This is a genomic window from Micromonospora sp. NPDC048835, from assembly GCF_040649995.1.
Taxonomy (GTDB): Bacteria; Actinomycetota; Actinomycetes; order Mycobacteriales; family Micromonosporaceae; genus Micromonospora.
The window spans coordinates 1-49,488 of the sequence record NZ_JBEZGM010000036.1; the positions used below are offsets into that span (position 1 = coordinate 1).

Here is a 49,488-nt window from a genome sequence, read left to right on the forward strand (position 1 = left end):
GGGGCGCGGGGCGCGGGGCGCGGGGCGCGGGGCGCGGGGCGCGGGGCGCGGGGCGCGAGGCGCGAGGCGCGAGGCGCGAGGCGCGAGGCGCGGGGCCCGTCGATCAGCGGCCGCCGGGCAAGACACAACGGCATTCATCGATATTGCGCGTCGGAAAGCGCTTGCCATACGATGCGCGGTGAGTCGGATCGATGAGTTTCAGGGCGTGTCACCCTCGATCAGATCGCCGTCCGTCGCCGTTGCGGCGGGGCAGGTCCACTGTGCTTCCCCGGGCGGGGTCGGCGGGCCGCAGCGATCTCCACCGGATTCCCGGAGGCAGTGCATGCACCCGTCCAGACATCGGCTGATCCTGCTTGCCGCCACGACGGCGGCCACCGTCGTGGCTGGCACCGTCGGCACGGTGGTCGCCTCGGCCGCCGCCGTCGGCTGCCGGGTCGACTATCAGATCACGAACCAGTGGCAGGGCGGCTTCGGCGCAAACGTCACCGTCACCAACCTCGGCGACCCGATCAACGGCTGGGCTCTGACCTGGTCGTACGCCGCGGGCCAACAGGTCACCCAGGCGTGGAACACCGCCGTCACCCAGTCTGGTGCCCAGGTCACCGCGCGCAACGTCGACCACAACGTGGCCATCGCCACGAACGGCAGCGCCTCGTTCGGCTTCAACGGTTCGTGGACCGGCAGCAACCCGGTGCCGAGCAGTTTCGCGCTCAACGGCACCCCCTGCACCGGCGCCCCACCCACCGACGAGCCGACCACCCCGCCACCGACCACCCCGCCACCGACCACCCCGCCACCGACCACGCCGCCACCCACCACGCCGCCACCCACCACGCCGCCGCCGAGCGCCGGGCGGGTCCAGATGGAGGACCTGGACCGGGGGCTGGTCAGTGTCCGCTCCGGCAGCGGCAACCTGGTCTCCTGGCGGCTGCTCGGCACCGAGACCTCCGGGGTGGAGTTCAACCTCTACCGGGGGTCCACCAGGGTCAACGCCAGCCCGATCGCCGGCGCCACCAACTACCTCGACAGCGGCGCGGCGGCCGGTTCGGCGTACACCGTGCGGGCCGTGGTGGGCGGCGCCGAGCAGGCGGCGTCGGCGCCGGCCCTACAGTTCGCCAACGGTTACCTGGACGTGCCGTTGCAGGTCCCGGCCGGGGGCACCACCCCGAGCGGGGAGAGTTACTCGTACAGCGCCAACGACGCCTCGGTGGGTGACCTCAACGGCGACGGCAGCTACGAGATCGTGCTCAAGTGGGACCCGTCGAACGCGAAGGACAACTCCCAGTCCGGCTACACCGGCAACGTCTACGTCGACGCGTACACCCTCACCGGCAGCCGGTTGTGGCGCATCGACCTGGGCCGCAACATCCGGGCCGGCGCCCATTACACCCAGTTCCAGGTGTACGACTACGACGGCGACGGCCGCGCCGAGGTGGCCATGAAGACCGCCGACGGCACCCGCTCCGGCACCGGCCAGCTCATCGGCTCGTCGTCGGCGGACTACCGCAACTCCAGTGGCTACGTGTTGTCCGGCCCGGAGTACCTGACCATGTTCAACGGGCAGACCGGCGCGATCGCCTCCACCGTGACCTACGACCCGCCGCGCGGGACCGTGTCGTCCTGGGGTGACTCGTACGGCAACCGGGTGGACCGGTTCCTCGCCGGCACCGCGTACCTGGACGGGCAGCGTCCTTCGCTGATCATGGCCCGGGGTTACTACACCCGCGCGGTCATCGCGGCGTGGGACTTCCGCAACGGCACGTTGACCAAGCGCTGGACGTTCGACTCGAACTCGTCCGGCAACGGGGCCGCCGCCGGGCAGGGCAACCACCAGCTCTCCGTGGCCGATGTCGACGGTGACGGCCGCCAGGAGATCGTGTACGGGGCGGCCACCATCGACGACAACGGCCGGCTGCTGCACTCCACCGGCAACGGCCACGGCGACGCCCTGCACGTCGGGGACCTCGACCCGGGCCGCACCGGCCTGGAGGTGTTCAAGGTCGACGAGGACGGCAGCAAGCCCAGCTCCTACTTCGCCGACGCCCGTACCGGCCAGGTGCTCTGGTCCACGCCGGCCTCCGGCGACAACGGCCGGGGTGTCTCGGCGGACATCTGGGCGGGCAGTGCCGGCGCGGAGTCGTGGTCGTCGGCGGCCTCCGGGCTGGCCAACACGAGGGGGCAGAACGTGGGCCGCAAGCCGTCGTCGGCGAACTTCCTCGCGTGGTGGGACGGTGACCCGGTGCGGGAACTGCTCGACGCCACGAGGATCGACAAGTACGGCACCGGCGGCGAGACCCGGTTGCTGGACGGCAGCGGGGTGGCGTCGAACAACGGCACCAAGTCCACGCCGGCGCTCTCCGGTGACATCCTGGGTGACTGGCGTGAGGAGGTGATCTGGCGGACCACCGACAGCCGGGCGTTGCGCATCTACAGCACACCCACCCCGACCAGCGTCCGGATCTACACGCTGATGCACGACCCGCAGTATCGGGTGGCCGTCGCGTGGCAGAACACGGCCTACAACCAGCCGCCGCACCCGGGGTTCTTCATCGGCAACGCAATGGGCGCGCCACCCACCCCGGACATCCACCTACGTTGATGCGAACCCTGGCGATCCCGAGCGGGTTCGCCTAGGGTGGCAGGCACCGGGCCGCAGCCGCGGAATCCGCTCAGCTCCGGCCCGGTGCGCCACACCGCGGCATTCCCGACCCGTCCCGACCGGGGATGCCGTACCACCACCGGAACCAACATTAGGCACCGTCCGGGTCGGCGGGGTGACGCTGACGTGAAGATCGTGTTTCACGCGTCCCGGCGAAGACCGCCCGCCACCTGCTCGGCGATCAACTCGTACGACCGCACCCGGTCCTTCACGTCGTACACGAGCGTGGTCAGCATCAGCTCGTCCGCGCCGGTGCGCTCCACCAGCTCGGTCAACTGCCGACGCACCGTCTCCGGCGAGCCCATCGCCTGACCGTCGCGGCGCGCCAGCACGAACTCCCGCTCGACCTCGGTGTACGGGTAGGCCGCCGCCTCGTCGGGCGTCGACAACGGCTCCGGCCGCCCGGAGCGCAGCTTCAGGAACGACAACGCGCTCGGCCCGGCCAGCCACTCGGCCCGCTCGTCGGTATCCGCGCACACCGCGTTGACCGCCACCATCGCGTACGGCTTGTCCAGCCACTGCGACGGCCGGAAGTTCTGCCGGTACAGGGCCAACGCCGGCAGGGTGTTCGCCGAGCTGAAGTGGTGCGCGAAGGAGAACGGCAGACCGAGCAGGCCGGCGAGCTGGGCGCTGAAGCCGCTGGAGCCTAACAGCCAAACGGCCGGCTGCTCACCGCGGCCCGGCGAGGCCATGATCTGCCCCGGCTTCTCCCCGCTGAAGTAGTTCATCAGGTCGGCCAGCTCGCGCGGGAAGTGCTCCGCCGACAGGCCCTCCATGGTCCGGCGCAACGCGAGCGCGGTCACCTGGTCGGTGCCGGGCGCGCGCCCGATGCCCAGGTCGATCCGACCGGGGTGCAACGCCTCCAGGGTGCCGAACTGTTCGGCCACCACGAGCGGCGCGTGGTTGGGCAGCATCACCCCGCCCGAGCCGAGACGGATCGTCGACGTGTTCGCCGCCAGGTGGGCCAGCAGCACCGCCGGGGCGGAGCTGGCGATCGCCGGCATGTTGTGGTGCTCGGCCACCCAGAAACGGTGGTAGCCCAACTTTTCGGTGCGGCGGGCCAGCTCGGTGGTGGCCTCCAGGGCCGCGCCGGCGGTGGTGCCCTTGGCGACCGGGGCAAGATCAAGAACAGACAACGGTACGGTGATCACACGGCCAACCAACCCGTCGCCAGCCGGTTTTGTTCCGGCCTGCGGGTTTTCGTCGGCCACCTCACCCGCCGGTCAACCCATGCCGCGCGCCTGCTCGAAGATCAGACTGGTCTGCGTGTGCCGCACCACCGGGTCGACCGCCAGATGGTCCAGCACGAAGTCCCGCAGCGCGTCGCCCGACGCCGCCCGCACATGCAGCACGTAGTCCTCCGCGCCGGCCACGTGGAACACCGACACCACCCCCGGCAGCCGCACCGAGCGGGCCCGGAACGCGTCCACCGCCGCCCGCTCGTGCGCGGTCAACCGCACCGACACCAGCGCCTGCAACGGCAGCCCGAGCGCCGCCGGATCCACCTCGGCGTGGAAACCACGGATCGCACCGCGCTCGCGCAACGCCCGGGTACGCGTCAGGCAGGTCGACGGCGCCACGCCCACCCGCTCGGCGAGGGCGTTGTTCGGCAGGCGGCCGTCCGCGGCCAACTCGCTGAGGATCGCGCGGTCCACCTCGTCCAGGGCCGGATACGGCCGCAGATCATTCGGCTCAGGGGGCATCGGACCATCCTCGCCCGAACCCAGCGCCGAAACCATCCCCATTCACAGAATGATCTGCCGAGCTATTGCTTGTCGGCCGGCAGATATTCGACGCTACCGCCATGACAGCGATGGACACCCGGGCCGTGCACGCCGGACGCGACGACCTGCGCACCCTCGGCGTGCACGTACCGCCCATCGACCTGTCCACCACCAACCCGCTGCCCTCCGTCGACGACGGCGGCGCAGCGTACGAGCAACTCGCCACCGGCGGCACCCTGCCCCCCGACGGCAGCGCCGTCTACCAACGGCTCTGGAACCCCACCGTCGCCCGCTTCGAAGGCGCCCTCGCCGAGTTGGAGGGCACCACCCAGGCCGTCGCCTTCGCCAGCGGCATGGCCGCCCTCACCGCCACCCTGCTCGCCGCCGCCCGCGACGAGCACCGGCACGTCGTCGCCGTCCGACCCCTCTACGGCGGCACCGACCACGTCCTCGCCACCGGCCTGCTCGGCACCACCGTCACCTGGACACGCCCCGACGAGGTCGCCGCCGCCATCCGCCCCGACACCGCCCTGGTCATCGTCGAGACACCCGCCAACCCCACAGTCGACCTCGTCGACATCGCCGCGCTCGCCGCCGCGGCCGGCGACGTCCCCCTGCTCGTCGACAACACCGTCGCCACCCCCGTCCTGCAACAACCCGCCCGCCACGGCGCCACCCTCGTCCTGCACAGCGCCACCAAGAGCATCGGCGGGCACGGCGACGTCCTCGCCGGCGTCGTCGCCTGCGACGACACCTGGGCCGCACGACTCCGCCAGGTCCGCGCGGTCACCGGCGCGATCCTGCACCCCCTCGGCGGCTACCTGCTGCACCGCGGCCTGCAGACCCTGCCGCTGCGGGTCCGCGCCCAACAGGCCACCGCCGAGAAACTTGCCGGCTGGCTCGCCGACCACCCCGCCGTACACCGGGTGCACCACCCCTCGGTGCACGACCCGGCGGCGCTGGTCGGGCGGCAGATGGCCGGACCCGGCAGCCTGCTCGCCATCGAGGTACGCGGCGGCGCGCCCGCCGCGGCCGCCGTCGCCGGCGCCTGCCGGCTCATCACCCACGCGGTCTCCCTCGGCGGCGTCGACACCCTCATCCAGCACCCCGCCTCGCTCACCCACCGGCCGGTCGAGGGCGACGCCAAACCCGCCGCCGCCCTGCTGCGCCTCTCGGTCGGACTCGAAGACCCCGAGGACCTGCGCGCCGACCTCGCCCACGCCCTCGACGCGATCGTCTGATCAGCGCAGCTCGCGGTTGCCCAACACCCGGACGGCGGAACCCTCCCGAGCCACCCGCAGCATCGCCCGACCGATCCCGTCGGTCGTGGTGACCTGATTCGGCAGCAACCGCCGCAGCACCGGAAACAGCGGACGGGTCACCGCCAGACCGAGCCGGTACCACCGCGTCCTCGACACCGCCCCGTACGTCGGCTGGATGAACCCCGGCCGCGCCGCGTAACCGTTCGGCAGCAGATCCATGATCGCGTTCTCGGCACGGCCCTTGACCCGCGCCCACATCACCCGACCCCGACCCGACGAATCGGTCCCCTGGCCCGAGACGTAGACGAACGTGACCTGCGGACTCACCTCGGCCAGCAACCGCGCCGCCGCCACCGGGAAGTCGTAGCTGACCCGCGTGTACGCGGCCTCGTCCATACCCAGCGAAGACACCCCCAGGCAGTAGAAACAGGCGTCGACGCCGGTCAACTCGGCCCGCACCGCGCCCAACTCGCCCACGTCCGCGACCGTCAGCTCCCGCAGCTTCGGATCCTGCGCGCCGGTCGGCCGCCGGCCGACAGTCAGCACCTCCCGCACGTCGTCGGCGAGCAGGCACTCGCGCAACACGCCCTGACCGACCATCCCGGTCGCGCCGAAGACCACCACCCGCATCAGCTTCCACCCCTGTCGCCGCCCGCCACTCGCATCGATCGTCAGCCAGGCTCCCACGGGCGGCGTGCTCCGCGCGGTAACGGTCAGGACTTCGGGCCGACGTGCCGATCGAGCGTGGCGACGGCGTCGCGCCGGGCCACCGACAGCGAGTTGCGCCGGTTCATCCGCCAGGCGACGCCGAGCAGGTCGAGGCCCCACTGGCAGAGCCCCATGATGTCGGCCGACTCGTTGACGAACATGTAGCGCGGGTAGACGTACGCCTTGCCGCGCACGGTCACCCGGTTGGCGACGCGGCAGCCGTCGGAGTGGAACAGCCCTCGGAGGAAGTCGCCGGGGTGTTGTTCGATGATCAGTCGCTGCCAGTCGGCGAGGACGATCGGCCGCTGGTGCTTCTTGCCGGGTCCGTGCTGCGGGAGCAGGCAGGGCCAGTGCACGCCGCTGCTCTCGACCGAGACGCAGCCTTGCTTGGTGATTCTCTGCACCCGCGCGGCGAGCACCGCGAGCATGGCCGCCTCGCACGCGTCGATAAGCTTCGGATAGCTCGCCGTGCACGCGATCCGAAGCACCGGCACCTTCGGTGAGACGGCCAGATGGCCGTCGCCCAGGTAGAGACCGAGCAGGTAGGCGTAGGCGGCGGGGGCGGTCGGATTGTCGACATCCGGCCGACATCGAAAGCAGCGCAGCTCCGTGCCGCGCCGCACAGGTTCGGGGCGATCGACGCACCAGTGCCAGACGGTTGCGTACGGCAATGAGAGCTTCCGAGCTACGGAATGAATGCTGTGTCCGCGAATGCGGAGTGCGCGGGCCTGTGCCCGCATCTGCGGTGGATGCACTTCCACATCGTCGAACAGGTGTATGACAAGAGTGCCGGGAGCGGGATTCGAACCCGCAAGCCCTTTCGGGCAGAAGTGTTTGAGACTTCCGTGTATGCCGTTCCACCATCCCGGCGGGTGGCGCCTACTGTACCCGACTACTCTCATGCGGGAGCATGGGTGGTAGCCGTGCAGTGATCGATGGTGGGGGTAGGGCTGGTGGCTGAGACGCCGACGGATGCCGAGCGCAGGCGCGTACTGATCGCCGAGGACGAGGCGCTGATCCGGCTGGACCTCGCCGAGATGCTTGTCGAAGAGGGTTACGAGGTGGTGGGGGAGGCCGGCGACGGTGAGACAGCCGTCCGCCTCGCCGAGGAGCTGAAGCCCGATCTCGTCATCCTCGACATCAAGATGCCGATCATGGATGGGCTGGCCGCCGCCGAGCGCATCGCCGGTGCCCGGATCGCCCCGGTGATCATCCTGACCGCGTTCAGCCAGCGTGACCTGGTGGAGCGGGCGCGCGCGGCGGGCGCCATGGCGTACCTCGTGAAGCCCTTCCAGAAGAGCGACCTGGTCCCGGCGGTGGAGATCGCGCTGTCGCGGTACTCGGAGGTCGCGGCCCTGGAGGCTGAGGTCGCGAGCCTGACCGACCGGCTGGAGATCCGTAAGTCGGTGGAGCGGGCCAAGGGCGCGCTGATGACCACGTACGGGATGACCGAGCCGCAGGCGTTCAAGTGGATCCAGCGCACGGCGATGGACCACCGGATGACCATGAAGGAGGTCGCCGAGCGGATCCTCGCGGAGACCGCCGGCGGCGAGGTGTCGCAGCAGCCCACCGTGTGAGTGTCGACGCGGCGCCGCGGGGCCGCCGCGGGTGACCTCGGGTGGTTAGCATCGACGGGTGTCCGTCCGACGGGTGTTCGCGGTGTGCGGCGTGTTCGCGCTGGTCCTGGCCGGGTGCGACGGGCCGGCCCCGCCGCGCGGTGGTGAGTCGACGACGGTCGCGGCCCCGGCGTCGCGGCCGGATTGGCAGTCGCTGACGCTGCCGGCGCCGCCGGGCGGTGCGGGGCGTGCGGTGGTACGTGACGCGGCGTCGTGCGCGGGTCGGTGGTTCGTGGCCGGTGGCGTCGTCGACGCGCAGGGCGGCACCCGCCCGGCGGCCTGGACCAGTGTGGACGGTACGACGTGGACCGTGGTCGAGGTGCGTGCGGATTCCTTCTACGGGCGGCAGAACGTGTTCCTCTCGGTGGCGTGCCGGGACGGGAAGGCGGCGCTGATCGGCGCGAAGGTCGGTGGCGCGCACGGTTATCCGCGGGTGAGCACGTGGCGGCAGGTGGCCGACGGGGCGCTCGTCGAGGTGCAGGCGTCGTTCGAGACGTACGGCGGGCCGACGGCGGTGAACGTGTCCCGGCTGGCGGCCGGCCCACCGGGTTGGTTGATCGTCGGTAACCGGTCGGCGGGTGCCGCGTCCTGGGTGTCGTCGCCGGCCGCGGCGGAGTTCGCGCTTGTCGAGGGCGCACCGGAGCTGGCCAGTGACGCGGTGGGGGTGACCTGGGCGTTCGACGCGGTGGCGACGTCGTCGGGGTGGCTTGCGGTGGGGGGTCTGTTGCCGGCCGGCCGGATCGACCGTGACCCGGCGGTGTGGTCGTCGCCGGACGGGCGGTCGTGGCGGCGCACGGTGTTGCCCGGCGGGTCGGAGTACGAGGAGTTGCAGCGGGTGGTGCTCGCCGACGGCGTGCCGGTGGCGGTGGGGCTGCGCGGGGGGACGTTCGGCGCGTGGCGGCAGGAGGCGGCGGGTTGGGTGGCCGTCGGGGCGTTCGGGCGGCGGGCTGGTGCGGGGGTGCCGGGGGTGGGGTCGCTGGTGTCGTCCGGTGGGCGTCTGGTTGCCGCGGTGACGGATGGGGCGCGGCATTCGGTGTGGGTGTCGGCCGATCGGGGTGGGTCGTGGCGGGAGGCGACGATGCCGCTCGATGTGCCGGCGGGTGCCGACCGGGACGTGACGCTGGTGGCGGTGGGTGACCGTTTGTGGTTGGCGGCCGATGACGGCACGCGGGCCGGGTTGTGGTGGGCGGCGGGCCCGGGCGCCTGATTTTCGGCGGTGCGGTGACCCTTCACCCCGCACGGCCGTCCGCATGGACGTTCGCGCAGGTCAGTCGACTTTTTGTCAGCTCCGCGCGGTCCGGGTGGGTGCGGGTGGAGTGCGCCCGGGCGTGGGTTTAAGGACCGACTGGCGGATTCACCTGTTACGGGCATCGACAAGATTGCCCACGTCTTCGTAACGGTTTCGCAGACCCCGCCTTCAGGCCTTCCGGGACGGTATGTCGTGTCGGTACGCTCCGCCATCACGAGCCGTAACGCAGGGGGCATCCCTGCGGGGTGGGTGGAATTGCGGGTCTGCTGCTGTCGCCGGCGCTTCGGGTCAGCCGCGTCCGTATCTCGAGGAGGTCAGGAAGCCGTGAGGCGAAGCTATGTACGGGCGCTGGGCACCGTCGCGCTCGCCGCAACCCTGGTGGTTGCGGCTGGTTGCCAGGATTCCGGTGGCGGCGATGGTGGCACCGCGTCGGGCGACTGCGGTGGCAAGATTGCGATCTTCGGTGCGTTCACCGGCGACAACGCGGGTCTGGTGATCCCGTCGCTGAACGGCGCGGAGCTGGCCGTGGAGCAGTTCAACACGGCGAACCCGAACTGCAAGGTCACCATGCAGCGGTTCGACACCCAGGGTGACCCCGCGGTGGCGACCCCGTTCGCGAACCAGATCGCGGGGGACAACTCGTTCCTCGGTGTCATCGGTGGTCACTTCTCCGGTGAGTCGGACGCGACCATGCCGATCTACCAGGCCGCTGGCCTGGCGATGGTCAGCCCGTCGGCGACCCGCACGGACCTGACCCAGAAGGGCAACACGTCCTTCTACCGGGTGGTCGGCAACGACGGCACGCAGGCCGGCGCCGTGGCCAGCTACCTGAAGACCCAGAACGCCCAGAAGGTGTTCATGGTCGACGACGCCAGCGCCTACGGCGCGGGCATCACCGAGGAGCTGGGCAAGCAGCTCGGCCCGCTGGTCGTCAACAAGGACAAGATCCAGGAGCGGCAGGCGCAGTTCGACGCCACCATCTCCAAGATCAAGGCCGCGCAGGCGGACTTCGTCTTCTACGGCGGTTACACCCGTGAGGCCGCTCCGCTGGTGAAGCAGATGCGTGCCGCCGGTGTGAAGGCCAAGTTCGTCGGCCCGGACGGTCTCTACGACACCGCGTTCCCGAAGGGTGCCTCCGGCGGTGCCGAGGGCGCGATCATCACCTGCCCGTGCCTCCCGGCCGACAAGGCCGGCGGCACCTTCTCCGCCGACTACCAGAAGAAGTTCGGCATCCCGCCGGGCTCCTACGGTGCTGAGGGCTTCGACGGCGCGACGATCTACCTGGACGCCTTCAAGGCTGGCAAGAAGACCCGGGCGGACATCCTGGCGTTCGTGAAGTCGTACGACAAGCAGGGTGTGTCGAAGTACATCAAGTTCGACTCGAAGGGTGACGTGGACCCGTCGAAGGTCGTCATCTGGGCCTACCAGATCAAGGGCGAGGCCATCGAAGCGCTGCAGGAGCTCAAGCTCAGCTGACGCCCCACGCAATGGAGTGCGGCCGGGGTGCTTCACCCCGGCCGCACTCGATTCAAGGAGACCCCCGGTGCATTTCGATGAACTGATCGGCCATCTCGGCCAGCACACGGTCGACGGCCTGTCCAAGGGTGCGATCTACGCCCTGATCGCCCTCGGCTACACCCTCGTCTACGGCGTCCTTCGCCTTATCAACTTCGCGCACTCCGAGGTGTTCATGGTCGGTACCTTCGCGGTGCTGATCCTGTGGAACCAGCTCGGTGTGGAAAATAACCCGCCGATCGGCCAGGCCATCCTGTTCCTGGTGCTCGGTCTGGTGGTCGCGGCGGCCGCCTCGGGCGGTACGGCCCTGGCGCTCGAGCGGGTCGCGTACCGGCCGCTGCGGCGCAAGAACGCGCCGCCGCTGATCTTCCTGATCACCGCGATCGGTCTGTCACTGGTCTTCGTGGAACTGTTCGGGCAGGTGCTGCCCGAGTTGCTCGGCGGCGTGCTGCCGGATGTGTTCGGCCGGCCCCGTCAGATCGTCGGCATGCCGACGATCATCCAGCAGGAGACGCTGTTCACGATCGGCAACACCGCGATCACGAACATCCAGCTGATCGTCTTCGTGGCGGCCGTGGCGATGATGGCGGTGCTGGACTGGTTCATCAACCGCACCCGGTACGGCCGGGGCGTGCGGGCGGTGGCCCAGAACCCGGAGACCGCCGCGCTGATGGGCGTCAACCAGGAGCGCGTGATCATGCTGATCTTCGTGCTCGGTGGCATCATGGCCGGCGCCGCCGCGCTGTTGTGGAGCATGCGGTTCGGCTTCACCCAGAACAGCATCGGCTTCGTGCTCGGCCTGAAGGCGTTCACCGCCGCCGTGCTCGGTGGCATCGGCAACCTGCGCGGCGCGTTGCTCGGCGGTCTCTTCCTCGGCATCGTCGAGGTCTACGGCGCCACGCTCTTCGCGTCCAACTGGGAGGACGTCATCGCCTTCGTGGTGCTGATCGTGGTGCTGATGTTCCGGCCCACCGGCCTGTTGGGTGAGTCGCTCGGGAGGGCCCGCGCATGATCGACAAGATCCGCACCGCAGACCGCCGCCGCGTCGGCATGCTGACCTCGGTCGGCGACCGCTGGCGGGCGCTGGCCAAGTGGCAGCAGGCCCTCGGGCTCGCCGCGTTCGTGGCCATCCTCTACTACCTGCCCCTGCTCGGCATCCCGGGTCTGACCTGGTTGCGTACGGACTCGATCGAGGGCGGCAACAACTGGGCGGGCGTGCTCTTCGTCTGCGCCATCTACGTGCTGGTCGCGATCGGCCTGAACGTGGTGGTCGGCCTCGCCGGCCTGCTCGACCTGGGCTACATCGGCTTCTTCGCCATCGGGGCGTACAGCGTGGCGCTGTTCGGCTCGGTGAACTCGCCGGTGGTCAAGTGGATCCAGCAGGAGTTCGACCTGCCGCCGACCTGGGCGGTGACCTGGGCGATCTGCCTGTTCATCGCGATCGTGCTGACGATGATCTCCGGGGTGTTGCTGGGCTGGCCGACGCTGCGGCTGCGCGGTGACTACCTGGCCATCGTGACGCTGGGCTTCGGCGAGATCATCCGGATCGTGGCCCGTAACGCCACCGGGCTGACCAACGGCCCGGTCGGCATCTCGGCCATCCCCGGCCCGGAGGGCGCGCCGTCGCCGGACAACAAGGTCTTCGGTCTGATCGACGCGAAGCCCTGGTACTGGTTGGCGATCACGTTCGTGCTGATCATGGTGTTCCTGGTCCGTCGGCTGGAGCACAGCCGGGTCGGCCGGGCGTGGTTGGCCGTCCGGGAGGACGAGGACGCCGCCGCGGTGATGGGTGTCTACCCGTTCAAGTTCAAGCTCTGGGCGTTCGCCATCGGTGCGGCGCTCGGTGGCCTGTCCGGCTTCCTGTTCGGCAGCCGCAACGCGTTCATCGACCCGACCCAGTTCAACGCGAACCTGTCCATCCTGTTCGTGGCGATGGTGGTGGTCGGTGGCTCCGGCAACATGATCGGTGTCTCGCTCGGCGCGGTCCTGCTGGCGTACCTGCCGGAGCGGTTCCGCGACTTCGCCGACTACCGGTGGCTGGTGTTCGGTCTGGCCATGGTGCTGGTGATGATCCTGCGTCCACAGGGTCTGATCCCGAGCCGACGGCGTGCCCGCGAGTTGAAGGACCGCGCGGCGGAGGCAGAGGAGGCGCCCGCTCATGTCTGACCAGACCACCAGCACGGCAACGCCGAAGATCCCGACCCAGGCCGGGCCCCGGTCGGTGCTGCTGGAAGTCGACGACGTCACGCTGCGTTTCGGCGGCGTGGTCGCCCTCGACAAGATCAACTTCAAGATCTACGAGGGCGAGATCCTCGGGCTCATCGGGCCCAACGGCGCCGGCAAGACCACCAGCTTCAACGTCATGACCGGGGTCTACAAGCCGACCTCCGGGGCGGTGCGGTTCCAGGGCCAGAAGGTGACCGGTCGCAAGCCGCACCAGATCAGCCAGCTCGGCATCTCCCGGACCTTCCAGAACATCCGGCTGTTCCCGGAGATGACGGCGCTCGAGAACGTCATGGTCGGGACCGACTCCCGGCACAAGACGAGCGTGCCCGGTGCGCTGTTCCGGCTCTACCGGGTGCGGCCCAAGCCCGAGGAGCTGCCGCAGGTCACCGCCGCGTCCGGGATCGTCCGGACCTGGCAGCAGGTGCGGCTGTCGGCTGCCAAGATCTTCGGCCTGTCCCGGCACATCCTGGAGGAGCGGGCGGCCGAGGCCAAGGCGCTCGAGCTGCTCCGCTTCGTCGGGATCGTCGACCGGGCCAACGACGAGGCGCGCAACCTGCCGTACGGCTACCAGCGCCGGCTGGAGATCGCCCGCGCGCTGGCCACCGAGCCGAAGCTGATCTGCCTGGACGAGCCGGCTGCCGGCTTCAACCCGGCAGAGAAGGAGGAACTGCTCACCCTGATCCGGAACATCCGTGACATGGGCCTGACCGTCCTGCTCATCGAGCACGACATGCGGCTGGTCATGGGGGTCACCGACCGGATCGTGGTGCTGGAGTTCGGCCGCAAGATCGCCGAGGGTGCGCCCGCGGAGGTCAGCCGCGATCCGAAGGTGATCGCCGCGTACCTGGGGGAGCCCGCCGATGACGCTGCTTGAGCTGGAGAACGTCGCCGTCGCCTACGGCCGGATCGAGGCGCTGCACGGGATCAACCTCACCGTCAACGAGGGTGAGGTGGTGGCCCTGATCGGCGCGAACGGCGCCGGCAAGACCACCACCATGCGGGCCATCTCCGGCACCCGGTCGCTGGCCAGCGGGAAGATCACGTTCAACGGTGAGGACATCAGCAAGCTCCGGGCCGACCTGCGGGTGGTCCGGGGGCTGTGTCAGTCGCCGGAGGGACGGCAGATCTTCCCCGGTATGACGGTCATGGAGAACCTGGACATGGGGGCGTACACCCGGCGGGACTCCGCCGGCATCGCCGCCGACCTGGAACGGGTGCTGACCCTCTTCCCGCGCCTGGCCGAGCGGCGCAAGCAGGCCGGAGGCACCCTCTCCGGCGGCGAGCAGCAGATGCTCGCGGTCGGTCGGGCGCTGATGAGCCGGCCGAAGCTGCTGCTGCTCGACGAGCCGTCGATGGGGCTGGCCCCGCTGGTGATCCGGCAGATCTTCGACATCATCACCGAGATCAACCAGCAGGGCACCACCATCCTGCTGGTGGAGCAGAACGCCCAGCAGGCGCTGTCGCGGGCACACCGCGGTTACGTGCTGGAGACCGGTCGGATCGTGAAGGAGGGGTCCGGTCAGGACCTGCTGCACGACCCGTCGGTCAAGGAGGCGTACCTCGGCGTGGCCTGAGCCACCCGAACCGGCGGCCGGTCATCCCCTTCCCGGGGGTGGCCGGCCGTCGGCGTTCGGGACGGCTGTCGTCTCGGCACCCCGTGCCGAAGGTCGGGGATGTCGGTGCGACGGACTAGAGTCGCTGCCGTGACAGCTACGACGCCGCGCCTGCTCCTCGTCGACGGACATTCCATGGCATACCGGGCCTTCTTCGCCCTGCCCGTGGAAAACTTCTCCACCACGACGGGGCAGCCCACCAACGCGGTGTACGGCTTCACCTCGATGCTGATCAACGTGCTGCGCGACGAGCAGCCCACGCACATCGTGGTGGCCTTCGACGTCTCCCGCCGGTCCTTCCGCACGGACAAGTACGCGGAGTACAAGGCCGGCCGCAGCGAGACCCCGACCGACTTCAAGGGTCAGGTCAGCCTGGTCAAGGAGGTGCTGGCCGCGCTGCAGATCCCGGTGGTCGAAAAGGAGGGCTTCGAGGCCGACGACGTGCTCGCCACGCTCGCCTGCCAGGCTCGCGACCAGGGCATGTCGGTGCTGATCAGCAGCGGTGACCGCGACGCGTTCCAGTTGGTCGACGACCAGATCACCGTCCTCTACCCGCGTAAGGGCGTCTCCGACCTGGCCCGGATGGACCCGGCGGCGATCGAGGCGAAGTACGGCGTCCCGCCCCAGCAGTACCGGGACCTCGCCGCGCTTGTCGGCGAGACAAGCGACAACCTGCCCGGCATCCCGGGCGTCGGCCCGAAGACCGCAGCCAAGTGGATCACCACCTACGGTGGGGTGGAGGGCGTGATCGCCCGGGCCGACGAGATCAAGGGCAAGGCCGGCGACAGCCTCCGCGAGCGGCTCGCCGACGTGATCCGCAACTACGAGATCAACCGGCTCGTCTCCGACCTGGAGCTGCCGCTGCGCCCCGAGGACACCCGCTGGACGGGTTGGGACCGGGAGGCGGTGCACCAGGTCTTCGACACCCTGGAGTTCCGCATCCTGCGCGACCGTCTCTACCAGTACCTGGAGGCGGTCGAGCCGGAGGCCGAGTCCGGCTTCGACCTCACCGGCGAGGTGCTCACCGAGCCCGGCGCGTTGGCCGGGTGGCTGAACGCGCACGTCCCGACCGGCACCCCGGCCGGGTTGGCGGTCAAACTCGACACCGGCCCCAACCGCCGGCACACCGCCTCGATCACCGGCCTCGCGCTGGCCACCGCCGGCGGCGCGGCGGCCTGGGTCGAGCCGGGGCAGCTCGACCCCACCGACGAGGGCGCGCTGGCAGCCTGGTTGGCCGACGCGCAGCGCCCCAAGGTGCTGCACGACAGCAAGCCGGCCGTGCTGGCCTGCGCCGCGCACGGTTGGCACCTCACCGGCATCGTCCGTGACACCCAGATCGCCGCGTACCTGGCCCGCCCCGACCAGCGCTCCTACGACCTCACCGACCTGGCGCTGCGCTACCTGCACCGGGAGCTGCGGGTCGACGCCCCGGAGTCCGGCCAGCTCACCCTCGACGGCCTCGGCGACGAGGGGGTGGCCGAGCAGAACCTCATGCTCCAGGCGCGGGCCACCCTCGACCTGGCCGACGCGATCGACGCCGAGCTGTCCCGCGACGGCGAGCAGTCCGCCCGGCTCATGGCGGGCGTCGAGCTGCCGTTGATGCGGGTGCTGGCCACCATGGAGAGCACCGGCATCGCCGCCGACACCGACTATCTGTCCGAACTGGAGGCCCACTTCGCCGCCGAGGTCAAGGCCGCCGCGCAGGGCGCGTACGAGGCGGTGGGTCGCGAGTTCAACCTCGGCTCGCCCAAGCAGTTGCAGGAGATCCTCTTCACCGAGCTGGGCCTGCCGAAGACCAAGAAGATCAAGACGGGCTACACCACCGACGCCGACGCCCTGCAGTGGCTCTACGCCCAGCAGCCGCACCCGGTCCTCGCCCACCTGCTGCGTCACCGGGACGTGGCAAAGCTCAAGTCGACAGTCGACGGGCTGCTCAAGTCCGTCTCCGACGACGGCCGGATCCACACCACCTTCAACCAGACCGTGGCGGCCACCGGCCGGCTCTCCTCCACCGAGCCGAACCTGCAGAACATCCCCATCCGCACCGAGGAGGGCCGCCGGATCCGGCGGGCCTTCGTGGTGGGGGAGGGCTACGAGTGCCTGCTCACCGCCGACTACAGCCAGATCGAGATGCGCATCATGGCGCACCTCAGCTCCGACGACGCGCTGATCGACGCGTTCAACTCCGGCGCCGACTTCCACGCCGCCACCGCGTCGTCGGTCTTCGGGGTCCCGCTCGACGAGGTCACCCCCGACCAGCGTCGCAAGATCAAAGCCATGAACTACGGCCTGGCGTACGGGCTCAGCGCCTTCGGCCTGTCCCAACAGCTCAGCATCAGCACCGAAGAGGCGCGCGGGCTGATGGAGAACTACTTCGCCGGCTTCGGTGGGGTGCGCGACTACCTCCAGCAGGTGGTCGCCCGGGCCCGCCAGGACGGCTACACCTCGACGATCCTGGGTCGCCGCCGCTACCTGCCCGACCTGGTCAGCGACAACCGGCAGCGTCGCGACATCGCCGAGCGGATGGCCCTCAACGCCCCCATCCAGGGCTCCGCCGCCGACATCATCAAAGTGGCGATGCTGCACGTCGACACGGCGCTCGGTAAGGCCGGGCTGCGCTCACGGATGCTGTTGCAGGTGCACGACGAGCTGGTCTTCGAGGTCGCGCCCGGTGAGCGGGAGCCGTTGGAGGCACTGGTTCGGCGGGAGATGGGCGGGGCCCACCCGCTGTCGGTGCCGCTGGAGGTGTCCGTCGGCCTCGGCCGGGACTGGAACAGCGCGGATCACTGATCGTCTGGTTGGTTCTTGTTGGTTTCGCGGGGTGTGGGGTTCCGTGGGTGGTTGCGCCGTGGGTTCCGTGGGTGATTCGCGCTGTGGGGCTTCCGGAGCGGGCGGCGCGGCTTTGGGCGGCGCGGTGTGGGGTTCCGGGGCAGCCCGACCCACTCCGGGCGGTCAGGCTTGATCCCTGCGTGGGTCGGGCTGCCCCGGAACCCCTGACTCGGTCGCCGTGGTCGCGGCACCAGGCGTGGGCGGGCACCGGATAGACCAAGCGGAGCGCTCACCCGACCCGTGCCTCCACACCTCCCACCCCCCACCCCACACTCCCGCCCCGCACCCCGTGCCCCGTGCCCCGTGCCCCGTGACTTGCGCCCCGCACCCTGTGCCCTGTGTCCCGGGCCCAAGGTCTGAGCAACTTCCCGGATGTTGCTGTCTCCGGCGCTCGCGAGGCAGCAAGATCCCTGATGTTGCGCGGATCTTGACGGCGACTTCCGCGCCAGGAGACGCCGGGAGCGGGGTTCGGGAGGCCCACAGCCGCCAAGATCGTGCTTGAACCAGGATGTGGTGGTGTGCGGTGGCGCGGAGACCCCTACATCATGGATCGGACCGCGGTCGGCGGCGCAGGTCGGCGGGGCGGTCGGCGCCGTACGGCGGATCCGACACCCGCAGCGAAGTTGTGCGGATCCGGCGTGGAAAGGCCGTGGGAGCGGTCCGCCTACTTCAGCGGGTCGTGGCCCCAGTTCATGAGGGACCAGCGCCACTTGGTGTCGCGGACGTCGCCGGAGGGGCGCTGCGCCATGTGTCGGCGTACGTAGCCGACCACTTTGCGCATGTGCCTGTAGTCCCCCTCGGACAGGTCACCGCGTTTGCGGCGGAGCAGGTTGATGATCTTCCGGCCGGACTCGTGCCCGACGGACTCGCCGCCGCCGGCGTGACCGCCCTTGTGCCAGCCGACCTGCTTCGACTCGTCCGTCTCCAGCCAGGTGGACAGCTCACCGGGCTTCATGTTCACCGCCTCGGTGAACTCCCGGTAGGTGTCCCGGCCGTCGTCACCTCTGCTCATGGCGCAGCGCCTCGGGTCGGTGGGCGACGTCGCGGCCCGTACCGTCACTGCGGACCCGGTACTGCGGGTCGTCGGGGGCCGCGTTCACAGCCCGCCCGCGAATCCGCGTCCGCTCGGTGATCGTGCCCTGCACCACGCCGTACGCGCGGCTGCCATGGGCCGACCAGGAGACACGGTCGCCCTGGTGGAATCTCTGTTCGGCCATGGTCCTCGGCTACCCGACCCGGCCGGGAAGAAACGGCTACGGGGTGGGCTCGGCGACCGGCTGCCTCAGGTCGAACGGTTCGGTCAGCTCGATCGCGTCGGCACCGTCGGCGACCTGCTCGTACTGCCGCTCACCGCCCGGCCCCACCCGGTCGCCGATCCGTTACGCGTGGACGTGCACCGGCGATCGATGGGGTCGCAGGTCGGCCTGCGGGTGCGACGCGCTCACCCCGCGGGCTTCTCGGTGACGAAGATGGCGGTGCCGGGAAAGAGTCGTCCGCGCAGCGGGCTCCACTGCCCCCAGATCCCCTCGTGTCCCTCCGGCCACTCCGGTTCCACCAGGTCCAGCAGGCGGAACCCGGCGCCGACCAGCTCGCGGACCCGGTCGCCGAGGGTGCGGTGCTGCTCGACGTAGGTCGCCACGCCGTCCTCGTCCTGCTCCACGTAGGGGGAGCGGTCGAAGTACGAGTGCACGGCCGTCAGCCCGCCCTCGCCGGGGTCGTCGAGGAAGATCCACCGCATCGGGTGGGTCACCGAGAACACCCACCGGCCGCCCGGGCGCAGCACCCGGTGCACCTCGGCGAGCAGCGCCGCCGAGTCGTCCACGAACGGGATCGCGCCGAACGCGGTGCAGGCGACGTCGAACGACCGGTCGGCGAACGGCAGGGCGAGCGCGTCGGCCTGCACCAGCGGAACGCGTACCCCGGTGCTGTCGGCTGCCTTGGCGGCGTGCCGCAACATGCCGGCGGACAGGTCGAAGGCGACCGGCCGGGCGCCCTGGGTGGCGAGCCAGCGGGCGGCGGCCGCGGCGCCGGCGCCCACCTCCAGCACCCGCCGCCCCGACACGTCGCCGAGCAGCCGGGCGTCGGCCTCGCGCAGGCCCTCGGGGCACCACACGAAGTCCACGTCGCCGAGGAACGCACCGTGTTCGGCCTGGTAGTCGTCGGCGTCGGTGTCCCACCAGCCGCGGTTGGCGCGCCGGGCCTCGGCGTCACCCACCCGGCGCCGGGTGACCCGGCTGTCGTCATCCACGCGCTCACGCTAGGCCCCAAACCCCCCATCGGGTACGGCGGCACGGCGAAGATCTGGGCAGCGGCCCTGATCGGTGCGTGGCCCGTGCCGGTGGGGCGCGCCGGTATCCAGCAGACCGGGTCGAGCAGGCGCACCGGTGGGGTGTCTGGGTCTGCTGTGACGCACGAGACAGGAGGGGTGGTTTCCTGGCGATTGTTCGGCTTTCGCAGGTCATCGCACGTAGAGAAGCCGGGAGGGCTTGCACGCTGTGGTAATGCGCACGGTAGGCTAGACGATGCGCTCGCGGATCGCGTTGCCTCGGCAGGGAGCAGGTGCGCGGTCGACGGAGCCACATCATGATCTCACTAGGCGATCGTTCGGTGTGCCCGGCGACGGATCCGCTGGCGCGAACAGGTCACTGCGACACACCAGCCTGCTGTGACAACCCACCGACCGGAGCAACCGCCCACATGACGAGCAGCATCGAGGCCCCCTCGAGCGCCACCCGGGTCACCCACGACGATCTCGGTTCCGAGGAGGCTTTCCTCGCCGCGATCGACGAGACCATCAAGTACTTCAACGACGGCGACATTGTCGAAGGCACCGTCGTCAAGGTCGATCGGGACGAGGTCCTGCTCGACATCGGCTACAAGACCGAGGGTGTCATCCCCTCTCGGGAGTTGTCGATCAAGCACGACGTGGACCCCGCCGAGGTTGTGACGGTTGGCGACCACATCGAGGCCCTGGTCCTCCAGAAGGAGGACAAGGAGGGTCGTCTGATCCTCTCCAAGAAGCGGGCACAGTACGAGCGGGCCTGGGGCACGATCGAGAAGATCAAGGACGAGGACGGCGTCGTCCGCGGTTCGGTCATCGAGGTGGTCAAGGGTGGCCTCATCCTCGACATCGGGCTGCGCGGCTTCCTGCCCGCGTCCCTGGTCGAGATGCGTCGTGTGCGCGACCTGCAGCCGTACGTCGGGCGGGAGCTCGAGGCCAAGATCATCGAGCTTGACAAGAACCGCAACAACGTGGTCCTGTCCCGCCGGGCCTGGCTCGAGCAGACGCAGTCCGAGGTGCGCACCGAGTTCCTCAACAAGCTGCAGAAGGGCCAGGTCCGCAAGGGCGTCGTGTCCTCGATCGTCAACTTCGGCGCCTTCGTGGACCTGGGCGGCGTCGACGGTCTGGTGCACGTCTCCGAGCTGTCCTGGAAGCACATCGACCACCCGTCCGAGGTCGTCGAGGTCGGCCAGGAGGTCGAGGTCGAGGTCCTGGACGTCGACCTGGACCGCGAGCGCGTCTCCCTGTCGCTGAAGGCGACCCAGGAAGACCCGTGGCGGCAGTTCGCCCGCACCCACGCGATCCAGCAGATCGTGCCGGGTAAGGTCACCAAGCTCGTTCCGTTCGGTGCGTTCGTCCGGGTGGACGACGGCATCGAGGGCCTGGTCCACATCTCCGAGCTGGCCGAGCGCCACGTGGAGATCCCGGAGCAGGTCGTCCAGGTCGGCTCCGAGGTCATGGTCAAGGTCATCGACATCGACCTCGAGCGCCGCCGGATCTCGCTGTCGCTCAAGCAGGCCAACGAGGGCTTCGTCGAGGGCGAGGAGCACTTCGACCCGACCCTCTACGGCATGGCCGCGACGTACGACACCGAGGGCAACTACATCTACCCGGAGGGCTTCGACCCGGAGACGGGCGAGTGGCTCGAGGGGTACGACAAGCAGCGCGAGACCTGGGAGAACCAGTACGCCGAGGCTCGTCTGCGCTGGGAGGCCCACACCAAGCAGGTGCAGACCTCTCGGGCCGCCGACGCCGAGGCTGCCGCCAACCCGACTCCGGCCGTCCCGGCCGCTGGCGGCAGCGGTGGCGGTGGCACCACCTCCTCGTCCAGCCCGGCCCCGAGCCGGCAGGCCGAGGAGCCGGCCGGCACGCTGGCCACCGACGAGGCGCTCGCCGCTCTGCGGGAGAAGCTCGCCGGCGGTAAGTGATCCGCTGAACGACTGAACGACGACGGGCCCCGTCTCCGCGATCTTCGGATCGTCGGGGGCGGGGCCTTCGCCGTATCCGCCACACGGCCCGCCGACTGTCGCCGCCGCCCACCAATTGCCGGCCACCGACTGCGGCCCACCGCCTGTCGCCTGTCGCCACCGTCCGCCGTCTGCCGTCCGCCGTCCGACGTCCGCCGTCCGCCGTCCGCCGTCCGCCAAGATCGTGCTCGATCCATGATGTAGGGGTCTTCCTACCACCGCACACCACTACATCCTGGTTCGAGCACGATCTCGGCGGCTGTGGGCGTCCCGAACCCCGCTTCCGGCGTCTCCGGGGCGGAGTTCGCCGTCAAGATCCGCGCAACATCAGGGATGTTGCTGTCTCGCGCGTGTCGGAGGTAGCCCCATCCCTGATGTTGTGAGGATCTTGGGCGCGGGGCACGACGCGCGGGGGTGTGGCGCGCGGGGTGAGCGGGCGCCGGGCTGGGCTGGGGGTGGTTGAGCACCGAGGTGTGGTGTGGCGAGGTCGCTGGGCTGTGGGTGGGTTTGGCGGCGGGCTTGTGGATCCGGTTGACTGTTCGGGTGTTGAGGGTGGGGTTGACCGGCGGGATCGGGTCGGGCAAGAGCGCGGTGGCTGCGCGGCTCGTGAAGCGGGGCGCGGTGCTCGTCGACGCCGACCGGGTGGCTCGGGAGGTGGTGGCGCCGGGCACGGACGGGTTGGCCGAGATCGTTGCCGCCTTCTCCGACGCGGTGGTGGATGCCGACGGCGCACTGGACCGTGCGGCGCTGGGCGCGGTGGTCTTCGCCGACGAGGCTGCTCGCCGGCGGCTGGAGGCGATCACCCATCCCCGGGTGCGGGCCCGCACCGCGGAGTTGGTCGCCGCGGCGGCACCCGACGCGATCGTCGTCAACGACGTACCGCTGCTGGTCGAGGTGGGTCTGGCGCCCACGTACCACCTTGTGGTGGTGGTGCAGACGGCCGTGCCGACCCGACTGGAGCGGTTGGCGCGCGACCGGGGGATGGGTCGCGAGGAGGCCGAGCGCAGGATCGCCGCCCAGGCCGACGACGCCCGCCGCCGGGCGGTGGCGGATGTGGTGCTGACCAACGACGGGAGTCTGACGGAGCTGCACGACGCCGTCGACGCGCTCTGGAAGCAGCGGCTGGTGCCCTACGAGGACAACCTGCGTCAGCGGCGGGTGGTTCCGCCTGCTCCGGTCGAGGTGGCCGGGGCCGACGCGAGTTGGCCGGAGCAGTACGCGCGGTTGGCTGCCCGGATCCAGCACGCGCTCGGCGCGGACGCCCTGCGGATCGACCACATCGGTTCGACGGCGGTGCCGGGCTTGGCTGCCCAGAACGTCATCGACGTGCAGGTGGCGGTCTCCAGTCTCGCCGACGCCGACGGGCCGCTCGCCGATCGGCTGGCCGGCGCAGGGTTCCCGAGGGTGCCGGGGCAGTGGTGGGATGATCCGCGCCCGGCCGGCAGGGGCCGGTGGCAGAAGCGACTGCACGGCAGTGCCGACCCGGCCCGCCCGGTTCGTCTGCACGTGCGGGTGGCGGACTCGCCGGGTTGGCGGTATGCGCTGTTGTTGCGCGACCACCTGCGTGCCGACCCGGACCGGCGGGCCGCGTACCTGCTGCTCAAGCGGGACCTTGTCGACGCGGCGCCGGCGGCGGGGGCTACCGGCACGGCCGGCGATCCGTGGTTCGACGAGGAGTATCTGCGGGCCGAGCAGTGGGCCGCGCAGACCGCCTGGCGCCCCTGAGGTCAGCGGGCACCGGGTCGAGGGGCCGACGACCGAGGGGCCGACGAGCGGGGGGCTGACTGTCGCGCCGCGGAGCGTCGGGGGTCGGCAGCCAGTCGGGGCACGACGGCGGGGTGGAGGTCCAGGCTCGCCCATGCGCCGGCGTCGGTCCGCATCTCGAGGCGGCGCAGCGACCCGTCCCGGTCGATCCAGTAGCGCAGCCGCGCGTCGGCCGGACCCGACTCGACGACGTCCACGGTCCGCCCGGCGGTGATGTCCTCGCGTACCCGCACGGCCGCGCCGCGGTGCCCGACCGTCCCGGCGCTCACCGCGGCGTCGACGAGCAGGCCGAGGTCGTCCCCGCCGGCTCGGGTGGCCCGCCAGGCTCCGGCCGGGGGCGGCAGCGGCGGCCGGGCCGGCGCCTCCGCCGTGCCGCCGCCGGCCTTGGCCGCCGGTAGGTCCACCCGGGCCAGACCGGCGGCGTCGCGTCGCAGCAGGGTCCGGCGATCCGGTACGCCAAGGTCGGAGACCGCGAGGTACGCGGTACGCGCGGTCCAGCTCAACCAGCCGGCGCCCCGCAGGTTCGTGTCCGTGCCCGTCGGCACGGTCAGCGTCACCGTGGCGCCCCGCTGGGCGCGGAGCCGGACCGGCAGCCGGTCGAGGCGACGCTGCTCGGCGTCGGTCAGGGCGCGGGGCAGGCCGGGCCGGCCACCGAGTGCGTCCACCGGCCGCAGCGTCGGCCGGTCCGCCCGGTTGAAGATCACCGTGACCGGGCCGGCGGTGGGCAACTCGGTCACCAGTTTGTGCAGCCGGGCGTCCTGGTCGAGCCAGTACCGGGCCGGTCCGCCCGGGGCGGGCTTCGCGGCGCCGCGGATGCCGGGCGCGGTGCCGGCGGCTGGCACGCCAATGGGCAGTGGTGCCTGTATGACGTCCAGCGGGCCGGCTGCCACGGTCTCCCGGGCGATCCAGCGCGTCCCGCTCGGCGGTGCCGTCCCCATCACCTCCGGGCGGTCGGCGGCGAGGCCGAGGAGCAGGTCGAGCACGGGCCCCAGGTGCGCCCCGGGCGCCATCCGGTGCAGCCGCCACCGATCCGTCGGGGGCACCAGTGGTGGTGCGGCGGGAGTGGGCACCGCCGCCGGGTCGGGCCGGATCACCAACACGGGACCGCTCTGCTGCACCAACCCTCGCTCGGCACCCGCGCCGGGACCGCCCACGTCGAGGTAGAGCAGCGACCGGGACCAGTCCACCCAGCCCACCAGTTCGAGGCGGGCGGCGCCGGTGCCGGCCGTGACGCGTACACCGGCCCGCAGGTCCCGCAGGTTGGTGACCCGTACGGCGGCCAGCCGCTCGCCCTCGGCGACGGTAAGCGGTCGGGCCGGCTCGGGCGGGTCGGGTGCCCAGCTCAACAGCCCGAGCACCAACGCTGTCGCGGACGTCACCGCCGCCAGACCGAGCAGCAGCAGCACCGTACGCCGCCGGCGGCCGTTCGGGGCCGGGCCGCCGGCGCCGGCGGTGTCGCTGTCGCTGGCTGAGCCGTCGTCGCCACGGCCCCCGGGGCGGCTGCCGGTGCTCGTGCCGCCCGGCCGGGAGGTGGCGGCGCTGGAGGTGGTGCCCGACGTGGCGGTGCGCGACGTGGTGGCGGTGCGGTCGGCGGCGGTGCGCGAGGTGGCGGTGCGGGAGGCAGCGGTGCGCCGTGTGGCGGTGCGGTCGGCGGCGGTGCGCGAGGTGGCGGTGCGGTCGGCGTCGGGCGCCGGAGTCGGGGAGGTGTCCACGGGTGTGAAACGGGTGGGGAGGCACGGGGGTGACGAGCAGGGGCGCTCGCGGCGGCCGGTCTGCGCCGTGAGCGCGACCACACCGGTGCGCACGCCGGACGAGCCGGGTGCTGCGACCGCAGTGCCGGGGACGACCGGCCGTGATGTTGGCCTGGCCGCCGGCCCGGTCGGCCGCCGCGAGCGGCCTACATGAAGAGGGTAGTCCCGGTGACATGGGCCACACAATGGGAATATTGAAGCCGATCACGTACCTGGCGTGACGGCCGTTCCTGTCGGACCTGCGGCGTACCGTTGATGGCATGGCGCTCGACATTCCTCGGCTGGACAGCCGCTTCCAGGTCGTCAGTGAGTTTCAGCCGGCCGGCGACCAGCCGGCGGCCATCGACGACCTTGAGCGTCGCGTCCGGCGCGGCGACCGTAACACCGTGCTGCTCGGCGCGACCGGCACGGGCAAGAGCGCCACCACCGCGTGGTTGATCGAGCGGCTGCAACGCCCCACCCTGGTGCTCGCCCCCAACAAGACGCTCTGCGCGCAGTTGGCCAAGGAGTTCAGCGAGCTGCTGCCGCACAACGCGGTCGAATACTTCGTGTCGTACTACGACTACTACCAGCCCGAGGCCTACATCCCGCAGACCGACACCTACATCGAGAAGGACTCCTCGATCAACGAGGAGGTGGAGCGGCTGCGGCACTCGGCGACGATGTCGCTGCTCACCCGCCGTGACGTGATCGTGGTGGCGACCGTCTCGGCGATCTACGGTCTGGGCACCCCGGAGGAGTACCTCAGCCGGGCGGTCCGCATGCAGATCGGGCAGGAGTTCGACCGCGACCAGTTGCTGCGCCAGCTCGTCGACATCCAGTACACCCGCAACGACATGGCCTTCCAGCGGGGCACCTTCCGGGTCCGCGGTGACACCCTGGAGATCATCCCGGCGTACGAGGAGCTGGCGATCCGCATCGAGCTGTTCGGTGACGAGGTCGAGAAGCTCTACTACCTCAACCCGTTGACCGGTGACGTGGTCCGCGAGGTCGACCAGCTGGTGATCTTCCCGGCCACGCACTACGCGGCCGGTCCGGAGCGGATGGAACGGGCGATCCGCGACATCGAGGTCGAGTTGGCCGAGCGGCTCGCCGAGCTGGAGCGGCAGGGCAAGCTGCTGGAGGCGCAGCGGCTGCGGATGCGCACCACCTACGACATCGAGATGATGCGACAGGTCGGCTTCTGTTCCGGCATCGAGAACTACTCGATGCACATGGACGGGCGGCTGCCCGGCAGTCCGCCACACGCCCTGCTCGACTACTTCCCCGACGACTTCCTGACCGTGGTCGACGAGTCGCACGTGACCATTCCGCAGATCGGCGCCATGTACGAGGGCGACGCCTCCCGCAAGCGCATGCTCATCGACCACGGCTTCCGGCTGCCCAGCGCGGCCGACAACCGGCCGCTGCGCTTCGACGAGTTCCTGGAGCGGGTCGGCCAGATGGTGTTCCTCTCGGCAACCCCCGGCACCTGGGAGATGGAGCAGGCCCAGGGTGAGTTCGTCGAGCAGGTGATCCGACCGACAGGTCTGGTCGACCCGGAGGTCGTGATCAAGCCGACCAAGGGCCAGATCGACGACCTGATGCACGAGATCAAGCTGCGGACCGACCGGGACGAGCGGGTGCTCGTCACCACGCTGACCAAGAAGATGGCCGAGGACCTGTCCGACTACCTCCTGGAGAACGGCATCCGGGTGCGCTACCTGCACTCGGAGGTCGACACGTTGCGCCGGGTGGAGCTGCTGCGCGAGTTGCGTAAGGGTGACTACGACGTGCTGGTCGGCATCAACCTGCTCCGTGAGGGTCTGGACCTGCCCGAGGTGTCACTGGTGGCGATCCTCGACGCCGACAAGGAGGGCTTCCTGCGCAGCGGCCGGTCGCTGATCCAGACCATCGGGCGGGCCGCCCGTAACGTCTCCGGCCAGGTGCACATGTACGCCGACAAGATCACGCCGTCCATGGCGTCGGCGATCGAGGAGACCGATCGGCGTCGGGCCAAGCAGATCGCGCACAACGAGGCCAACGGCATCAGCCCGGAGCCACTGCGCAAGAAGATCCACGACATCCTGGACGACATCTACCGCGAGGCGGAGGACACCGAGAACTCCCGGGTCGGGGGTGCGGTGCGCCAACTGTCGCGGGGCAAGGCGCCGGTCAAGGAGACCCGCAGCCGAAGCCGGTCCGCCGCGACCACCACCTCGCGGGAGGGGATGGCTCGCGCCGATCTCGCCCAGCTCATCCAGGAGCTCAACGACCAGATGCTTGCCGCCGCCCGGGAGTTGCAGTTCGAGTTGGCGGCCCGGATCCGCGACGAGGTCTCCGACCTGAAGAAGGAGCTGCGCGGCATGGACGCCGCCGGCGTGAAGTGACGGACGGCGAGACGGTCACCGGGCGCCCCGATGTCCGCCCGCGACCTGCTGGCAACGTCTGGTCCTTCGGCACCTGGCGACCCTGAGCCCGTACCGGCTCGCATGCCGTCTCCACTTGGCACAACCCGGTCGAACAGTGCTGACGCGCGTTGCGAACGTGCCCACACGGGAGCGCTCTGACCTGATGCCCGGCCGGCGTGGGCCGGGGGCTCGTCGGTGGTGAGAGGCCGGGGTGCGGGTAGGTGGTGGGGAACCGGGTGCGGGTAGGTGGTGGGGTCCTTTGGAGCTGAATCGTTCGTGGCATCACGGCCGCGTACGGGTCACACCTGGGCGCTGTCCCTCCGGCTGTTCGCTCGGTCGTCCCTCGACCGGGTGTCGCTGACGGCCGAATCGTTTGCGACATCAGCTCCACAGCGACCGCGGGTGGTGACGCCTGGTCCGGCCGTGGTGTCCACCGAGCCGGACCTTGCCGCCATCGACGAGCTGGCGACCGAGGTCAGCCGGCCGGCGGCCACCGGCTTCGGTGTTGCGAGGGTCGGGCCGGGACAAGACGCCGGGTGCGCGTCAGACTGGCCTGTCCCGTCGGGCCGCGGGGCGCGGGGCGCGGGGCGCGGGGCGGCGATTACCGCGCAGGCCGGCGGTCGAAAACGGGGAGGACGTCGAATACCCTGATTGCGGTGCGCGAGCGAACTATTGCACTGGGTGACCGTCCTGCGTAGTCTCCCTCGGTGGGGAGGCCGGGATGCCGCTGCCAACAAGTCCTGTCATACGACGTGCACGTCTGGGCGCAGAGCTGCGCCAGCTCCGTCGGCGCGAGTCGCTGACGCTGGAGCAGGTCTGCGACCGGTTGGGTTGGGCCTCGACGTCGAAGCTGTCACGCATCGAGCTGGGTCAGAGCCGTCCGGACCTCGCCGATGTGCTCGACCTGCTCGATGTCTACAAGGTGCCGACGCCGGCCCGGGAGGCGCTGATCGTCATCGCCCGGGACGCGGCGACCAGTCGTGGCTGGTGGAAGACGCTCGGCGAGATGAGCGAACGGCAGCGCACGTACGCCGAGTTGGAGGCGGGTGCCGCCGACATCGTGGAGTATCAGCCGTCGGTGGTGCCGGGGCTGCTCCAGACACCCGCGTACGCCCGGGTGCTGGTCGCGGCCGGGGCCCAGCTCACGCCGGAGGTCGATGTGGAGGCCGAGGTGCGCGCCCGGGCGCTGCGGCAGGAGGTGCTGCGCAGGGCCTACCCGCCGCGGTACACGGCGGTGCTCGCCGAGGCCGTCTGCGACCCGGGTGACCTGCCGGTGGCGGTGTGGCGGGAACAGCTGCGGCACCTGGTCGCCGTGACCGGCCTGTCCCACGTCACCGTGCGACTGTTGCCACGGGGTGTGGCCGGTGGCGGGCTGCACCCGCTCACACCGTATTCCTGCTATGCCTTCCCCGATCCGGCGGACCCGCGGACGGTGATGCTGGAGGCGTTGACCACCGACGTCCGGTTGGCCACCGTGCTCGACGTCGACCGCTACGAGCGGATGACCGAGGCGCTGCTTGGCGCGGCGCTGTCACCTGAGGAGACGGTCACCGTGCTGGCCCGCCGCGTCGGCGAGTAACGGCTGACGGTGGCGCGCCGCGCGGCCATCGGGCCCGGCGCCCCCGAGCCCGTCGGGACCGGCGGCCGGCGCGTGCGCACGGCACGATAACCGCGGGGTACGACAGTTCGGCTCAGGCCGGTACGTCGAGGAAGTGTTCGACAACCGGCGGCCCCGCGAAGTGCGGCCCGATCAGGGCGCGCCACTGCTCGAACCGGTCGGTGGCCCGGAAGTTCTGCTCGTGCGCCTCGACCGAGTCCCATTCGACGAGCAGCACGAAACGGGTCGGTGACTCGATTCCTCGGGTCATCCGCACGGACCGGCAACCGGTCGCACCGGCGAGCACCGGGTGACCTTCGGCGTACGCGGCGGCGAACGCGTCCTCGTGTCCGGGTAGTACGTCGATCAACGCGACCTCAAGCACCATGTCGGACAGCCTCCCACGGCGGTCGGGGCCGGCGGTTTCGCGGGGTCTGTTCCGGCGTCGCCGACGACCCTATGGTGGCGTCGTGATCATTGACTGGCTCACCGGCACCGCGTTTCGGGTGGCCGGTACCGGCACCACCTGGGCGGAGCTGCTGGGGTTCGCGACAGGTGTGCTCAACGTGTGGCTCGTGGCCCGGCAGAAGATCGCCAACTGGCCGGTCGGCATCGCCAACGTGCTGCTGCTCATGCTGCTGTTCTGGACCGCCGGGCTGTACGCCGACGCGGGGCTCCAGGTCGTCTACGTCGCGCTCGGTTGCTACGGCTGGTGGCACTGGCTGTTCGGTGGTGAGCGGCGTACCCGACTCACGGTGAGTCGAACGGGGCGGTCGGAGTGGCTGGCGTTGGCCGTGGCCGGGGTGCTGCTCACCGGGGTGCTGTGGGTACTGCTGGACCGGGCCACCGACTCGACGGTGCCGCTGCCGGACGCGCTGACCACGGCACTGTCCCTGCTGGCCACGTACGGGCAGACCCGCAAGCGGGTGGAGAGTTGGTGGCTGTGGATCGCCGCCGACCTGATCTACATCCCGTTGTACGCGTACAAGGGACTGCACCTGACCGCCGTCCTCTATCTGGTCTTCCTCGCCCTGTGCGTGCTCGGGTTGCGTGCCTGGCGGGCCGACCTGCGCGAGACCGCCGGAGCGACGCCGGTCCCGCCCGGTCCGGCCCCGGTCAGCGCATGAGCGCCGACACGGCAGGGCACCTGCCGACCGCGCGCCAGCCGGGGCAGCCGACCGCGCGCCGGCTGGCGCGGTCTCCGGAGTTCGGGCACGGCATGGTGGTGGGCAAGTTCTATCCACCGCACGCCGGGCACCACGCGCTGATCGATGCCGCCGCCGCACGGTGCGCCGAGGTCACCGTCGTCGTGGCGCCCTCGCGTCGGGAGTCCATTCCGCTGCGACTGCGCCTCGACTGGTTGCGGGAGGCGCACGCGGACACGCCGTGGGTACGTTTCGTCGGCCGGTACGACGACCACCCGGTGGACTACACCGACCCGGCCGTCTGGGACGCGCACTGCGCGGTGTTCCGGGAGGCGGTCGGATCGGGGCCGGTCGACGCGGTCTTCTCCTCGGAGGCGTACGGCACCGAGTTGGCGCGCCGCTTCGACGCCGTACCCGTGTCGGTGGATCCGGATCGGCGGACCGTGCCGGTGTCCGGGACGGCCGTGCGCGCGGACCCGGCGGGGCACTGGCGGTGGCTGCGCCCGCCGGTGCGGGCGTGGTTCGTCCGGCGGGTGGTGGTGGTCGGGGCCGAGTCGACCGGGACCACGACGATGGCGGCGGCGCTCGCGGAGCACTACGGGACGTCCTGGGTGCCGGAGTACGGCCGGGAGTTGACCGCCCGCAAGCTGGCCCGGTTGCGCGAACGGACGCCGGAGGCGACGGTCTTCGACGTCACCTGGGACTCCGACGACTTCCGCGCGGTGGTCCGCGAGCAGCAGGCCGCCGAGGACGCGGCGGCCCGGGCGAGTGGTCCTCTGCTGGTCTGCGACACCGATGCGCGGGCGACGGCGGTGTGGGAGGAGCGCTACCTGGGCAGCGCTTCGGCGCAGGTGCGGGCGGCGGCCCGCCGGCCGGCGCTGTACCTGCTGACGGATCACCGGGGAGTGCCGTTCACCGATGACGGGCTGCGCGACGGTGAGCACCTGCGGGCCTGGATGACCGAGCGGTTCCGGGCCGAGCTGGCGGGGTGCGGGGTGCCGGTGGTGGAGCTGACCGGGTCGCACGCCGAGCGGTTGGCCCGGGCGGTGCGCGCCTGCGACGACCTGCTCGCCGCCGGCTGGTCGCTCGCCGACCCGATCGTCGCCCCCGACCTGCACTAGCCTCCTAGGAAGCTATAGCCGGTGTGACCCCGGGCACCGGTGGTCGACGCCACCGGGTGCCCGGGGTGTGATCACGGGCAGTGGTGGGCAACAATGGTCACCGAGGAGGGGAGTATTCCCCCGCAACGGAGTCGTCAGCACGGTCGATCGCCGGAACCACGGCGGCCCGACCCGGCCCCGTAGGTCGTCGCCCCCGGTCGGGGGCGACGGCGGAAGAGACCTCCGACAGTCACCAGAGTGAGCGACAGCGGCACACCGGCCCTCGCGGGGGCGTACGGTGTGCCCGACGCCGCGTGTCTGCCGGAGGATTGAACGTTGGACGTGTCCGGATTGGTGTGGGCGGGAACGCTCGTCGCACTGACTGCGGTTCTGCTCGTCGACCTGTTGATCATTGGTCGGCGCCCGCACGAGCCGAGTGTGCGGGAGTCGAGCCTCTGGGTCGCCTTCTACGTCGGCCTTGCCCTGATCTTCGGCGCGGGGGTCTGGTTGACCTCCGGGGCCAGTGCAGCCGGCCAGTTCTACACGGGCTGGCTCACCGAGTACAGCCTCTCGGTGGACAACCTCTTCGTCTTCGTGATCATCATGGCCCGCTTCGGGGTGCCTCGGCAGTACCAGCAGAAGGTGCTGCTCGTCGGCATCGTGCTGGCGCTGGTGATGCGGGGCGGGTTCATCGCCGCGGGTGCGGCGCTGATCACGCAGTTCTCCTGGGTCTTCTACATCTTCGGTGCGTTCCTGATCTACACCGCGGTGAACCTGGCCCGTCAGGGTGAGCCGGACGAGGACGAGTTCTCCGAGAACGTGCTGATCCGGTGGAGCCGCAAGGCGCTGCCGATCTCGAAGGACTACGACGGGGCGAGGCTCACCACCCACTCGGGCGGCAGGCGGCTGTTCACCCCGATGCTGATCGTGATGATCGCGATCGGCACCACCGACCTGATCTTCGCTCTGGACTCGATCCCGGCGATCTTCGGCATCACCCAGGAGCCCTACCTGGTCTTCACCGCGAACGTCTTCGCGCTGATGGGCCTGCGTCAGCTCTACTTCCTGCTCGGTGGCCTGCTCGACAGGTTGATCTACCTGAGCTACGGCCTGGCCGTCGTGCTCGGCTTCATCGGGGTCAAGCTGGTGCTGGAGGCGCTGGCCGACAACAACCTGCCGTTCGTCAACGGTGGCGAGCACGTCGGCTGGGCGCCACACATCCCGATCTGGTTGTCGCTGCTGGTCATCATCGGCACCCTGGGCATCGCCACCGCCGCCAGCCTGATCAAGTCCTCCCGGGACCGGCGCCGAGAGTTGGCCGACGCCCGACGCTGAGCGGTTACCGGCCGGGTGCGGGAACGCGCCCGGCCGGCCCGACCCGGTGCGCGCCGACGAGGGTCGCGGTCCGATCGGCCGGCAGTTGCTCCTCGATGACCCGTCGCCGCCGGTAGCAGGCGTGCAGCATCCGGCGTTGGCCGCCGTCGTCGGGCGGGGCGGTGACGATCCCGATGTGGTGGATCGTGCGGCCGGGGCGGGCGAAGAAGTAGAGGTCGCCGGGGCGTTCCGCGCCCAACGGCAGCGGCGTGGTGGCCACGGCCTGGTCGTCGGCGTCGCGCGGCAGCAGCACCCCGAACCGCCGCCAGGCCAGATGCACCAGGCCCGAGCAGTCGATGCCGTGTGCGGAGAGGCCACCCCAGATGTAGGCCACGTCCAGCAGTCGGTGTGCCACCGCGAGCGCCTGCTCGGCGGTCGGCGACGCGGCCGACGTCGGCACGAGGTGGTCGTCGGGTAGCCAGAGCGGCGTGGGTCGGCCGGGGACGTGCACCGGACGCCAGCCCTCGTGCGCGGGGCCGGCCGGGACGAGACGGGTGCCGACGACCACGCCGGGCAGCTCGACCGGCCCGTTCGGGGCGGAGTGCAGCCCGGTGACCGTGGCGTCCACCACCAGGGGTCGACAGGTGTCGGTGTGGGCCGGGTCGAGAGCGGTCACCTGCTCGGTGGGGAGCCAGCCCGGGTAGCCGCGGGCGTCGAGCTTGGCCGCCGGTTGTTCGACGGCGACGACCCGGGCCCAGCCGTCCGGGCGCAGCTCGCTGACGAGGACCCGTTCGCCGAGCAGGAGTTGGCTCAGCACGCAGTCGCCGACCTGCTGGTCGGTGTCCATCCCGGAGACCCAGGTCGGGATGTCAGCGGTTGCGGTCAGTGCGGGGCCGTCGACCGGGCGGACCGCCTCGGGGGAGGTCCACAGCGTCGCCACGGCGACTCGGACGACGGCCTCTCGGCCCGGTTGCAGCTCCACGTCAACCCCCAGATCGTGTCGGCCGTCCCGGGGGAACCATATGAAAGAAACCAACGAGCATCAACTGCGAGACTGCACCTTTGCTTCAGCTATTCCGGAGATGCCCAGGCCAGGAAGGTCCGGCAGGAGCACGGACGCCCCGTCGTAGCGTATGCCGCCCTGCACCGGTGACCACGCCAGCCACCAGGCCGCGTCCAGGTCGGCCACCGCCGTGGTGCCGTACGCGGCGACCAGGCTCGCCGCCGCCCCGATGCCGACCTGGCTCTCCATCATCGAACCGACCACCGTGCCGAGCCCGTAGGCGGTGGCCAGATCGAGCAGGGTGCGGGCCGGGTGCAGGCCACCGCACTTGGCCAGCTTGACGTTGACCAGGTCGGCGGCCCGGCGACGGATCACCTCCACCAGGTCACGGACCCCGAAGACCGCCTCGTCGGCCAGGATCGGCACGGACACCCGGTCGCTGACCCAGGCCAGCCCGTCCAGGTCCCAACGGACGACCGGCTGCTCGACCAGTTCGACGTCGAGCCCGGCGTCCTCGATGCCGCGGATCACCCGGACCGCCTCCCGCGGAGTCCAGCCCTGGTTGGCGTCCAGCCGGATCCGGGTACCCGGCCCGACGGCGGCCCGGACCGCCCGCACCCGGTCCAGGTCACCTGCCGCGTCGGTGCCGACCTTCAACTTGAGCACGCCGAAGCCGTCGGCCTGACGCTGACGGGCCGCGGCCGCCAGGTCCACCGCGTCGCCCGCCGCGAGCGTGACGTCCGTCGGGACCCGCAGCGTGGTGCCCCCGAGCAACCGCACCAGGGGTACGCCCAACCGTCGCGCGGCGAGGTCGTGCAGGGCGACGTCCACCGCCGCCTTCGCGGCCTCGTTGCCGACCACCGCGCGCTGCACCTCGGCGCAACGGGTCACCAGGTCGTCCGGGTCACGGCCGATCAGGTGTGGGCCGATCAGCTCGCCGACACACGCCTGTGCACCGGCCACCGACGCGCCGGTGACCTGCCAGACCTGGGGCGCCTCGCCGAAGCCGGAGCGGCCGTCGCTGTCGACCAGCTCGACGACCAGGGTGTCCACTGTGGTGGTACGGCGCAGCGCGGTGACGAACGGGGTGTGTAAGGGTGCGGAAACCCGGTGGGTGCGTACCGCCGAGATCGTCATGTCAGGCACCCTATACGGAGGTTCACCTTCGGAGGGGAGACCGGATGAGCGGGCAGGGCTGGCAGCTGGTGGGTGCGCCGAACGCGCGTGACCTGGGTGGGCTCGTCGGCGCGGAGGGGCGGCGGGTGCGTGTCGGCCAGTTGGTCCGCACTCCGGCGCTGGGTCGGCTGACCGACGAGGACCTGCCGGTGCTGGCGAAGTTGGGGCCGGCGTGCGTGGTCGATCTGCGTGACGGCACGGAGATCGCGGTCGCCCCGCAGGACCGGCTCGCCGGTGAGCCACGGGTGGTGCGTCTGCCGGTGCACGATCCGGAGCACCCGGTGTTCACGTACGTCTCGGCGGTGCTGCTCGGTCACGACCTGGACGCGTACGCGGAGCTGGCCCGGCAGGGCACCGCGGAGGCGATGGCGGCGATCTACCGCTGGTTCGTCACGGGTGAGTCGGCGCGGGTCGGGTTCGTCGCGGCGGCGCGGTTGGCGACCCGACCGGAGAACCTGCCGCTTGTCTACCACTGCTCCGCGGGCAAGGACCGCACCGGTTGGCTCACCGTGATCCTGTTGACGGCGCTCGGGGTGGACGAGGCGGCGATCCGTGCCGACTACCTGCGCAACAACGAGCTGACCGAGAGCCTGCGGGCGGTGATCGTCGAGGCGATGCGTCGGCGCAACCCCGAGCTGGACGTCGAGGCGGTGCTGCCGGTGCTCGAGGTCCGCGCCGAGTACCTCGACGCCGGTTACGCCGAGGTGCGTCGGGTGCACGGCTCGTTCGACGCGTACCTGCGCGACGGGCTGGGGCTCACCGACGCCGACCTCGGCGCGTTGCGGGCGCAGCTGCTGGAGTGAGGGCACCGGGGCCGTCGGTCAGAGCCGGTGGCGGGCCGCCCAGACCTGCGCCGAGACATGCGCGAGCAGCAGGCAGGCGTCGTCCTCCACGTCGTCGCCGCTGTCCAGGTCGGTGGTGGTGCAGACGGCGATCAGGTACGGCGGGGCGTCGTCGGGCAGCACCACGCCGGCACCGTGGCGGACGCCGCGTACCCAGCCGTTCTTGTGCGCGATGCGGGTGCCCTCGGGCAGGCCCGCGGCGAGGTCCTCGCGGTGTTCCTGGGCGAGCAGGACGTCGAGCATGGTGGTGCAGGCGGCCGGCGAGGCGATCTGGCCGGGGGCGCTGGCCCCGGTGGCCAGGGCGCCGAGGAGGGCGGCCAGGTCGGCGGCGGTGACCGTGTTGGTGATGCCGGCCTCTCGGGCGGCGAAGTCCTCGATGCCGCGGCCGGTGACGCTGGTGCGGGCGCCGGCGAGCGCCCAGACCTCGGCGACGGCGGGCAGCCCGACGTGGCCGAGGACGAGGTTGGTGGCGAGGTTGCTGGAGCGCACGATCATCCGGTCGGCCAGCCAGCGCAGCGACGCGGTGCCGCCAAGGCGGTCCCAGACCGCGTCGTCGTTGTCGTAGTGCTGCGCGCAGGCGAAGCGGGGTGCGCCGGGTTGGGCGGAGGCGAAGTCGTTGACGACGGGGACCGGGGCGTCCAGGGCGAGGGTGCCGGCCTCGGCGGCGCGGTGCAGCGCGGCGAGTACCGCGACCTTCATGGTGCTCGCGGCGTAGTGGCCGGCGTCCGGGTGGCGGGTCCAGGTCGGCGGGGCGTCGAGTCGCCCCACGTACGCGGAGACGGTGCCGGGCACCCGGTCCAGGTGGGCGTCGAGATCATCCCAGGTCATGCCGGTGACCGTAGCGGACCGGGGGGCGGGCGGCCCGCGTACCCGGGTGGGAAAGCGGACGGGCGCGCCGACCGCGAACGGTCGACGCGCCCGGTGCCGGGTGCTGGTGGGTCAGCCGGCGTGCTTGCGGCGGGCGGCGGCGCGGCCCCGTAGCTGCTGGTCGAGGACCACCTTGCGGATGCGCACCGCGGTCGGGGTGACCTCGACGCACTCGTCCTCGCGGCAGAACTCCAGGGCCTGCTCCAGCGAGAGCTTGCGCGGCGGGATCAGCTTCTCGGTCTCGTCGGAGGTCGACGCCCGCATGTTGGTGAGCTTCTTCTCCTTGGTGATGTTGACGTCCATGTCGTCGGAGCGAGAGTTCTCCCCGACGATCATGCCCTCGTACACCTCGGTGGTGGGGTCGACGAAGAGCTGGCCGCGCTCCTGCAGGTTGATCATCGCGAAGGCGGTGACCGCGCCGGAGCGGTCGGCGACCAGCGAACCGTTGTTGCGGGTGCGCAGCTCACCGAACCACGGCTCGTACGACTCGAAGACGTGGTGCAGGATGCCGGTGCCCCGGGTGTCGGTGAGGAACTCGGTGCGGAAGCCGATCAGGCCACGCGCCGGCACCAGCCACTCCATCCGGATCCAGCCGGTGCCGTGGTTGACCAGCTGCTCCATCCGGCCCTTGCGGGTGGCGAGGAGCTGGGTGATGGCACCCAGGTACTCCTCCGGGGCGTCGATGGTCAGCCGCTCGACCGGCTCGCAGGTCTTGCCGTCGATCTCCTTGGTGACGACCTGCGGCTTGCCGACGGTCAGCTCGTAGCTCTCCCGCCGCATCTGCTCGACCAGGATGGCAAGCGCCAGCTCGCCGCGGCCCTGCACCTCCCAGGCGTCCGGACGCTCGGTGGGCAGGACGCGAAGCGACACGTTGCCGATCAGCTCCTTGTCGAGCCGGTCCTTGACCATCCGCGCGGTGACCTTGGAGCCCTTGACCCGGCCGACGAGCGGCGAGGTGTTGGTGCCGATGGTCATCGAGATGGCCGGCTCGTCGACGGTGATCAGCGGCAGCGCCACCGGGTTCTCGACGTCGGCAAGGGTCTCACCGATCATGATCTCCGGGATGCCGGCGACGGCGATGATGTCGCCCGGGCCGGCGGTCTCGGCCGGCTTGCGCTCCAGGCCCTCGGTCATCAGCATCTCGGAGATGCGGACCCGCTGGGTGCTGCCGTCGGTGCGGCACCAGGCCACCGTCTGACCCTTGCTGATGGTGCCCTGACGGACCCGGCACAGCGCGAGGCGGCCGAGGAACGGCGAGGCGTCCAGGTTGGTGACGTGCGCCTGCAGCGGTGCGGCGTCCTCGTACGCGGGCGCCGGGATGGTGTCCAGCAGGGTGCGGAACAGCGGCTCCAGGGAGGTGCTGTCGTCCGGCACCGAACCGTCGGCGGGCTGGGTCAGCGAGGCGATGCCGTCGCGCGCGCAGGCGTAGACGATCGGGAAGTCGATCTGCTCCTCGTCGGCGTCCAGGTCGAGGAAGAGCTCGTAGGTGTCGTCCACGACCTCCTTGATCCGGGCGTCCGGACGGTCCACCTTGTTGATCACCAGGATGATCGGCATCCGGGCCCGCAGCGCCTTGCGCAGCACGAAGCGGGTCTGCGGCAGTGGGCCCTCGCTGGCGTCGACGAGCAGGACCACACCGTCGACCATGGTCAGGCCGCGCTCGACCTCGCCGCCGAAGTCGGCGTGGCCGGGGGTGTCGATGATGTTGATGGTGACCGGGTCGGAGCCGTCCGCCGGCAGGTAGCGCACACCGGTGTTCTTGGCCAGGATCGTGATGCCCTTTTCCCGCTCCAGGTCACCGGAGTCCATCACCCGCTCGGTGTTCTCGCCGCGTGCGCCGTACGCGCCGGCCTGCCGCAACATGGCGTCGACCAGGGTGGTCTTGCCGTGGTCGACGTGAGCGATGATGGCGACGTTGCGGAGGTCGGTGCGAAGCTGCATACCCTCTATCCTTCCGCCTGCGCTCGCGCAGGCTGCGTCGGGGTCACCCCCAGGTGCCCCTGATCTATGGTGAAACCGCTGTGCCGGTGGTTCCCCCGGCTGGCATGCTGGCTCCCGTGTCCCGGGGGCCTGAGTGCACGACCTGCTGACCTGGGTGCAGGGTCTGCCCACCGTGTGGATCTACCTGGTCGCCGCGCTGATCGTGGCGGGCGAGACCGCGGTGATCTTCGGCCTGCTCGTGCCGGGTGAGGCTACCCTGCTGCTCGTCGGCTTCCTCACCTACAACGGTACCTTGCGGCTCGGGCCGGCGTTGCTCGCGATGATCGTCGCGGCGGTCCTCGGCGATGGGCTGGCCTTTCGCGCCGGGCGGCGGTACGGCCCTCGGCTGCGCGCCGGGCTGGGTCACCGGGTCGGGCCGCAGCGGTGGGCCCGTGCCGACGCCATGCTCGCCCGACTGGGTGGTCGGGGCGTCTTCGCTGCCCGGTGGGTGGCTTTCGCCCGCACCCTGGTGCCCCGGCTGGCCGGTGCGGCCGGCATGCCGTACCGGCGTTTCGTCCTGTGGAACCTGGCCGGGGTGGTGACCTGGGTGGGCGGCTCGGTGCTGCTCGGTCACCTCGCCGGTGAGTCGTACGACACGGTCTCCCGGCTGCTCGGCCGCGCCACCGGGGTGGCGTTCCTGCTGCTGGCCGGTCTGGTGGGTGTGGTGCTCGCCGGTCGGTGGCTGGGTCGTAATCCCGACCCGGTGCGGGCGCTGCTGTCCCGGGCCGGCGCGCTGCCCCCGGTGCGGTGGCTCACCGCCCGCTACGGGGTGCTGTTCTTCCTGGTGGCCATGCGGATCGGCCCCGCCTGGACGCTGCTGCTCAATTTGGCCGCTGGTCTGCTGCTGCTCTTCGCCGCCGGGCTCGCCATCGCCGGTCTGCTCGCGGTGGCGGTGCGCAACAGTGGGCTGGCCGCGTTGGACGGCGCCATCGCGGGGTGGTTCGCCGCGCGGCGTACCCCGGGCGCCGCCGACGCCACGTTCGTCGTGGTGTCGGTGGTCCGCGGGTCGGTGCTGATCGTGTTGGTGGCGCTGGTGGCGGCGGTGCTGGCGTGGCGTAACCGGCCCTGGCGGGCGGACCTGCTCAGCGTGGTCGGGACCGTGGGCGCGTTCGTGCCGCTCGTGGTGCTGGCCGTGGTGGCCGAGCTGACCGGCCCGGACGGGACCGCTCCTGGCGGCGCGGAGGTGGGCCCGCTCTCGACCCAGAACGCCCTGGTCGCGGCGAGCTTCTGCACCCTGGCCTGGCTGGTGTCGCGCAGCTCCCACTGGCCGGTGGCGGTGGCCGTCTGGACCGCCGCCGCGGCGGGGGTGCTCGGAATCGGTGGCGCGCGGCTCTACCTCGGGTCGGACACGGCGAGTGGGACCGCCGCGGGGGTGCTGCTCGGGGTGCTCTGGACGGTGGTGTTCATGGTCGCCTGGGCGACCCGGGACCGGGCGGTGGGGGACCGTCAACCGCCGGTGGACCAGGCCGGGCGGCCGTCGCCGACGGACCGCCGCCCGGTCGAACCCGGCTAGGGAGCGGCCACCGGCTCCGGTGCCGCCGCGGTGGTCTCCGCCGGGTCGCGTGCGATGCGGCCGGGCCACCAGAAGCGGTCGCCGAGCAGGAACGCCAGCGCCGGCACCAGGACCGTGCGGACCAGCAGGGTGTCGAGCAGGACACCGATGCAGACGATGATGCCGATCTGGGTCAGGGTGATCAGCGGTAGCACGCCGAGCACGGCGAAGACCGCGGCGAGCAGCACCCCGGCACTGGTGATCACGCCGCCGGTGACCCGCAGGGCGGAGAGCATCCCGGCGCGGGTGCCGGCGCTGCGGGCGTCCTCTCGGGCGCGGGTGACCAGGAAGATGTTGTAGTCCACCCCGAGCGCCACCAGGAACACGAAGGCGAGCAGCAGCACACCGCTGTCCAGGGCGGGGAAGCCCAGCACGTGGTCGAAGAGCAGCCAGGCCGCCCCGAGGCTGGCGAAGAACGACGCGATCACGGTGAGCACCAGCAGCAGCGGCGCGAGCAGGCCGCGCAGCAGGAGCACCAGCACGGCGCCGACAAGCAGCAGGATGATCGGCAGGATGAGTCGTAGGTCACGGTCGTTTGCCTCGTCGGAGTCGTAGGTGGCGGCCACGGAGCCACCGACGATCGCCCCGGCCGGGGCGTCGGCGCCGGTGACGGCCGGCGGCGCGGAGTCTCCGACGGCGGCCACCGCCGCGCGCAGCGCCTCGATCGCCCGGTCCGAGGCGGTGGTGCCGGGTTCGGCGTCGAGGACCACGTCGACCTGGGCGACGGCTGCGCCGGCGTCGCCGGGGCGCGCCGAGGCGACACCGGGCACCGCGGTGGCGGCGTCGGTGACCGCCCGCACCGCCGCCGGGTTGGTGAGCACGGCGACGGGTTGGGTGCTGCCGGCCGGGAAGGCCCTCGCCAGGGTCTGTGCCCCGGTCACCGCCTCGGGCTCGGCCCGGAACTGTTCGGTCTCGGACAGGCCGGTACGGATACCGAGCCCACCCAGGGCCAGGCCGGCGAGCAGCACTGTGGCGAGCGTGGCGACCACCACCGGGCGGCGCTGCACGGTGGCGCCGAGCCGACCCCAGAGCCGACCCTCGCGGACCGGGCCGCCGACCCGGGGTACGAACGGCCAGAACAGGCCGCGACCGAAGAGCACCAGCACCGCGGGGAGGACGAACAGGGCCGAGAGCATGGCGAAGAGCACGCCTGTGGCGCACGCCACCGCGAGTGCCCGGTTGGTCTCCTGCTCGCTGAGCAGCAGGGTGAGGACGCCGAGCACGACGGTGCCGCCGCTGGCGAGGATGGGCTCGGCGGTGCGGCGCAGCGCGGCGCGCATCGCCGCGAACCGGTCCTCCTCGCGGCGCAACTCCTCCCGGTAGCGGGCGATGAGCAGCAGCGCGTAGTCGGTGGCGGCGCCGAAGACCAGCACGCTGGCGATGCCGGTGACCTGGCCCTGCTGGAGGTTGATGCCGACGCCCGGCACGATGACGTCCACCGCGCGCAGGGTGAGCTGCTCGGTCGCGGCGACCACGGCCAGCGGCACGATCCACAGGAACGGGCTGCGGTAGGTGATCAGCAGGAGCAGCGCGACCACGGCGGCGGTCACCGCGAGCAGGGTGACGTCGGCGCCGTCGAACACCGAGGAGAGGTCGGTGGTGAAGGCCGGGGCGCCTGTCACCTCGGCGGTCAGCCCGTCGGGCAGGTCCGCCAGGGCGGTGCGCAGCTGGGTCACCGTGTCGACGACGACCTCCTGCCCACCTGCGGTGTCCAGTGGAACGGCGACGAGGGCGACCGCGCCGTCCGGGGAGACCTGGGCGGGGCTGACCTGCCCGCCCACCGCGAAGCGGCGCAGACCGTCGGCGCGGGCGCCGACGGTGCCCCGGTCGGCCTCGGTCAGCGCGCTGCCGTCGCCGCGGCTGATCACCACGATGGCCGGTTGCACGTCGCTTGAGGGCAGTTGGTCCTGCAGACGCTGCACCTGGGTCGACTGCCACTGCACGGACAGGCCGGTGGCGGAGACCGGCGCCGGATTGTCCGGCTGGGGAGTCGCGAAGACGGCCGCGCCGACGACGATCGCGGCGGCCACGGTGAGCCAGGCGGCCAGCCGGCCACGGGCGACTCTGGTGAACACGGACATCAGGCGACCTCTGGGTCTTTTGAAGAGCGAGTATCTTGATAGGCGAGATTATCGGTGGCTGTTCTATGCTGCAACCCGGGGGAACGACGACGGGAAGAGCGGCGCGAGGTGGCGACTCACGGCATGTACCGACGGCGCGACACGCGCCGCGAGCAGCTGGTCGCGGAGATCACCAACAACCTCCGGCGGTACGCGGTGGACGCCCAGCAGGTCGGCCACGCCTTCGCCAACCTGCACGGCCTCAACCCGACCGACCTACAGGCGTTGATCGCGGTGATGGACGCCGAGCTGCTCGGTGACCCGATCACCCCCGGCCGCCTCGGCGCGCAACTGACCCTCTCCTCCGGCTCGGTCACGGCCCTGATCGACCGGCTGGAACGGGCCGGGCACATCCGCCGCGACCGGGACACCATCGACCGCCGCAAGGTGCTGCTGCACTACGCCGACCAGGGCGCCGCCCTGGCCATGGAGTTCTTCCAGCCGCTGGGCGCCCGGACCGACACGGTGATGGACCGCTTCGACGAGGACGAGCTGGAGGTGGTGCACCGGTTCATGGCGCAGATGAGCGAGTCGCTGCGCGGGCACCGGGACGCGGTGCGCGCCGCCCGCCCGGAGCCACCCCGCCGCCCGGCGGGCTGACCGGTGCGGCTCGTCACCCGCCTCGCCAGCGCCGCGTTGCGCCTGCCCCCGACCCGACCCGGCCCGGTACGGGTCACCCGTGACCTCCCGGTCCGGGTCCGCGACGGTGCGGTGCTGCGCACCGACCACTACGCCCCGAGCGTCGGCGACGCGCCGACGGTGCTGATCCGCACCCCGTACGGGCGGGGTGGACCGCTGCGGCTGCTCGGTCGGCTGCTCGCCGCCCGGGGTCGACACGCGGTGATCCAGTCGTGCCGGGGCACCGGCGGCTCCGGTGGGACGTTCGCCCCGCTGGTGCACGAGCGCGACGACGGCGTGGACACCCTGGACTGGCTGCGCCGCCAACCCTGGTGGTCCGGGCGACTCGGCATGTTCGGGGTCAGCTACCAGGGCTTCGCGCAGTGGGCGCTGGCCGCCGACGCCGACGAGGAGCTGTGCGCGATGGTCGCCGTGGTGACCGCCTCGGCCACCCGGGACTCGACGTACGCGGGGGAGTCCTTCGCCCTGGACACCGTCCTGACCTGGGCGGAGCTGCTGCACGCGCAGACCGTGCCGTGGCTGGCCCGGCAGCGCGAGCTCAAACGCGGGCAGCCCCGGCTCGCCGCCGCCCTGGACCACCTGCCGCTGACCGAGGCGGACCGGGTGGCCACCGGCGTGACCATCCCGTTCTTCCAGGAGTGGCTGCGCCACCACACCCCGCAGGCCGCGTACTGGCGGACCCGGGTCTTCGGCGACCTGGTCGCGGCGGTGCGCGCCCCGGTGGTCATGGTCACCGGCTGGCACGACATCTTCCTGCCCGCCCAGCTCGACGACCACGCCGTGCTGCGTGCCGCCGGCACACCGGGGCGCCTGGTGATCGGCCCGTGGACGCACGGCAGCCCCGGCCTGTTCGTGGCCGCGCTGCGCGAGGGGTTGGCGTGGCTCGACGAGCACCTGCCGTCGGCCCCCGCACCGCGCGGACGACCGCGGTCCGGCGTCCCGCCCGTCCGGCTGTACGTCAGCGGTGCCGGCGGTGGCTGGCGGGACCTGCCGGACTGGCCGCCGCCGGCGGTCGAGACCGCATGGCACCTGCAACCCGGCGGCGAGTTGGCGACGCGTCCGCCGGTCGCGTCGACATTCGACGAACTCCGCTACGACCCCACCGACCCCACCCCGTCGCTGGGCGGGCCACTGCTCGTCGCCAAGCGGGCCGGCCGGTTCGACAACCGGCACGTCGAGGCCCGCCCCGACGTGCTGACCTACACCAGCGCCCCCCTTGCCGCGCCGGTCGAGGTGATCGGCCCGGTCCGCGCCGAGATCCACGTCCGCAGCGACCTGCCGTACCTGGACGTCTTCGTTCGTCTGTGCGACGTGGACCGCCGGGGTCGTTCGTGGAACGTGTGCGACGGTCTGGTGCGGGTCACGCCCGAGCGCTTCCCGGCCGACCCGTCCGGGGTGCTGCGGGTCCCGGTGCCGCTCTGGCCGACGGCGTACCGCTTCGCCGCCGGGCACCGACTGCGGGTGCAGGTCTCCGGTGGCGCCCACCCACGGTGGGCCCGCAACCCCGGCACCGGCGAACCCCTCGGTACGGCGGTGACGCTGCGTGCCGGTTGGCGACAGGTTCTGCACGGCCCGGCGTACCCCTCGGCGCTGCTCCTGCCGATCGTCCACTCTGCCCCGCCGCAGTCTCCAATCTGAACAGACCCCTGCTGAGCTGGGCATTTGCCGAAAAGGCCGGCTATGGTGGAGTCAACGCCCGGCGCCGTGCACCAGTAGACCGGGCTCGTCCGAAGCCCAGCTCCGCGTACGCGGTGTGACGCCGTGCCCGGTCCCCACCTCTCGAAAGGGGGACCCCATGACCCGGGCCCCGGCTAACCTTCTGGCCGTCCGAAGCCTGCTCCTCACCCACCTCGACAACGCTCCCGGGCCGGACGACCTGGACCCGGGCGAGGTCGGCATCGTCGGCGACCCGGCCCATCGGGGCGGCTACCACTGCGGGTCGGACCGGGTGGTCGCCAACGACTACTCGGTGGTCGAGTCGCCTCGCGACCGGGCCGGGCTGACCCTCGACGCGGCGGGGCTGGACGTCGGCCAGTTCGACGTCCGCTCGGGTGGCCGGGCGAACACCCTGGCCAGCTTCTCGGTCTGGTGCGTCGCGCAGTGCGTCGCCAACGCGGCCGACACCCGGGACATCCGGGAGATCATCTACAGCCCGGACGGCTCCACGGTGAAGCGGTGGGACCGCCTCGGCAAGCGCACCACAGGCGACAGCTCGCACCGCTGGCACACCCACTTCAGCTTCTTCCGTGACTCCATCAAGGCGGGTCGCGACCAGCGGCCCCTGTTCCGCCGATACCTCAGCTCCATCGGACTCCTGGAGGACGACGACATGACCCCCGAAGAGCACAACTGGCTGGCCACCGTCCACAAGAACCTCACCGTGCTGGACGGCCGCAACCCGATCGGGCAGATCTACACCCGGATGGCCATGGGCGAGGACGCCACGGTTCCGAACTACAAACCGGCCCACCCGACCCTGAAGTCGCTGGCCGTGCAGGTGGGCGCGGTGCAGGCCGCGCTGACGGAGTTGTCCAACCGGGACTTCACCGACGAGGAGGCGATCGTCCAGGGCGTGTTGGCCGGGCTGACGCCGGAGGAGATCGCCGCCGCGATCCCACCCACGATCGCCAAGCAGGTCGCCGACGAGTTGGCCCGCCGGCTCGTCGCCTGAGCGAGGGGCGGCCCGTAGCCGCCGGGTCGCCCCTCTCGACGCATCCGCAACGACTCTTGGGCAACAAATATTGCGCAAGAGCTGTTGCGGATGCGATGCTGTGCGCGTGGACAGCTCCGACGTACGACAGATCACCGACTCCCGAGTGCTGGCAGCCATGTCCCACCCGCTGCGCCGCCGACTGATGGACGTGTTCAAGGTGCACGGGCCCTCCACCGTCGGCCTGCTCGCCGAACGCACCGACCAGGCCCCGGCAAACGTCAGCCACCACCTCAAGGTCCTCGCCGCCGCGGACCTGGTCACCGAGGCCCCCGAGTTGGCCCGGGACCGGCGCGAGCGGTGGTGGCGCCTGGTCACCCGGGGGCTGAGCTGGTCCAACGCCGACTTCGACGCCGACCCGGCCTCCCGGGCGGTCGCCTACGCCGCCACCTCGCTCAACCTGGACCGGCACGTCGCCCTGGCCCGGGCCTGGCACGCCGCCGACGAGAGCACCCAGGCGAGCTGGCACGACGCGGCGTTCTCCACCGACCACTGGCTGCGGCTCACACCGCAGGAGCTGGCCGAGCTGAGCCGCGAGGTGATCGAGGTCCTCAGCCGCTGGGCCGACCGGGACCTGCCCGACGACGACGCGGAGCGTCGGCCGGTCTTCGTGTTCGTCCACGGCGTACCGGCCCGGCCGTGACCACCGTCACCCGCGCCGACCCCACCGCCGACGTGCGGCCGGCCGGTGGGCTGCTGCGACACCGCGACTTCCGGCTGCTCTGGGCCGGCCAGACGGTCAGCAGTGTCGGCAGCAACATCACCACGGTCGCGCTGCCCCTGGTCGCGGTCGCCGTCCTCGACGCCGGCACCTTCCAGGTGGCGGTCCTCACCGCCGCGGCCTGGCTGCCCTGGTTGCTGATCGGCCTGCCGGCCGGCGCGTGGGTCGACAGGTTGCCCCGCCGCCCGGTGATGGTGGTCTGCGACCTGCTCTGCGCGGTGGCCTTCCTCAGCGTGCCGCTGGCGGCCCTGCTGGGCCGGCTCACCGTCACGCAGTTACTTGTGGTCGCCGTCACCGCCGGCGCGGCGCGGGTGTTCTTCGAAACCGCCGACCAGGTCTACCTGCCGGTGCTGCTGCGACCCGGGCAACTGCCGGAGGGCAACGCCAAGCTCCAGGCGACCCAGACCGTGAGCTACGTCGTCGGACCCGGCCTCGCCGGCCTGATCGCCCAGCTCACCGGCGCTGTCGCCGCACTACTTGTGGACGCGCTCACGTTCCTCGCCTCGGCGGCCCTGCTGCTGCGGATCCGCACCCGGGAGCCACGCGTACGCCGGGCGGAGCGATCCGGGTCCCTGCGTCAGGACATCGCCGAAGGGCTGCGCTTCGTCATCCGGGACCCGTACCTGCGGGTGCTGACGGCCTTCGGCGCGGCAAGCAACCTCGGGCTGAGCGGCTACCAGGCCGTCCTGGTGGTCTATCTGGTCCGTGAGGTGCGTCTCGAACCGGGCCTGGTCGGCGCGCTGGTCGGAGTGATGAGCCTCGGCGGGGTCATCGGGGCGCTTCTGGCCACCAGGGTGGGCTGGCGCTGCGGCACGGCGCGGGCCCTGCTGATCGGGGCGGCGCTCGCCGGCCCGCCGGCCCTGCTCATCCCGCTGGCCGCGCCCGGCATCGGGCTGGCCTGGCCGGCGCTGGGCGGCCTGCTGGTCAGCCTGGGCGTCGCCATCGGCAACGTGGTCAAAGGCGCCTTCCGGCAGACCTACACACCGCACCACCTGCTGGGCCGGGTGACGGTGAGCATGCATCTGCTCAACTACGGCACCATCCCCTTGGCGGCGGTGCTGGCGGGGGTGATCGGCGCGCGCTACGGCACCGGAGCAGCAGTCGTCGCGATGACCGCCTGGCAGGCGCTCACCCCGTTGATTCTGCTGCTGGGGCCAATCCGAAGGCGGCGGGACATGCCCGCCGCCCCGGTGGCGTCTTGAGTGCGCTGCGACGGCGGCCGGTGTCCGGCCGCCGTCACCGGCACGGAGCTACATCGGGCGGACGTTGTCCGCCTGCGGACCCTTCTGCCCCTGGGTCACCTCGAACTCGACCTTCTGGCCCTCGTTGAGCTCCCGGTAGCCGCTCGAAGCGATGGCGGAGTAGTGGACGAACACGTCCGGCCCTCCACCGTCCTGCTCGATGAAGCCGAAGCCCTTTTCCGAGTTGAACCACTTAACCGTGCCGGTTGCCATGCATCTCTCCCTGTTCAAAGCGGCTGACCATCGGCCTGTGGCCGATGATCGCCCGTACCTGTTCGACAGTAACGGGCAAAACCCGGATCCGCTGGCCGAAGTGCCGTAGGTCTTCGGGGGAACTCGGGTGAACTCTGCGCGGCGGCATGCGAAACCCGCCCCGACCAACCACCGCTGGGGCATGCTTGCGCCGATGAGGGATGCCGCAGCCGACGCGCTGACCGAGCTGGGGCGGGAGGTCGACGCGCCCGGCGGCGGCCTGGACCGGCTCCGGTTGATGCCCACCCCGTTCGTCCCCGAGGTACGGCTGCACCTGGCCGAGGACGCGATCGTCTGGTGGGCCCGGATGGAGGCCGCCGCCGGCCACACGCTGCCCGCGCCGTACTGGGCGTCCGCCTGGGCGGGCGGGCAGGCCCTGGCCCGCCACCTCCTGGACCACCCGGAGCTGGCCGCCGATCGTCGGGTGCTCGACCTCGCCACCGGATCCGGACTGGTGGCCATCGCCGCCGCGCTCGCCGGCGCCGCGGAGGTGACCGCCAACGACATCGACCCGTACGCCGTCGCCGCCGTCACCCTCAACGCGCGGGCCAACCGCGTCGCCGTCGACGTCACCGGAGACGACCTGCTGGACGGCACCGACGCGAAGGTCGACCTGGTGCTCGCCGGGGACGTCTTCTACGACCGCGCGATGGCCGACCGGGTGCTGCCCTTCCTACAGCGCGCCGCCGCGGCCGGCGCCGACGTGCTCGTCGGCGACCCCGGCCGCAGACACCTGCCGGCGGACCGCCTCATCGTGCTGGCCGAGTACCCGGTGCCGACCACCGAACCATCTGTCGACTCGTCGCTGCGCCACGTGCAGGTGCTGCGCCCCGCCTGAGGCGGGAACCCCGACTCAGGGGCCACCCCGAGACGGATACCAGGGGTCACTGGGGGTCACGACCCGATGTCCGAAGTGGCGCCGTCGCCATAGCGTCGACGCATGACGCAATGGCTGACCCAGATCGGCGAACTACCGGTCCTGCTGCTGATGGGTGCGCTCGGGCTCGTCATGCTCTTCGACGCCGTACCCCTGCTGGGTGTCCTCATCCCCGGTGACGTCGCGATCCTCGCCGCCGTCGGGGTCGGCCGGCCCGCCACCGGGCTGGCCACCTTCACCGCGGTGCTTGTCGGCTGTCTGGCCGGCTGGTCGCTGAGCTTCCTGATCGGCCGCCGCTACGCCGACCGACTGCGTCGCAGCCGCATCGGCGGCTGGATCGGCGAGGCGCGGTGGGCCGCGGCCGAAGGGATCCTGCACCGCGGCGGCGGCCGGATGATGGTCGTCGCGCCGTTCCTGCCCGTCTTCAACGCGTTGCTGCCACTGGCCGCCGGCGGGCTGCGCATGTCGTACCGCCGATTTCTCGGCTGCGCGGCGATCGGCGCGGCCGCCTGGGCCGGTCTCTACCTCGCCCTGGGCACGGCGTCCCGTTCGGTGGCCGGGCTGCTGCCGGGCAACCCCAGCCCGCTGCTGGTCACGATGGGGGTGGGGCTGGTGCTGGCTTCCGTCGCGTTGCTGGGGGCACGGCGGCGGTTGTTCTCCGTCGTCGGCTGAGTGTCGTTCGTTGCCGAGGGCGCGGGGGCGCGGGGGCGCGGACCGGGGGGCCGGGGTCGGGTTGCGGTGGTGGGGCGGGGGCCCGCCGCGCCCGGCTCCGGGCGGTCAGGCTTGATCCCTGCGCCG

General features: G+C 71.4%; 41 protein-coding genes and 1 tRNA gene. 26 read left to right on the forward strand and 16 right to left on the reverse strand.

Annotation, left to right across the window (positions count from 1 at the left end; translation table 11 throughout):
• Positions 1 to 322 precede the first annotated feature (322 nt).
• A complete protein-coding gene (locus AB0C15_RS28865) occupies positions 323 to 2,599 on the forward strand; it encodes a cellulose binding domain-containing protein (RefSeq protein WP_357357172.1) in 2,277 nt (758 codons plus the stop codon).
• 200 nt (positions 2,600 to 2,799) lie between these two features.
• On the opposite strand, the gene AB0C15_RS28870 is transcribed toward AB0C15_RS28865, so the two are convergent.
• Together AB0C15_RS28870 and AB0C15_RS28875 are read right to left on the reverse strand one after the other, a co-directional pair.
• The gene (locus tag AB0C15_RS28870; protein WP_357357174.1) at positions 2,800 to 3,810 is read right to left on the reverse strand and encodes an LLM class flavin-dependent oxidoreductase; all 1,011 of its coding nucleotides are present in this window, start codon (positions 3,808 to 3,810) and stop codon (positions 2,800 to 2,802) included.
• 72 nt (positions 3,811 to 3,882) lie between these two features.
• Complete coding sequence (locus AB0C15_RS28875; RefSeq protein ID WP_357357176.1) at positions 3,883 to 4,362, reverse strand: Lrp/AsnC family transcriptional regulator; 480 nt, start codon at positions 4,360 to 4,362, stop codon at positions 3,883 to 3,885.
• An 83-nt stretch (positions 4,363 to 4,445) separates the two neighbouring features.
• On the opposite strand from AB0C15_RS28875, the gene AB0C15_RS28880 reads away from it, so the two are divergent.
• Positions 4,446 to 5,624: an aminotransferase class I/II-fold pyridoxal phosphate-dependent enzyme gene (locus AB0C15_RS28880; RefSeq protein ID WP_357357249.1), complete on the forward strand. Its 1,179-nt coding sequence runs from the start codon at positions 4,446 to 4,448 to the stop codon at positions 5,622 to 5,624.
• On the opposite strand, the gene AB0C15_RS28885 is transcribed toward AB0C15_RS28880, so the two are convergent.
• The 3 genes from AB0C15_RS28885 to AB0C15_RS28895 form a co-directional block, all read right to left on the reverse strand.
• A complete protein-coding gene (locus tag AB0C15_RS28885) occupies positions 5,625 to 6,332 on the reverse strand; it encodes an epimerase (protein ID WP_357357178.1) in 708 nt (235 codons plus the stop codon).
• 26 nt (positions 6,333 to 6,358) lie between these two features.
• Positions 6,359 to 7,093 carry a transcriptional regulator gene (locus tag AB0C15_RS28890; protein ID WP_357357180.1) on the reverse strand — a complete coding sequence of 245 codons (735 nt, stop codon included), beginning with the start codon at positions 7,091 to 7,093 and terminating at the stop codon, positions 6,359 to 6,361.
• A gap of 47 nt (positions 7,094 to 7,140) precedes the next feature.
• Positions 7,141 to 7,223: transfer RNA gene (locus AB0C15_RS28895), tRNA-Leu, on the reverse strand.
• 83 nt (positions 7,224 to 7,306) lie between these two features.
• Between AB0C15_RS28895 and AB0C15_RS28900 the strand changes: the two genes are divergently transcribed.
• The 8 genes from AB0C15_RS28900 to polA all read left to right on the forward strand — a co-directional run bounded on the left by AB0C15_RS28900 (position 7,307) and on the right by polA (position 17,362).
• A complete protein-coding gene (locus tag AB0C15_RS28900) occupies positions 7,307 to 7,930 on the forward strand; it encodes a response regulator (protein WP_238680276.1) in 624 nt (207 codons plus the stop codon).
• A 58-nt stretch (positions 7,931 to 7,988) separates the two neighbouring features.
• The gene (locus AB0C15_RS28905; protein WP_357357182.1) at positions 7,989 to 9,176 is read left to right on the forward strand and encodes a hypothetical protein; all 1,188 of its coding nucleotides are present in this window, start codon (positions 7,989 to 7,991) and stop codon (positions 9,174 to 9,176) included.
• Between the two features lie 366 nt (positions 9,177 to 9,542).
• Entirely contained in the window at positions 9,543 to 10,694 is a 1,152-nt protein-coding gene (locus AB0C15_RS28910; protein WP_357357184.1) for a branched-chain amino acid ABC transporter substrate-binding protein, read from the forward strand.
• A gap of 67 nt (positions 10,695 to 10,761) precedes the next feature.
• Entirely contained in the window at positions 10,762 to 11,745 is a 984-nt protein-coding gene (locus AB0C15_RS28915) for a branched-chain amino acid ABC transporter permease (RefSeq protein WP_357357186.1), read from the forward strand.
• Positions 11,742 to 12,899, forward strand: coding sequence for a branched-chain amino acid ABC transporter permease (locus AB0C15_RS28920; RefSeq protein WP_357357188.1), 1,158 nt, complete (start codon positions 11,742 to 11,744; stop codon positions 12,897 to 12,899). Before AB0C15_RS28915 ends, AB0C15_RS28920 begins: the two co-directional genes overlap by 4 nt.
• Positions 12,892 to 13,833, forward strand: coding sequence for an ABC transporter ATP-binding protein (locus AB0C15_RS28925; protein ID WP_357357190.1), 942 nt, complete (start codon positions 12,892 to 12,894; stop codon positions 13,831 to 13,833). Before AB0C15_RS28920 ends, AB0C15_RS28925 begins: the two co-directional genes overlap by 8 nt.
• Positions 13,820 to 14,533 carry an ABC transporter ATP-binding protein gene (locus tag AB0C15_RS28930; RefSeq protein ID WP_357357192.1) on the forward strand — a complete coding sequence of 238 codons (714 nt, stop codon included), beginning with the start codon at positions 13,820 to 13,822 and terminating at the stop codon, positions 14,531 to 14,533. The genes AB0C15_RS28925 and AB0C15_RS28930 overlap by 14 nt, the downstream gene beginning before the upstream one ends.
• A gap of 129 nt (positions 14,534 to 14,662) precedes the next feature.
• Positions 14,663 to 17,362 carry a DNA polymerase I gene (polA, locus tag AB0C15_RS28935; protein WP_357357194.1) on the forward strand — a complete coding sequence of 900 codons (2,700 nt, stop codon included), beginning with the start codon at positions 14,663 to 14,665 and terminating at the stop codon, positions 17,360 to 17,362.
• Between the two features lie 703 nt (positions 17,363 to 18,065).
• Here polA and AB0C15_RS28940 read toward each other — a convergent pair.
• From AB0C15_RS28940 to AB0C15_RS28950, 3 genes are all read right to left on the reverse strand, one after another.
• Entirely contained in the window at positions 18,066 to 18,413 is a 348-nt protein-coding gene (locus AB0C15_RS28940; protein WP_357357196.1) for a DUF3140 domain-containing protein, read from the reverse strand.
• Entirely contained in the window at positions 18,400 to 18,618 is a 219-nt protein-coding gene (locus AB0C15_RS28945) for a DUF2945 domain-containing protein (RefSeq protein WP_357357198.1), read from the reverse strand. Before AB0C15_RS28945 ends, AB0C15_RS28940 begins: the two co-directional genes overlap by 14 nt.
• Before the next feature lie 224 nt (positions 18,619 to 18,842).
• Positions 18,843 to 19,649: a class I SAM-dependent methyltransferase gene (locus AB0C15_RS28950; protein WP_357357200.1), complete on the reverse strand. Its 807-nt coding sequence runs from the start codon at positions 19,647 to 19,649 to the stop codon at positions 18,843 to 18,845.
• A 449-nt stretch (positions 19,650 to 20,098) separates the two neighbouring features.
• On the opposite strand from AB0C15_RS28950, the gene rpsA reads away from it, so the two are divergent.
• Positions 20,099 to 21,610 carry a 30S ribosomal protein S1 gene (rpsA, locus tag AB0C15_RS28955; RefSeq protein WP_357357202.1) on the forward strand — a complete coding sequence of 504 codons (1,512 nt, stop codon included), beginning with the start codon at positions 20,099 to 20,101 and terminating at the stop codon, positions 21,608 to 21,610.
• 582 nt (positions 21,611 to 22,192) lie between these two features.
• Complete coding sequence (gene coaE / locus AB0C15_RS28960) at positions 22,193 to 23,374, forward strand: dephospho-CoA kinase (RefSeq protein WP_357357204.1); 1,182 nt, start codon at positions 22,193 to 22,195, stop codon at positions 23,372 to 23,374.
• A 2-nt stretch (positions 23,375 to 23,376) separates the two neighbouring features.
• On the opposite strand, the gene AB0C15_RS28965 is transcribed toward coaE, so the two are convergent.
• Entirely contained in the window at positions 23,377 to 25,125 is a 1,749-nt protein-coding gene (locus AB0C15_RS28965) for a hypothetical protein (protein WP_357357207.1), read from the reverse strand.
• Positions 25,126 to 25,424: 299 nt separating this feature from the next.
• On the opposite strand from AB0C15_RS28965, the gene uvrB reads away from it, so the two are divergent.
• Together uvrB and AB0C15_RS28975 are read left to right on the forward strand one after the other, a co-directional pair.
• Positions 25,425 to 27,533, forward strand: a complete 2,109-nt coding sequence (gene uvrB, locus AB0C15_RS28970) for an excinuclease ABC subunit UvrB (protein WP_357357209.1) — start codon at positions 25,425 to 25,427, stop codon at positions 27,531 to 27,533.
• Between the two features lie 742 nt (positions 27,534 to 28,275).
• Positions 28,276 to 29,133 (forward strand): helix-turn-helix transcriptional regulator, encoded by an 858-nt coding sequence (locus tag AB0C15_RS28975; protein ID WP_357357211.1) that lies wholly within the window; start codon positions 28,276 to 28,278, stop codon positions 29,131 to 29,133.
• A gap of 112 nt (positions 29,134 to 29,245) precedes the next feature.
• Here the strand turns inward: AB0C15_RS28975 and AB0C15_RS28980 are convergent, their stop codons facing one another.
• Positions 29,246 to 29,539 (reverse strand): antibiotic biosynthesis monooxygenase family protein, encoded by a 294-nt coding sequence (locus AB0C15_RS28980; protein WP_357357214.1) that lies wholly within the window; start codon positions 29,537 to 29,539, stop codon positions 29,246 to 29,248.
• Positions 29,540 to 29,621: 82 nt separating this feature from the next.
• Between AB0C15_RS28980 and pnuC the strand changes: the two genes are divergently transcribed.
• The 3 genes from pnuC (at position 29,622) to AB0C15_RS28995 (ending at position 32,731) form a co-directional block, all read left to right on the forward strand.
• Entirely contained in the window at positions 29,622 to 30,278 is a 657-nt protein-coding gene (gene pnuC, locus AB0C15_RS28985; protein ID WP_357357216.1) for a nicotinamide riboside transporter PnuC, read from the forward strand.
• The gene (locus AB0C15_RS28990; protein ID WP_357357218.1) at positions 30,275 to 31,417 is read left to right on the forward strand and encodes an AAA family ATPase; all 1,143 of its coding nucleotides are present in this window, start codon (positions 30,275 to 30,277) and stop codon (positions 31,415 to 31,417) included. Before pnuC ends, AB0C15_RS28990 begins: the two co-directional genes overlap by 4 nt.
• 315 nt (positions 31,418 to 31,732) lie before the next feature.
• Complete coding sequence (locus AB0C15_RS28995; RefSeq protein ID WP_357357220.1) at positions 31,733 to 32,731, forward strand: TerC family protein; 999 nt, start codon at positions 31,733 to 31,735, stop codon at positions 32,729 to 32,731.
• A 4-nt stretch (positions 32,732 to 32,735) separates the two neighbouring features.
• Here AB0C15_RS28995 and AB0C15_RS29000 read toward each other — a convergent pair whose 3' ends face one another.
• Positions 32,736 to 33,692, reverse strand: coding sequence for an NlpC/P60 family protein (locus AB0C15_RS29000; protein WP_357357222.1), 957 nt, complete (start codon positions 33,690 to 33,692; stop codon positions 32,736 to 32,738).
• A gap of 60 nt (positions 33,693 to 33,752) precedes the next feature.
• Positions 33,753 to 34,850, reverse strand: coding sequence for a dipeptide epimerase (locus AB0C15_RS29005; protein WP_357357224.1), 1,098 nt, complete (start codon positions 34,848 to 34,850; stop codon positions 33,753 to 33,755).
• Between the two features lie 44 nt (positions 34,851 to 34,894).
• On the opposite strand from AB0C15_RS29005, the gene AB0C15_RS29010 reads away from it, so the two are divergent.
• Positions 34,895 to 35,692 carry a tyrosine-protein phosphatase gene (locus AB0C15_RS29010; protein ID WP_357357226.1) on the forward strand — a complete coding sequence of 266 codons (798 nt, stop codon included), beginning with the start codon at positions 34,895 to 34,897 and terminating at the stop codon, positions 35,690 to 35,692.
• An 18-nt stretch (positions 35,693 to 35,710) separates the two neighbouring features.
• Here the strand turns inward: AB0C15_RS29010 and AB0C15_RS29015 are convergent, their stop codons facing one another.
• Together AB0C15_RS29015 and typA are read right to left on the reverse strand one after the other, a co-directional pair.
• The gene (locus tag AB0C15_RS29015) at positions 35,711 to 36,559 is read right to left on the reverse strand and encodes a serine hydrolase (protein ID WP_357357228.1); all 849 of its coding nucleotides are present in this window, start codon (positions 36,557 to 36,559) and stop codon (positions 35,711 to 35,713) included.
• A 111-nt stretch (positions 36,560 to 36,670) separates the two neighbouring features.
• On the reverse strand, positions 36,671 to 38,539 hold the full coding sequence (gene typA / locus AB0C15_RS29020) for a translational GTPase TypA (RefSeq protein ID WP_357357230.1): 1,869 nt from the start codon (positions 38,537 to 38,539) through the stop codon (positions 36,671 to 36,673).
• 133 nt (positions 38,540 to 38,672) lie between these two features.
• Here typA and AB0C15_RS29025 point away from each other — a divergent pair, with 133 nt between their 5' ends.
• Complete coding sequence (locus AB0C15_RS29025) at positions 38,673 to 40,091, forward strand: DedA family protein (RefSeq protein WP_357357232.1); 1,419 nt, start codon at positions 38,673 to 38,675, stop codon at positions 40,089 to 40,091.
• On the opposite strand, the gene AB0C15_RS29030 is transcribed toward AB0C15_RS29025, so the two are convergent.
• The gene (locus tag AB0C15_RS29030) at positions 40,088 to 42,211 is read right to left on the reverse strand and encodes an efflux RND transporter permease subunit (RefSeq protein ID WP_357357235.1); all 2,124 of its coding nucleotides are present in this window, start codon (positions 42,209 to 42,211) and stop codon (positions 40,088 to 40,090) included. The two genes, AB0C15_RS29025 and AB0C15_RS29030, sit on opposite strands and share 4 nt — an antisense overlap.
• A 123-nt stretch (positions 42,212 to 42,334) precedes the next feature.
• Between AB0C15_RS29030 and AB0C15_RS29035 the strand changes: the two genes are divergently transcribed.
• From AB0C15_RS29035 to AB0C15_RS29055, 5 genes are all read left to right on the forward strand, one after another.
• Positions 42,335 to 42,850, forward strand: coding sequence for a MarR family transcriptional regulator (locus AB0C15_RS29035; protein WP_357357237.1), 516 nt, complete (start codon positions 42,335 to 42,337; stop codon positions 42,848 to 42,850).
• 3 nt (positions 42,851 to 42,853) lie between these two features.
• Positions 42,854 to 44,527: a CocE/NonD family hydrolase gene (locus tag AB0C15_RS29040; protein ID WP_357357239.1), complete on the forward strand. Its 1,674-nt coding sequence runs from the start codon at positions 42,854 to 42,856 to the stop codon at positions 44,525 to 44,527.
• Positions 44,528 to 44,684: 157 nt separating this feature from the next.
• Positions 44,685 to 45,560 carry a hypothetical protein gene (locus tag AB0C15_RS29045; protein WP_357357241.1) on the forward strand — a complete coding sequence of 292 codons (876 nt, stop codon included), beginning with the start codon at positions 44,685 to 44,687 and terminating at the stop codon, positions 45,558 to 45,560.
• Positions 45,561 to 45,666: 106 nt separating this feature from the next.
• On the forward strand, positions 45,667 to 46,242 hold the full coding sequence (locus AB0C15_RS29050; protein WP_357357243.1) for a helix-turn-helix domain-containing protein: 576 nt from the start codon (positions 45,667 to 45,669) through the stop codon (positions 46,240 to 46,242).
• Complete coding sequence (locus AB0C15_RS29055) at positions 46,239 to 47,522, forward strand: MFS transporter (protein ID WP_357357245.1); 1,284 nt, start codon at positions 46,239 to 46,241, stop codon at positions 47,520 to 47,522. Before AB0C15_RS29050 ends, AB0C15_RS29055 begins: the two co-directional genes overlap by 4 nt.
• A 48-nt stretch (positions 47,523 to 47,570) precedes the next feature.
• On the opposite strand, the gene AB0C15_RS29060 is transcribed toward AB0C15_RS29055, so the two are convergent.
• On the reverse strand, positions 47,571 to 47,774 hold the full coding sequence (locus tag AB0C15_RS29060; RefSeq protein WP_007462771.1) for a cold-shock protein: 204 nt from the start codon (positions 47,772 to 47,774) through the stop codon (positions 47,571 to 47,573).
• Positions 47,775 to 47,955: 181 nt separating this feature from the next.
• On the opposite strand from AB0C15_RS29060, the gene AB0C15_RS29065 reads away from it, so the two are divergent.
• Positions 47,956 to 48,651: a 50S ribosomal protein L11 methyltransferase gene (locus AB0C15_RS29065; RefSeq protein WP_357357252.1), complete on the forward strand. Its 696-nt coding sequence runs from the start codon at positions 47,956 to 47,958 to the stop codon at positions 48,649 to 48,651.
• 102 nt (positions 48,652 to 48,753) lie between these two features.
• Positions 48,754 to 49,362, forward strand: coding sequence for a VTT domain-containing protein (locus tag AB0C15_RS29070; protein WP_357357247.1), 609 nt, complete (start codon positions 48,754 to 48,756; stop codon positions 49,360 to 49,362).
• The last annotated feature ends 126 nt before the right edge of the window (positions 49,363 to 49,488 follow it).

Bases quoted from the DNA above. Each gene is read 5' to 3' on its own strand.
- AB0C15_RS28975 (WP_357357211.1), top strand. From the start codon at position 28,276: ATGCCGCTGCCAACAAGTCCTGTCATACGACGTGCACGTCTGGGCGCA.
- AB0C15_RS29005 (WP_357357224.1), bottom strand. From the start codon at position 34,850: ATGACGATCTCGGCGGTACGCACCCACCGGGTTTCCGCACCCTTACAC.
- uvrB (WP_357357209.1), top strand. From the start codon at position 25,425: ATGGCGCTCGACATTCCTCGGCTGGACAGCCGCTTCCAGGTCGTCAGT.
- AB0C15_RS28865 (WP_357357172.1), top strand. From the start codon at position 323: ATGCACCCGTCCAGACATCGGCTGATCCTGCTTGCCGCCACGACGGCG.
- AB0C15_RS28920 (WP_357357188.1), top strand. From the start codon at position 11,742: ATGATCGACAAGATCCGCACCGCAGACCGCCGCCGCGTCGGCATGCTG.
- AB0C15_RS29035 (WP_357357237.1), top strand. From the start codon at position 42,335: ATGTACCGACGGCGCGACACGCGCCGCGAGCAGCTGGTCGCGGAGATC.
- AB0C15_RS28925 (WP_357357190.1), top strand. From the start codon at position 12,892: ATGTCTGACCAGACCACCAGCACGGCAACGCCGAAGATCCCGACCCAG.
- AB0C15_RS28980 (WP_357357214.1), bottom strand. From the start codon at position 29,539: ATGGTGCTTGAGGTCGCGTTGATCGACGTACTACCCGGACACGAGGAC.
- AB0C15_RS28990 (WP_357357218.1), top strand. From the start codon at position 30,275: ATGAGCGCCGACACGGCAGGGCACCTGCCGACCGCGCGCCAGCCGGGG.
- AB0C15_RS28945 (WP_357357198.1), bottom strand. From the start codon at position 18,618: ATGGCCGAACAGAGATTCCACCAGGGCGACCGTGTCTCCTGGTCGGCC.
- AB0C15_RS29060 (WP_007462771.1), bottom strand. From the start codon at position 47,774: ATGGCAACCGGCACGGTTAAGTGGTTCAACTCGGAAAAGGGCTTCGGC.
- AB0C15_RS29045 (WP_357357241.1), top strand. From the start codon at position 44,685: ATGACCCGGGCCCCGGCTAACCTTCTGGCCGTCCGAAGCCTGCTCCTC.
- AB0C15_RS28940 (WP_357357196.1), bottom strand. From the start codon at position 18,413: ATGAGCAGAGGTGACGACGGCCGGGACACCTACCGGGAGTTCACCGAG.
- AB0C15_RS29015 (WP_357357228.1), bottom strand. From the start codon at position 36,559: ATGACCTGGGATGATCTCGACGCCCACCTGGACCGGGTGCCCGGCACC.
- AB0C15_RS29070 (WP_357357247.1), top strand. From the start codon at position 48,754: ATGACGCAATGGCTGACCCAGATCGGCGAACTACCGGTCCTGCTGCTG.
- AB0C15_RS29030 (WP_357357235.1), bottom strand. From the start codon at position 42,211: ATGTCCGTGTTCACCAGAGTCGCCCGTGGCCGGCTGGCCGCCTGGCTC.
- rpsA (WP_357357202.1), top strand. From the start codon at position 20,099: ATGACGAGCAGCATCGAGGCCCCCTCGAGCGCCACCCGGGTCACCCAC.
- AB0C15_RS28890 (WP_357357180.1), bottom strand. From the start codon at position 7,093: ATGCGGGCACAGGCCCGCGCACTCCGCATTCGCGGACACAGCATTCAT.
- AB0C15_RS29010 (WP_357357226.1), top strand. From the start codon at position 34,895: ATGAGCGGGCAGGGCTGGCAGCTGGTGGGTGCGCCGAACGCGCGTGAC.
- AB0C15_RS29065 (WP_357357252.1), top strand. From the start codon at position 47,956: ATGCTTGCGCCGATGAGGGATGCCGCAGCCGACGCGCTGACCGAGCTG.
- typA (WP_357357230.1), bottom strand. From the start codon at position 38,539: ATGCAGCTTCGCACCGACCTCCGCAACGTCGCCATCATCGCTCACGTC.
- AB0C15_RS28930 (WP_357357192.1), top strand. From the start codon at position 13,820: ATGACGCTGCTTGAGCTGGAGAACGTCGCCGTCGCCTACGGCCGGATC.
- AB0C15_RS28875 (WP_357357176.1), bottom strand. From the start codon at position 4,362: ATGCCCCCTGAGCCGAATGATCTGCGGCCGTATCCGGCCCTGGACGAG.